Annotated in this window: 61 protein-coding genes and 1 pseudogene (1 of these 62 running past the window's edge); 13 read left to right on the forward strand and 49 right to left on the reverse strand. The window is 35.3% G+C overall.

Annotation, left to right across the window (positions count from 1 at the left end):
- The 3 genes and pseudogenes from ABJF08_RS11160 to argS all read right to left on the reverse strand — a co-directional run.
- A pseudogene (locus ABJF08_RS11160) lies at window positions 1-1,593 on the reverse strand (hypothetical protein); the annotation flags it as partial.
- 2 nt (window positions 1,594-1,595) lie between these two features.
- Window positions 1,596-2,174, reverse strand: a complete 579-nt coding sequence (locus ABJF08_RS11165) for a tail fiber protein (protein ID WP_348116319.1) — start codon at window positions 2,172-2,174, stop codon at window positions 1,596-1,598.
- Between the two features lie 358 nt (window positions 2,175-2,532).
- Window positions 2,533-4,317: an arginine--tRNA ligase gene (gene argS / locus ABJF08_RS11170; RefSeq protein ID WP_348116321.1), complete on the reverse strand. Its 1,785-nt coding sequence runs from the start codon at window positions 4,315-4,317 to the stop codon at window positions 2,533-2,535.
- A 79-nt stretch (window positions 4,318-4,396) separates the two neighbouring features.
- Between argS and ABJF08_RS11175 the strand changes: the two genes are divergently transcribed.
- From ABJF08_RS11175 to ABJF08_RS11190, 4 genes are all read left to right on the forward strand, one after another.
- The gene (locus ABJF08_RS11175; RefSeq protein WP_348116323.1) at window positions 4,397-4,822 is read left to right on the forward strand and encodes a hypothetical protein; all 426 of its coding nucleotides are present in this window, start codon (window positions 4,397-4,399) and stop codon (window positions 4,820-4,822) included.
- 78 nt (window positions 4,823-4,900) lie between these two features.
- A complete protein-coding gene (locus ABJF08_RS11180) occupies window positions 4,901-5,800 on the forward strand; it encodes an ABC transporter ATP-binding protein (protein WP_348116324.1) in 900 nt (299 codons plus the stop codon).
- 2 nt (window positions 5,801-5,802) lie between these two features.
- A complete protein-coding gene (locus tag ABJF08_RS11185; RefSeq protein WP_348116325.1) occupies window positions 5,803-9,483 on the forward strand; it encodes a M1 family aminopeptidase in 3,681 nt (1,226 codons plus the stop codon).
- Window positions 9,484-9,586: 103 nt separating this feature from the next.
- The gene (locus ABJF08_RS11190; protein ID WP_348116326.1) at window positions 9,587-11,014 is read left to right on the forward strand and encodes an SDR family oxidoreductase; all 1,428 of its coding nucleotides are present in this window, start codon (window positions 9,587-9,589) and stop codon (window positions 11,012-11,014) included.
- A 56-nt stretch (window positions 11,015-11,070) separates the two neighbouring features.
- On the opposite strand, the gene ABJF08_RS11195 is transcribed toward ABJF08_RS11190, so the two are convergent.
- The 39 genes from ABJF08_RS11195 to rpsL form a co-directional block, all read right to left on the reverse strand.
- Window positions 11,071-11,670, reverse strand: coding sequence for a nitroreductase family protein (locus tag ABJF08_RS11195; protein ID WP_348116327.1), 600 nt, complete (start codon window positions 11,668-11,670; stop codon window positions 11,071-11,073).
- 170 nt (window positions 11,671-11,840) lie between these two features.
- Window positions 11,841-12,770 carry an arginine deiminase-related protein gene (locus tag ABJF08_RS11200; RefSeq protein ID WP_348116328.1) on the reverse strand — a complete coding sequence of 310 codons (930 nt, stop codon included), beginning with the start codon at window positions 12,768-12,770 and terminating at the stop codon, window positions 11,841-11,843.
- Window positions 12,770-13,690: an arginine deiminase family protein gene (locus tag ABJF08_RS11205; protein WP_348116329.1), complete on the reverse strand. Its 921-nt coding sequence runs from the start codon at window positions 13,688-13,690 to the stop codon at window positions 12,770-12,772. Before ABJF08_RS11205 ends, ABJF08_RS11200 begins: the two co-directional genes overlap by 1 nt.
- A gap of 161 nt (window positions 13,691-13,851) precedes the next feature.
- A complete protein-coding gene (locus ABJF08_RS11210; RefSeq protein ID WP_104515635.1) occupies window positions 13,852-15,138 on the reverse strand; it encodes a citrate synthase in 1,287 nt (428 codons plus the stop codon).
- Between the two features lie 264 nt (window positions 15,139-15,402).
- Window positions 15,403-20,673 carry a reprolysin-like metallopeptidase gene (locus ABJF08_RS11215; RefSeq protein ID WP_348116330.1) on the reverse strand — a complete coding sequence of 1,757 codons (5,271 nt, stop codon included), beginning with the start codon at window positions 20,671-20,673 and terminating at the stop codon, window positions 15,403-15,405.
- 209 nt (window positions 20,674-20,882) lie between these two features.
- A complete protein-coding gene (gene eno, locus ABJF08_RS11220) occupies window positions 20,883-22,169 on the reverse strand; it encodes a phosphopyruvate hydratase (protein ID WP_348116331.1) in 1,287 nt (428 codons plus the stop codon).
- Window positions 22,166-23,284, reverse strand: a complete 1,119-nt coding sequence (gene carA, locus ABJF08_RS11225) for a glutamine-hydrolyzing carbamoyl-phosphate synthase small subunit (RefSeq protein ID WP_348116332.1) — start codon at window positions 23,282-23,284, stop codon at window positions 22,166-22,168. Before carA ends, eno begins: the two co-directional genes overlap by 4 nt.
- A 95-nt stretch (window positions 23,285-23,379) precedes the next feature.
- The gene (gene rplQ / locus ABJF08_RS11230) at window positions 23,380-23,850 is read right to left on the reverse strand and encodes a 50S ribosomal protein L17 (RefSeq protein ID WP_348116333.1); all 471 of its coding nucleotides are present in this window, start codon (window positions 23,848-23,850) and stop codon (window positions 23,380-23,382) included.
- Window positions 23,851-23,880: 30 nt separating this feature from the next.
- Window positions 23,881-24,873 carry a DNA-directed RNA polymerase subunit alpha gene (locus tag ABJF08_RS11235; RefSeq protein ID WP_104515640.1) on the reverse strand — a complete coding sequence of 331 codons (993 nt, stop codon included), beginning with the start codon at window positions 24,871-24,873 and terminating at the stop codon, window positions 23,881-23,883.
- Between the two features lie 23 nt (window positions 24,874-24,896).
- Window positions 24,897-25,502 (reverse strand): 30S ribosomal protein S4, encoded by a 606-nt coding sequence (gene rpsD / locus ABJF08_RS11240; RefSeq protein ID WP_348116334.1) that lies wholly within the window; start codon window positions 25,500-25,502, stop codon window positions 24,897-24,899.
- Window positions 25,503-25,586: 84 nt separating this feature from the next.
- The gene (gene rpsK, locus ABJF08_RS11245) at window positions 25,587-25,976 is read right to left on the reverse strand and encodes a 30S ribosomal protein S11 (protein WP_348116335.1); all 390 of its coding nucleotides are present in this window, start codon (window positions 25,974-25,976) and stop codon (window positions 25,587-25,589) included.
- A gap of 12 nt (window positions 25,977-25,988) precedes the next feature.
- Entirely contained in the window at window positions 25,989-26,363 is a 375-nt protein-coding gene (gene rpsM / locus ABJF08_RS11250) for a 30S ribosomal protein S13 (RefSeq protein ID WP_348116336.1), read from the reverse strand.
- A gap of 3 nt (window positions 26,364-26,366) precedes the next feature.
- Window positions 26,367-26,483 (reverse strand): type B 50S ribosomal protein L36, encoded by a 117-nt coding sequence (gene ykgO / locus ABJF08_RS11255; RefSeq protein WP_015361145.1) that lies wholly within the window; start codon window positions 26,481-26,483, stop codon window positions 26,367-26,369.
- A gap of 1 nt (window position 26,484) precedes the next feature.
- The gene (gene infA, locus ABJF08_RS11260; RefSeq protein WP_013549436.1) at window positions 26,485-26,700 is read right to left on the reverse strand and encodes a translation initiation factor IF-1; all 216 of its coding nucleotides are present in this window, start codon (window positions 26,698-26,700) and stop codon (window positions 26,485-26,487) included.
- Complete coding sequence (gene secY / locus ABJF08_RS11265) at window positions 26,700-28,034, reverse strand: preprotein translocase subunit SecY (RefSeq protein WP_104515644.1); 1,335 nt, start codon at window positions 28,032-28,034, stop codon at window positions 26,700-26,702. The genes infA and secY overlap by 1 nt, the downstream gene beginning before the upstream one ends.
- 9 nt (window positions 28,035-28,043) lie before the next feature.
- On the reverse strand, window positions 28,044-28,496 hold the full coding sequence (gene rplO, locus ABJF08_RS11270) for a 50S ribosomal protein L15 (RefSeq protein ID WP_348116337.1): 453 nt from the start codon (window positions 28,494-28,496) through the stop codon (window positions 28,044-28,046).
- A gap of 11 nt (window positions 28,497-28,507) precedes the next feature.
- A complete protein-coding gene (gene rpmD, locus ABJF08_RS11275) occupies window positions 28,508-28,687 on the reverse strand; it encodes a 50S ribosomal protein L30 (RefSeq protein WP_104515646.1) in 180 nt (59 codons plus the stop codon).
- Window positions 28,688-28,695: 8 nt separating this feature from the next.
- Window positions 28,696-29,220, reverse strand: a complete 525-nt coding sequence (gene rpsE / locus ABJF08_RS11280; RefSeq protein WP_104515647.1) for a 30S ribosomal protein S5 — start codon at window positions 29,218-29,220, stop codon at window positions 28,696-28,698.
- Between the two features lie 18 nt (window positions 29,221-29,238).
- The gene (rplR, locus tag ABJF08_RS11285; protein WP_348116338.1) at window positions 29,239-29,586 is read right to left on the reverse strand and encodes a 50S ribosomal protein L18; all 348 of its coding nucleotides are present in this window, start codon (window positions 29,584-29,586) and stop codon (window positions 29,239-29,241) included.
- A 12-nt stretch (window positions 29,587-29,598) separates the two neighbouring features.
- The gene (gene rplF / locus ABJF08_RS11290) at window positions 29,599-30,141 is read right to left on the reverse strand and encodes a 50S ribosomal protein L6 (RefSeq protein ID WP_348116339.1); all 543 of its coding nucleotides are present in this window, start codon (window positions 30,139-30,141) and stop codon (window positions 29,599-29,601) included.
- A gap of 9 nt (window positions 30,142-30,150) precedes the next feature.
- The gene (gene rpsH, locus ABJF08_RS11295) at window positions 30,151-30,549 is read right to left on the reverse strand and encodes a 30S ribosomal protein S8 (RefSeq protein WP_104515650.1); all 399 of its coding nucleotides are present in this window, start codon (window positions 30,547-30,549) and stop codon (window positions 30,151-30,153) included.
- Between the two features lie 18 nt (window positions 30,550-30,567).
- Window positions 30,568-30,837 carry a 30S ribosomal protein S14 gene (rpsN, locus tag ABJF08_RS11300; protein ID WP_104515651.1) on the reverse strand — a complete coding sequence of 90 codons (270 nt, stop codon included), beginning with the start codon at window positions 30,835-30,837 and terminating at the stop codon, window positions 30,568-30,570.
- Window positions 30,838-30,843: 6 nt separating this feature from the next.
- Window positions 30,844-31,395: a 50S ribosomal protein L5 gene (gene rplE, locus ABJF08_RS11305; protein WP_348116340.1), complete on the reverse strand. Its 552-nt coding sequence runs from the start codon at window positions 31,393-31,395 to the stop codon at window positions 30,844-30,846.
- Window positions 31,396-31,397: 2 nt separating this feature from the next.
- Window positions 31,398-31,709: a 50S ribosomal protein L24 gene (rplX, locus tag ABJF08_RS11310; protein WP_104515653.1), complete on the reverse strand. Its 312-nt coding sequence runs from the start codon at window positions 31,707-31,709 to the stop codon at window positions 31,398-31,400.
- An 8-nt stretch (window positions 31,710-31,717) separates the two neighbouring features.
- Window positions 31,718-32,086 carry a 50S ribosomal protein L14 gene (gene rplN / locus ABJF08_RS11315; protein WP_104515654.1) on the reverse strand — a complete coding sequence of 123 codons (369 nt, stop codon included), beginning with the start codon at window positions 32,084-32,086 and terminating at the stop codon, window positions 31,718-31,720.
- Window positions 32,086-32,343: a 30S ribosomal protein S17 gene (gene rpsQ, locus ABJF08_RS11320; RefSeq protein ID WP_104515655.1), complete on the reverse strand. Its 258-nt coding sequence runs from the start codon at window positions 32,341-32,343 to the stop codon at window positions 32,086-32,088. Before rpsQ ends, rplN begins: the two co-directional genes overlap by 1 nt.
- Before the next feature lie 7 nt (window positions 32,344-32,350).
- The gene (gene rpmC / locus ABJF08_RS11325; RefSeq protein WP_104515656.1) at window positions 32,351-32,533 is read right to left on the reverse strand and encodes a 50S ribosomal protein L29; all 183 of its coding nucleotides are present in this window, start codon (window positions 32,531-32,533) and stop codon (window positions 32,351-32,353) included.
- 9 nt (window positions 32,534-32,542) lie between these two features.
- Window positions 32,543-32,962 (reverse strand): 50S ribosomal protein L16, encoded by a 420-nt coding sequence (gene rplP, locus ABJF08_RS11330; RefSeq protein ID WP_348116341.1) that lies wholly within the window; start codon window positions 32,960-32,962, stop codon window positions 32,543-32,545.
- Window positions 32,963-32,974: 12 nt separating this feature from the next.
- Complete coding sequence (gene rpsC / locus ABJF08_RS11335; RefSeq protein ID WP_104515658.1) at window positions 32,975-33,700, reverse strand: 30S ribosomal protein S3; 726 nt, start codon at window positions 33,698-33,700, stop codon at window positions 32,975-32,977.
- Window positions 33,701-33,707: 7 nt separating this feature from the next.
- Entirely contained in the window at window positions 33,708-34,118 is a 411-nt protein-coding gene (rplV, locus tag ABJF08_RS11340) for a 50S ribosomal protein L22 (RefSeq protein WP_348116343.1), read from the reverse strand.
- A gap of 8 nt (window positions 34,119-34,126) precedes the next feature.
- Window positions 34,127-34,405, reverse strand: coding sequence for a 30S ribosomal protein S19 (rpsS, locus tag ABJF08_RS11345; RefSeq protein WP_104515660.1), 279 nt, complete (start codon window positions 34,403-34,405; stop codon window positions 34,127-34,129).
- 3 nt (window positions 34,406-34,408) lie between these two features.
- On the reverse strand, window positions 34,409-35,233 hold the full coding sequence (gene rplB / locus ABJF08_RS11350) for a 50S ribosomal protein L2 (protein ID WP_348116344.1): 825 nt from the start codon (window positions 35,231-35,233) through the stop codon (window positions 34,409-34,411).
- Between the two features lie 13 nt (window positions 35,234-35,246).
- A complete protein-coding gene (gene rplW, locus ABJF08_RS11355) occupies window positions 35,247-35,537 on the reverse strand; it encodes a 50S ribosomal protein L23 (RefSeq protein WP_104515662.1) in 291 nt (96 codons plus the stop codon).
- Between the two features lie 3 nt (window positions 35,538-35,540).
- Complete coding sequence (gene rplD / locus ABJF08_RS11360) at window positions 35,541-36,170, reverse strand: 50S ribosomal protein L4 (RefSeq protein ID WP_348116345.1); 630 nt, start codon at window positions 36,168-36,170, stop codon at window positions 35,541-35,543.
- Window positions 36,170-36,787, reverse strand: coding sequence for a 50S ribosomal protein L3 (gene rplC / locus ABJF08_RS11365; RefSeq protein WP_348116346.1), 618 nt, complete (start codon window positions 36,785-36,787; stop codon window positions 36,170-36,172). Before rplC ends, rplD begins: the two co-directional genes overlap by 1 nt.
- Before the next feature lie 94 nt (window positions 36,788-36,881).
- Window positions 36,882-37,187 (reverse strand): 30S ribosomal protein S10, encoded by a 306-nt coding sequence (gene rpsJ / locus ABJF08_RS11370; protein ID WP_008992279.1) that lies wholly within the window; start codon window positions 37,185-37,187, stop codon window positions 36,882-36,884.
- An 11-nt stretch (window positions 37,188-37,198) separates the two neighbouring features.
- Entirely contained in the window at window positions 37,199-39,337 is a 2,139-nt protein-coding gene (fusA, locus tag ABJF08_RS11375; RefSeq protein WP_348116347.1) for an elongation factor G, read from the reverse strand.
- A 3-nt stretch (window positions 39,338-39,340) separates the two neighbouring features.
- The gene (gene rpsG / locus ABJF08_RS11380; protein WP_041566866.1) at window positions 39,341-39,817 is read right to left on the reverse strand and encodes a 30S ribosomal protein S7; all 477 of its coding nucleotides are present in this window, start codon (window positions 39,815-39,817) and stop codon (window positions 39,341-39,343) included.
- A gap of 67 nt (window positions 39,818-39,884) precedes the next feature.
- Window positions 39,885-40,259, reverse strand: coding sequence for a 30S ribosomal protein S12 (gene rpsL / locus ABJF08_RS11385; protein ID WP_015361172.1), 375 nt, complete (start codon window positions 40,257-40,259; stop codon window positions 39,885-39,887).
- A 500-nt stretch (window positions 40,260-40,759) separates the two neighbouring features.
- On the opposite strand from rpsL, the gene ABJF08_RS11390 reads away from it, so the two are divergent.
- The 5 genes from ABJF08_RS11390 (at window position 40,760) to rlmB (ending at window position 48,361) form a co-directional block, all read left to right on the forward strand.
- Window positions 40,760-42,085 (forward strand): hypothetical protein, encoded by a 1,326-nt coding sequence (locus ABJF08_RS11390; RefSeq protein WP_348116348.1) that lies wholly within the window; start codon window positions 40,760-40,762, stop codon window positions 42,083-42,085.
- A gap of 117 nt (window positions 42,086-42,202) precedes the next feature.
- Window positions 42,203-45,244, forward strand: coding sequence for a SusC/RagA family TonB-linked outer membrane protein (locus ABJF08_RS11395; protein ID WP_348116349.1), 3,042 nt, complete (start codon window positions 42,203-42,205; stop codon window positions 45,242-45,244).
- A gap of 11 nt (window positions 45,245-45,255) precedes the next feature.
- Window positions 45,256-46,770 (forward strand): RagB/SusD family nutrient uptake outer membrane protein, encoded by a 1,515-nt coding sequence (locus tag ABJF08_RS11400; RefSeq protein WP_348116350.1) that lies wholly within the window; start codon window positions 45,256-45,258, stop codon window positions 46,768-46,770.
- Window positions 46,771-46,788: 18 nt separating this feature from the next.
- A complete protein-coding gene (locus ABJF08_RS11405) occupies window positions 46,789-47,535 on the forward strand; it encodes a hypothetical protein (protein ID WP_348116351.1) in 747 nt (248 codons plus the stop codon).
- A gap of 91 nt (window positions 47,536-47,626) precedes the next feature.
- Entirely contained in the window at window positions 47,627-48,361 is a 735-nt protein-coding gene (rlmB, locus tag ABJF08_RS11410; protein ID WP_348116352.1) for a 23S rRNA (guanosine(2251)-2'-O)-methyltransferase RlmB, read from the forward strand.
- Between the two features lie 10 nt (window positions 48,362-48,371).
- Here the strand turns inward: rlmB and ABJF08_RS11415 are convergent, their stop codons facing one another.
- Complete coding sequence (locus ABJF08_RS11415; protein WP_348116353.1) at window positions 48,372-49,049, reverse strand: rhomboid family intramembrane serine protease; 678 nt, start codon at window positions 49,047-49,049, stop codon at window positions 48,372-48,374.
- 119 nt (window positions 49,050-49,168) lie between these two features.
- On the opposite strand from ABJF08_RS11415, the gene ABJF08_RS11420 reads away from it, so the two are divergent.
- Window positions 49,169-50,461: a replication-associated recombination protein A gene (locus ABJF08_RS11420; RefSeq protein WP_348116354.1), complete on the forward strand. Its 1,293-nt coding sequence runs from the start codon at window positions 49,169-49,171 to the stop codon at window positions 50,459-50,461.
- Here ABJF08_RS11420 and ABJF08_RS11425 read toward each other — a convergent pair.
- The 6 genes from ABJF08_RS11425 to ABJF08_RS11450 all read right to left on the reverse strand — a co-directional run bounded on the left by ABJF08_RS11425 (window position 50,443) and on the right by ABJF08_RS11450 (window position 55,709).
- Window positions 50,443-51,135, reverse strand: a complete 693-nt coding sequence (locus tag ABJF08_RS11425; protein WP_348116355.1) for a YjjG family noncanonical pyrimidine nucleotidase — start codon at window positions 51,133-51,135, stop codon at window positions 50,443-50,445. The genes ABJF08_RS11420 and ABJF08_RS11425 overlap by 19 nt on opposite strands.
- Window positions 51,125-52,438 carry a hypothetical protein gene (locus tag ABJF08_RS11430; RefSeq protein WP_348116356.1) on the reverse strand — a complete coding sequence of 438 codons (1,314 nt, stop codon included), beginning with the start codon at window positions 52,436-52,438 and terminating at the stop codon, window positions 51,125-51,127. The genes ABJF08_RS11425 and ABJF08_RS11430 overlap by 11 nt, the downstream gene beginning before the upstream one ends.
- On the reverse strand, window positions 52,438-53,136 hold the full coding sequence (gene radC, locus ABJF08_RS11435; protein ID WP_348116357.1) for a DNA repair protein RadC: 699 nt from the start codon (window positions 53,134-53,136) through the stop codon (window positions 52,438-52,440). Before radC ends, ABJF08_RS11430 begins: the two co-directional genes overlap by 1 nt.
- Window positions 53,137-53,152: 16 nt before the next feature.
- The gene (gene yaaA, locus ABJF08_RS11440; RefSeq protein ID WP_348116358.1) at window positions 53,153-53,914 is read right to left on the reverse strand and encodes a peroxide stress protein YaaA; all 762 of its coding nucleotides are present in this window, start codon (window positions 53,912-53,914) and stop codon (window positions 53,153-53,155) included.
- Between the two features lie 176 nt (window positions 53,915-54,090).
- Window positions 54,091-55,131, reverse strand: a complete 1,041-nt coding sequence (locus tag ABJF08_RS11445; protein WP_348116359.1) for an RluA family pseudouridine synthase — start codon at window positions 55,129-55,131, stop codon at window positions 54,091-54,093.
- A 23-nt stretch (window positions 55,132-55,154) separates the two neighbouring features.
- Window positions 55,155-55,709 (reverse strand): PASTA domain-containing protein, encoded by a 555-nt coding sequence (locus tag ABJF08_RS11450; protein ID WP_348116360.1) that lies wholly within the window; start codon window positions 55,707-55,709, stop codon window positions 55,155-55,157.
- A 141-nt stretch (window positions 55,710-55,850) separates the two neighbouring features.
- Here ABJF08_RS11450 and ABJF08_RS11455 point away from each other — a divergent pair, with 141 nt between their 5' ends.
- The 3 genes in view from ABJF08_RS11455 to ABJF08_RS11465 are tightly spaced (at most 2 nt apart) and all read left to right on the forward strand, a layout consistent with a single transcriptional unit that may run on beyond the window.
- Window positions 55,851-56,831, forward strand: a complete 981-nt coding sequence (locus tag ABJF08_RS11455; RefSeq protein ID WP_348116361.1) for a D-alanine--D-alanine ligase — start codon at window positions 55,851-55,853, stop codon at window positions 56,829-56,831.
- A complete protein-coding gene (coaD, locus tag ABJF08_RS11460; RefSeq protein ID WP_348116363.1) occupies window positions 56,831-57,283 on the forward strand; it encodes a pantetheine-phosphate adenylyltransferase in 453 nt (150 codons plus the stop codon). Before ABJF08_RS11455 ends, coaD begins: the two co-directional genes overlap by 1 nt.
- Before the next feature lie 2 nt (window positions 57,284-57,285).
- Window positions 57,286-57,671, forward strand: the 5' portion of a protein-coding gene (locus tag ABJF08_RS11465; RefSeq protein ID WP_348116364.1) for a M14 family metallopeptidase. Its footprint extends 1,369 nt past the window's final position; 386 of the gene's 1,755 nt are visible here — the first part of the coding sequence; its start codon is at window positions 57,286-57,288; the stop codon falls past the right edge of the window.

The following is a 57,671-nucleotide window of genomic DNA, read 5'->3' on the forward strand; positions in this document are numbered from 1 at the left end:
TTGTAAACTACAGTTATCTGTTACCGTAGGTAGTGCATAGTTTACTACAGCACTGTCTGAACATGTAATTAAAACATCACTAGGACAAGTAACGACTGGAGCAGTAACATCTTCTATAATCACATTTTGTGTTTGTGTAGACGTGTTTCCATTACCGTCATCATAGGTCCAGGTTACTACTGTAGTTCCTTGAGTAGAAATAGGTAAAGTAGCATCATTTGTTACCGTTATTGTTCTTCCACAATTACTTGTAGCTGTAGGACTCGTTAGTGAAACTACCTCACATTCTGATGTTATATTAACCAATGTAGCTGCGTCAGGAACTGGATCACTACACATTTGTATATCGACATTAATTATTCCTAACGCCACATTTGAACCGCCTCCAATTCCTGTATTTCCTCCATCATTTGCCATGATACTTAAAGTCGATGCGTTATCTCCTATTAAGGCTGCTGGGCCAATGTATTGAACATTTGAAGTTATATTTAAATAACTATCAATATTATCATCACTACCTGTTAAGGTTAAAGTTGTTGTACCTGAACCGCTTATTGTAACACCACCTGATGACAAAGCTGATAATGTTCCTTGAGCTGCAGTGATTGTTAAAGTAACATTATTAGTTCCTGCATCTACATCTATAAAAGTAACAGCTGATAGATCTACATTACTAGCTGTATTTTCCAATACACTAATATCTGTTGGTAATCCAGAAATTGTAGGATCATCGTTAATTGCAGTTATAGAAATACCAAAATTTGCTCCAGTTGTACCTGAACCATTTGTGGAATCTGTGACTGTGTAATTTAAAAAACGAGTGTTTTGAGTATTACCGTTTGCAGGATCATCACCTGTATTTCTATACGTTATTGATCGTAGTGCTGTTTGCATTTGAGCGGGAGACCCTGAACCGACTAAAGTAAGTACCGCTGTAACTGAATTATAACTTATAGTATACGGGCCTGGAGTTGTTACTGCCAATTCATCTCCAATAAAAAATCCTGATATACTAACACTTGCTGAAGTAATAGGATGATTATTAGCGTCAACTACAGTTAAAGTACTATTAGCTATAGTAGCTGGATCTCCTTCTGTATAATAGAAGGTACGTGTTACTAAAGTCACCTCTGGATCTTGATCTCCTAAAATTATAGAGGACTGTACATCGCCAGTTAAGGAGTCAAAACCATCAGCTCCACAACCTCCCGCAGGAGTAGCATCTGTCCAGGTTCCTAATGTTAAATCTGGAGGGTTAGGTAAAGATGCACTAGTATTGTATTGGATCAAATTCTCTCCATTAAAAAAGGTGGCATCCGCACCATCGTCTGCAACAAGTTCCCATCTATTATTTGGAATACTCCATGAAATCTGGAGCTCGCAAAAGCCCAATGGGCAAGATTGAATAGCTGCTGGAGGTAAAGGTGTTGTTTGATATATATTTCTTCCTGTAGCGTCTGTTCCTACATTATTAAATATAAAATCTTGATCCCCAAATAGAACATCACACCCATTAAGAGTGATCTGTCCATAAGTAAATGAGCCAGTAAGAAATATCAAACTGACCCATAAGGTGTTATAAAAATTTCTCATGACTAACTTCTTGATGGGAAAATTCCTTGTAAACAAATGATGTAATGCATACCTATAGAAGGTTGTTTGATACTAACTGACTGACCTCCACCAGTGTACCCTATCATACCTGCATGCATAGGAGTAGGAGTTCCAGTCCCATATTCATTATCAAAAACACCTGAATTTGCAGGATAAGCTCCTGAAGGAACATTAGTAGTTCCTACTTCTGACACACCATTTACCGTATGATTATGTGATGGTAAATTTGCTGTTGTTAAAGTCACAGTTTCAGTACCTGTTCTTTGCCCCCATTGCACAGTAGATAATCCTGGACCAGTTCCAACTCCTTCTGGTACTCTACCTCGTAGATCTGGCAAACCAAAAGTGGTACGCCCATTCCCACCATAAGTAGTTCCTATAATACTGAATAAAGCTGTATTTGAACCAATATCCAAAAGTTGTCCCTCACATAGCGCCCATCCTCTAGGAGCAAAATTCCCAGCAAACATTTTCACTTCACCTATGAAGCCATCTTGTGCACTCGCATTATAAACGCTTCCTAAAAGCATGAATAATAAAATAAAAGTAGTTTTTTTCATAATAGTAATTTCAGGTTATATTTTTAAGGTTTGAGATGCTAAAAATACACTTGAAAAACGCCTGCTATGACCTGTTATCAGGGCGATGACTTAAAATTACGTACTTACACCCATAGCCTAATGGGTATAAATACCCAAATACAGCTCAAATCACATAAATTAGGATGTCATTCGTCTAAAATACTAAATGGGCTCAGCGCTTAAAACTTAAATTAAACTATCTAATTCTAGTAAATAGTGAGAAAAATTAAGAGATAGAGTCAGTTCAATGAATTATCCATAACAAAAAAGCTTCTTCTTAATTCACGATGAATTAAAAAGAAGCTTAGTACCAATAGATATGAATTCTTATTGAATTTTACATTTGCTCAGGAACTTCTATTCCCATAAGATGACAAGCGCTTTTTACAACAGCTGCTGTCTTATAACATAATAACAAACGGAATTGCTTCAAGTCTGCATTTTTTTCTTCTACTATTTTTGGTACGTTTTGATAGAAAGAATTGAATTCTTTTACTAACTCGTACACATAGTTTGCAATTAAAGCTGGACTGTATTTATCTGCCGCAGTTTGAATCATGTTAGGATATTGCTGTAATGACATAATCACTGCGGTATCCTTATCTGTCAACTCTAAATTTGTGGCAGTCATTAATTTATTAGAATCAAATCCTGTCTTCTTTAATATCGACTGAATACGTGCATGGGTATATTGAATAAAAGGACCTGTGTTCCCTTGAAAATCTACTGATTCTGCTGGGTCGAACATCATGTTTTTCTTAGGATCTACTTTCAGCATAAAGTATTTTAAAGCCCCTAAGCCTATCATATTATAAAGACGTTCTTTCTCATCTTCAGAAAGACCTTCTAATTTCCCTTGTTCTTGCGCTATGGTTTTGGCAGTTGAATTCATTTCTTCCATCAATTCGTCAGCATCTACCACAGTACCTTCACGAGATTTCATTTTTCCAGAAGGAAGCTCTACCATACCATAACTCAAGTGGTATAAGTTCTCTGCCCAATCAAAACCTAGTTTCTTAAGTATTAAGAAAAGTACTTTAAAGTGATAATCTTGTTCATTACCTACCGTATAAACCATAGAGTTAATGTTGTGATCTTTTACTCTCTGTATAGCTGTTCCTATATCTTGCGTCATGTAAACGGCAGTTCCATCACTACGTAGAACTATTTTTCTATCTAACCCATCTTCTGTAAGATCTATCCATACAGAACCATCAGGATCTTTTTCAAAAACACCTTTATCAAGACCTTCTTGTACAACATCCTTACCTAGTAAATACGTATTACTTTCATAATACAAACTATCAAAGTTTACTCCTAGATTTCTATAGGTAGTTTCAAAACCGTCATAAACCCAGCTGTTCATCTTTTCCCATAGTGCAACTACCTCAGCATCGCCCTGCTCCCATTTTTGAAGCATTTCTTGAGCAGCTAGAATAGATGGAGCTTCTTTCTTTGCTTCTTCTTCGGTTTTACCTTGAGCTATAAGAGTTGCTATTTCCTTCTTATATTCTTGGTCAAACTTCACATAGTAGTTACCTACTAATTTATCTCCTTTTAAACCTGTAGATTCTGGAGTCTCGCCTTCTCCATATTGCTCCCATGCTAGCATAGATTTACAAATATGAATACCTCGATCGTTTATAATTTGTGTCTTGTTTACTGTGCGTCCAGTGGCCTCAATAATATTTGCTACCGAAAAACCTAGTAAGTTATTTCTAACATGCCCTAAGTGAAGCGGTTTATTTGTGTTAGGAGAACTGTATTCTACCATAACACCAGGTTGCGTCGTATCTTGATCTTTTATACCATAATTCTTATCACTCAGAATACGATTAAAGTCTTCTAAGAATGCGGTTGCAGCAACTGTTATGTTTAAGAAACCTTTAATGACTTCTATATCGGTAACTAAATCGGTATTCTCTTTAAGATATTCTCCTATTTGCTGACCTATCGCTGCTGGATTACCTTTAATATGACGTAACATAGGAAATACCATGATGGTAAAGTCTCCGTTTTGATCCTTTCGCGTAAGCGTAATTTCCACATTTTCTAATTCTATAGAAAAAATAGATTTTACAGCTTCTTTTGATGCGTTTTCCAGTTGTTGAAACAGTGTCATAATAAAAATTTAAGCCCGCAAAGATAAGGATTATGAAAGGCTTAGGGAATTACTACTACTAAGAAAGTAACTTTACGATATGCTACATAATGTCTCTTACAATAATCCTAAAATAGAACGCGCCATTTCTAATGAAGTTGGCACTATTCTAACATTAAAAGAAAGGTGGAAATTAAAAGGATCTGGATCTCCCAAGCTTTTTATAACCGCATGCAGCATACAGATTCACAACCTATTAGTGCTGGATAACAACATCAATTCTTGCAATGTTGAATTAAGGAAAAATGGTGTAATTGTAAGATTTAGATCTTTACTAGAAACCTATGCCCTTCCTATTCCTTATTATAAACTGGTTATTTATAAAGGAAAAGCACAAGAGTACAGCATACATAGAGACAACTACTTTATTAAAGTAAAAGCAGATCATAAAAAGATTCATAAGTTTTTTGAAAAGCTCGCTCAATTAAAATCTGACCAAGGTTTTGAGTACATAGATGATTTATAATCTGCGTCTTTATAAGAGAAAAATGTAACGTATTAGATGAAGGAGACACTAACTCTTTAAATAATAAATTTCAATCACATGATTCTCAGTTTAAAGAATGTTTCTAAAACATATAGCAACGGTGTAAAAGCGCTAGATAATGTAACGATAGATATTAACGCTGGTATGTTCGGTTTACTAGGTCCTAACGGTGCTGGTAAATCTTCTTTAATGAGAACTATTGCTACTTTACAGTCTCCTGACTCTGGTAGTATACATCTAGAAGGATTGGATATTTTAAATAACAAGATCGAATTCAGAAAGAACTTAGGCTACTTACCACAAGAATTTGGTGTGTATCCTAAAATGAGTGCTCATGATTTGCTGCATTATTTTGCTAATTTAAAAGGAATCACCAATAAAACGGAACGCAAAGCCATAGTAGAAAAAGCTCTTGAGGTGACTAATCTTACTGATGTCCAAGATAAACATGTGGCTGGTTATTCAGGTGGTATGAAACAGCGTTTTGGTATCGCTCAATTATTATTAAATAACCCAAAACTTATAATAGTAGATGAACCTACTGCCGGGCTGGACCCTGCAGAGCGTCATCGCTTTTTAAATGTTCTTAGAGAAATAGGGACCAATCATATCGTTATATTTTCTACACACATAGTAGATGACGTAAAAGAATTATGTACCGACATGGCTATTCTTAACGGCGGTAAGATACTTGCACAAAGTACACCTAAACAAATGGTGGCAAGCCTACAAGATAAAGTATGGACTACTACGGTAAATCGTGAGGCTATAGAAAAAATGCAAAAAGATTACAAAGTCATTTCTTCTAGTTATAATGAAGACAACATGCTTACTGTACGTGTTTATGGAGATGTTAGTCCTGGTGCCGCTTTCGCGAAAGCGAATCCAACACTAGAAGACGTTTACTTTACCACACTAAGTAGTGACAAATTTACTACCCAACCAGAAATAGTTTAATTATGTTCTCTACCATATTTATTCACGAGATAAAAACGTGGTTTAAGAAACCGCTTTTTTATGTATTTGCTGCAATCTTTTTAATTTTAGGTATGCTGGTAATGGCTGAGCCAGCAGGTTTTTTTGACGGTGATAATGCAACTACTACGAGCAATTCATTTATAAACAGTCCATTTGAGATCTTAAAATCTATTTCTCTTATATCTATTTTTTGTTATTTGATGATTCCCACATTTGTAGGTAGCACCATTTATCGAGATTTCAAGAATAACATGCACAACGTGCTTTACTCTTACCCTATAAAAAAATGGGAATACTTACTGGCTAAATATTGTGCCGGTATTTCTATCTACCTAATCCTTATTTTTCTAATAGTCGTGGGGTTAATGATAGGTGGTTATCTACCGGGAACAAATCCAGAACTTCTCGGCCCTTTTCATCTATGGAATTATGTACAGCCGTTTCTCATAGTTGTAGTTCCTAACGTGATTTTTTATAGCGCTATAGTCTTTGCTATTATCGTTTTTACTCGCAATATGAATGTGGGTTTCATGTCTATTCTTACCTTAATTATTGTGCAATTAATAGTGACCTCATTTGTAGATCAAGTAGAAGATCCATTCTGGCTCGCTCTTGCAGATCCACTAGGAATAGTAGCCACTGATCAGACTACAAAGTACTGGACACCTATAGAACAGAGCTATCTCATGTTACCATTTAAAGATATGATTTTATGGAACAGAGTCTTGTGGGCTGGTGTTTCTCTTCTTATCCTAGGTATCGTTATTGCCAGATTTAACTTTGCTCAAAACGCAGTGACTTTATTTAAATCTAAAAAATCAAAAAAAATAACGAAGGAAAACACAAGCGGAATAAGCAAAATAATCTTGCCTACTGTCTCCACAGATTTCTCCTTAAAAGGGCAGCTTTCTACCTTATGGCATCTTATTAAAAGCGATACTAAATACATTATTTATGGATGGCCGTTTATCATTATTTCTTTTCTAACAATAGTGTTAACCTTTGTAATGATGTTTAATAGCGGTCTTATTTTCAGCACACCATTACTACCTAAAACATGGGTTATGCTAGGCATACCATCTGGTTATGTGTTGTTATTTTCTTTTTTATTAATCTTCTTGTATTCAGGGTTTTTAATAGATCGTTCTAACTCTGCTCACATTAAACAAATAGTAGATGTGACACCTACTAAGAGCTGGCTGTTTCTAGTTTCTAATATAGCAGCGTTGTTTCTCATGTTAGGCGTTTTACAGTTTATACTTATAATTTGTGGTATAGCAACACAATCCTTTTTATCATTTCATGATTATCAGATAGACCTCTATTTGTTTCAGGCGTTTTTCCTTAACATCTGGAAATACATCCCATGGATTTTAATGTCGCTGTTAGTACATACATTAATTAAAAACAAATGGTTAGGACTTGCTGTATTAGTAATCCTAGGTGTTGCCATACCTATAGTAACTGGAGCAATAGGAATAGACCAAGCCATTTTTGACTTTAATTCTGTACAAGAACCTAGCCCATCAGATTTTAACGGTTATGGAGATGCGCTTGCACCCTATTATACCTATCGTGTGTATTGGATTCTATTCGGCATCGTGTTACTTTGTGTTGCTTTATTGTTCTATAGACGTGGTATGAGCACAGATGTTGCTGGTCGTATCGCTTTCGCGAAAGCGAGATTATCAAAATCAATTATAACCATTGCATCCATTTCTTTATTGGGGTTTATAGGTTTAGGTGGTTACATCTGGAAAATAAACAACTATGACAATGAGCGTCTTACCGGTAAAGAACAAGAAGAGCGTCGTGTGAATTATGAAAAAGATTTAGGACAATATTTAAACATTGCACAACCTAGACTGGTTGCTGTAAATACGTTTATGGACATTTTTCCTGAGACAAAGGATTTTAAAGCTGGTGCTACCTATACATTGATTAATCAGACTATGGTTGCGATAGACACTCTTCATGTAAATGTAACAGATTACCCTGTAGAATTTACACTAGACAGAGCTACTGAAGTGGTCTATGATAACGAAGATTATCAATATAGAATGTATCAATTCAATGAAGCACTGCAACCTGGTGACACGCTTATCATGAAATTTACCATGCATAATGAAGAAAATAGATTTATGGATAATAAATCTCCTATTGCTAGTAATGGTACTTTTTTAAATAACAGCATGTATCCATCTATAGGTTATAATGATGCCTATGAATTGCGCAATGTAAAATTAAGAGAGAAGTATGACCTACTTCCTAAGGATAGGCTACCTGCAGCAACTAGTCCTGGCGCAACTGATAATAATTATATAGGTGGTAATAGTGACTGGATAGATTTTGAAGCTACAGTAAGTACCTCTCCAGATCAGATAGCGATCGCACCGGGATATTTAATTAAAGAATGGGAAGAAAATGGACAGAAGTATTTTCATTATAAAATGGACTCTAAGATGCTTAATTTCTATTCGTTTTTGAGCGGTAGATATGACGTAAAAAAAGAAGTTCACAATGGAGTGAATCTAGAAATATATCACCATCCAGATCATACTTATAACCTAGATCGCATGATGAAGGGTTTAAAAGAAGGACTGGATTATTATAATGAGAATTTCACACCATACCAGCACAGACAGGCGCGCATTATTGAATTCCCTAAAGGATATGGAAGTTTTGCACAAGCGTTTGCAAACACGATTCCTTTTAGTGAAGGTGTAGGTTTTATAGCCGATGTTGATGATACAGACAAGGATGCAGTAGATTATCCACTAGCTATTACAGCGCATGAACTGGCACACCAATGGTGGGCGCACCAAGTAATAGGTGCAAATGCAAAAGGTGCTACTCTTCTTTCTGAAAGTATGTCTGAGTACAGCTGTCTTAAAGTATTAGAAAAGGTCTATGGTAAAAATCAAATGCGCAAATTTCTTAAAGATGCACTGGATGGTTATCTATCTGGTCGTACTGGAGAGTCTATTAAAGAAAATCCTTTAATGTATAATGAAAACCAACAATATATACATTATCAAAAAGGTTCTCTAGTATTATATGCCATGAGTGATTACATAGGTGAAAAGAAGTTTAATGGAGTCATTAAACGATTTGCTGAAAAGCATCAGTTCAAAAGCGCCCCATACCCTACTGCTATAGAATTTGTAGATGACGTTAAATCAGTCACTCCAGATTCATTACAGTATGTCATAAAAGATATGTTTGAAACCATTACTCTCTATGATAATGAAGTTACCGACGCCACCTACACAAAGATCAATGAAGATGAATATCTCGTGAACATAAAAAGTCTGGTAAGTAAATACAGGTCTGATAAAAGAGGCGAGAAATCTTATGCTTCAGTTACTGGTGACAGTCTTAGCTTTACTCCAAAAGGTAAAAAGAAAGCCATTTCTTCCCTACCACTTGCCGACTATATAGAAATAGGAATATTTGGAGAAGAAAATGAAGAAACTGGTGAAGAAGAAGTGCTGTTTTTAAAGAAACTAAAATTTACTGACATTGAAAATAATCAATCTATACTCGTTACTAAGAAACCTGTAGAAGTAGGTATCGACCCTTATAACAAACTAATAGATAGAGGTACTAATGATAACCGTAAAAAAGTAACCGAATCTGACGGTAAGAAAAAAGAAGAGTAAAATACTTTGATCATAGTCTTAAAACGCCATCCTCACCAGATGGCGTTTTTTGTTTTAACAAACTATTGCTGTAGGTAAATACCTAGTGTAGTATCTTTAAGACATGAAAGTATTACTTACAGGTGCAAACGGTTATATAGGAGTCCGTTTATTATATGAACTTCTTAAAGCAGATCATAAGGTGGTTTGTGCTGTGCGCAATGCCGCGAGACTATCTGTGCCGCAGGAGATACGAGATCAAATCGAAATTATAGAAGTAGATTTTCTAGAAGTAGATCTTAATGACGAGTTGCCTAAAGATATCGACGCTGCTTATTACTTGATCCATTCCATGACATCGAGCACAGAAGATTTTGATCAATTAGAAGCGCAAAGTGCTCAAAGCTTTGTAAAACTAATAAGAAATACAGAATGTAAACAGGTTATTTATCTCTCTGGAATAGTAAATGAGGATAAATTGAGTAAGCATTTGCTTTCGCGAAAGCGAGTTGAAGACATACTTTATACAGGAGATTACAACCTCACGGTATTAAGAGCTGGAATAATTGTGGGCAGTGGTAGTTCTTCTTTTGAAATAGTACGCGACCTGTGTGAAAAGTTACCTTTAATGATCACTCCTAAATGGGTGAATACTAAAACCCATCCCATCGCTATACGTAATGTAATGAGTTTTTTGATAGGTGTTTTGGGCAGAGAAGATTGTTATCGTCAAAGTTTTGACATAGGTGGTAAAAGCGTTTTAACCTACAAGGAAATGATGCAAGGTTATGCTAAAAACAGAAACTTAAAACTAGCTATAATTACAGTGCCTGTGATGACGCCTAAGTTGAGTAGTTACTGGTTGTACTTTGTAACTAGCACGAGTTATAAACTTGCTCAAAATCTAGTAAACAGCATGGCCATAGAAGTAATCGCTTCTAAGAATGATCTTGCTCAACGATTAGGCATAGAATTATACGATTATCAAGAGGCGCTTACTATGGCTTTTGCAAAAATTGAGCAGAATCAAGTAGTAAGCAGCTGGAAAGATTCTATGGTGAGCGGTAGATTTAAATATAATCTCAATAAATATAAACAGGTCCCAAGTTATGGATGTCTGAAGGATGCTCAAAAACTAGCCACAAATGATCCTAAAGCAGCGTTAGAGAGAATATGGTCCATAGGCGGTAAAAACGGTTACTATTACGCAACATTTTTATGGAAAATAAGAGGTTATATGGATAAGCTTTTGGGTGGTGTAGGATTGCGACGTGGGCGTACCAACCCTACCACAATTTATCCTGGAGATGCTTTAGATTTTTGGCGTGTTCTTGTTGCAGATCGGGAAGGAAAAAGATTGTTACTCTTTGCTGAAATGCGTGTACCTGGAGAGGCATGGTTAGAGTTTGAGATAGATGACAATAACGTTGTACATCAAACAGCAACTTTTAGACCCAAGGGAATCTGGGGCAGATTGTACTGGTTTTCTATGTTACCTTTTCACTATTTTATTTTTGCTGGTATGTTGAGGCATATTGCTGGTGGGAAGTAGTACTAAAAATCCTCACGAGAGATAGATACATTTCTTTCTCTCGTGAGGATATTTATTTAAATAGAGGTTACCACTTTTTCTATAGGTAATCTAGATTTAGGATTTCGGTCTACTTGATTACTATCATCTTCATCGCGGTACCCAACGGCAACTGCCACTACAGAATGATAATCCTCATGCCCTAAAATTTCATTATATTTTACAGCATCGATACCTTCCATGGGTGTAGCATCTATTTTCATTTGAGCACAAGCGCTTAATAACACACCTATAGAAAGGTAAACTTGCTTATCAAACCACGCAGTTATATCTTTCTTTGGCAACGGCTTTAAAACATCTTTATAATACTCTACAGAGCCATCTGGTAATGAGTTTTCTATTTGTTCTTCAAAAAATTCTAAATTATCAACTCTATTAAAAACAACTAGAGTATCGCAATCTTTGATTTTATGTTCATTAAAGTAAGAAGCTTCAGCTAATTTATCTTTTAAATCGGCATCATTTACAAATGTAAAATTCCATGGTTGACTATTTATAGAAGAAGGTGATAACCTAAGAATCTCTTTCAATTCTTCCATTTTATCTACCGCTACTTTCTTTGAAGAATTATATCTCTTTGTGGAATACCTCCATTGCATCGATTCTAAAAAACTCATATATCAAATTTTAATATTATGTATTACGCTTATTTCTATAAATTTAAGCATTCTAATTATAGATACTATAAGTTTATAAATAAGCGCTACAACTTTAACAGTGGTTGTTAAAAAGACATCATTTAAAAGTTAAAAAGAGTTGAAAAGCTTTATCTAAAAAATGAAAACATCTATGCTTTAGGTAAAAAAACCTCAGCCATCATACATCTAACAGAGCCGCCACCTAGAGTTTCAATAGTAGAAATAGATGGATGTAAAATCTCGTTGTATGTTTCTAATTTTTCTATTTGCACAGCAGTTAACGAGTTATAAGCCTGATCACTCATGACTAGAATGCGCTCACCTTTATCATTATGTACTTGCATCATGTTACCAGCAAAGGCATTTACTTGTGCTTCGGTAATTTTTATAACTTCTTTACCATCTTCTTTAAGGTGATTAAGAACATTCTTAGCTTCTTTCTTATCATCTATAGAATCTAGGCATATTACAGCATAATCTTCTCCCAGAGCCATCATAACATTAGTATGATAAATAGATAGACGCTCATCTCCTACTGTTTGATAAGCTTTGAAAATGACAGGTGTGTATTCAAAGTCTTCACAAAACTCGATCATCATTTCTTCGTCTGCGCGAGCGGATAAACTACAGTATGCTTTACGATTTACACGATCTAATAATAAACTACCAGTTCCTTCTAGAAATATACCTTCGTCCTCAGCACTAGTATAATCTATAACGTTGTTGATTTGGAAACCTTCTGCCTCCATTAATTCCATAGCATCTGGTCTTCTTTCTCTACGTCTGTTCTCAGCAAACATAGGATATAGAGCTACATCTCCATTTTCATGGGTAGAAATCCAATTATTAGGAAATATAGAATCTGGAGTATCAAATTCTATGCGATCTTGTACAATCAGGACGTTGATGCCTTTATCTTGTAACGCTTTCGCGAAAGCGTCAAATTCATCCTGCGCTTTCTTATTTTGATCAATGATTTTAACACCTTCATCTTGGTAATAGTTGTTTACGGCAGTTTCTTCGTTTAAACGGAACTGTATCGGGCGTACCATGAAAATGGTATCAGTAATTTGTCTCATTAATCTCTAATTAAGGGTAAGGTAGAACATCTTAAAAGACCTTCTTGTTTTGATATTTCAGCATATGGTACTTCTTCTACGGTAATACCGTGACTGCGCAACCATGTATTTAATCTTGTAAAGTTTTTTTCTGACACTACTACGTCAGGAGCAATAGAAAAAATATTTGAATTCATGTAATACATCTCTTCTTGAGAGATTTCAAAACAATTTTCTGATCCAAAGAAGTCTATTAAATACTGGTATTCTTCTTCTTGTAAAAATCCATTTTTATGTATAATACATTTACCATCACCTACCGGCTGGAAACAACAATCTAAGTGTAATGCGTTATTGTATGGATCGAGATTATCTTTTCTTAAATTAAAAGAGACTACTTTCTTATTAGGAAAGGTTTCTTTTAACCATTCTACACCTTGAACATTAGTACGGGCTATGATATAATCGGCATAGTCATCACCACGATAGGTCCCTACAAAAATATGATCGTTGTGCAACATCACATCTCCACCTTCTATATGAACCTCTTCTGGAGGTCTTACTACGTTCTCAGGATTAATTTGGTCTATCACGTATTGTATAGCCTCTATTTCTTCTTCACGATCTGGAAGAATATTTGCCTTAATAAAAACATTATCAATTACAAAACCTATATCACGAGTGAAGATCTGATTACAGTCTTCTATTTGCTCAGGTCTAAAAACCTTTACATCATATTTCTCAAACACAGCAGCAACCGCTTCCATCTCTATTACCATATCCTCATTTTTAGGATAGGTACCTGCTATAATGTATTCTCTAGACTTAGGGTCATAAGCATCTACTAGATCTGGCACTGGACCATTGCTCCTAGCTGTACCTAAAATTACCGACCTTAACCTTGAGGTCTCGTTATTAACATGAAGATTAATTTTTTCCATAATGCGAATTTAATAATTACCACTAGTCTTTTCTACTAATATCACAATGCTTTTATCAACGCTTTATAATCATTTAAAGATCAACTTATAAACTTCATAAAATTAAAAAACTCCCAAAAGTATTTACTTTTGGGAGTTTTAAATATCTAACTTTAAAGAAATTATCTGTCAGATGCTTCTTTAAAAGATCTTAAGTTTTCACCTGTATAAACCTGACGTGGTCTACCTATAGGTTCTTTATTTTCTCTCATTTCTTTCCATTGTGCGATCCATCCTGGAAGACGTCCTAATGCAAACATTACTGTAAACATCTCTACAGGAATTCCCATAGCACGGTAAATAATACCAGAATAGAAATCTACGTTAGGATATAATTTACGATCTACGAAGTAAGGATCATTAAGGGCTTCTTGTTCTAGACCTTTGGCGATGTCTAAGATAGGATCTTCTACACCTAATGCCTCAAGAACTTCGTCTGCAGCTACTTTTATGATCTTAGCACGAGGATCAAAGTTTTTATAAACTCTATGTCCGAATCCCATTAAACGGAATGGATCATTCTTATCCTTAGCCTTAGCCATGTACTTTTTAGTATCACCACCATCTTCTTTTATTGCTTCTAGCATTTCAAGAACTGCCTGGTTAGCACCACCGTGAAGTGGACCCCAAAGCGCAGATATACCAGCACTTAAACTAGCAAAAAGACCTGCATGAGAAGAACCTACGATACGTACTGTACTTGTAGAACAGTTTTGCTCATGGTCTGCATGAAGGATTAATAATTTATCTAGTGCGTTAGAAACAATAGGATCTACTTTATATTCAGAATTAGGTTTCTTAAACATCATTTTAAGGATGTTATCTACATAACCTAAACTATCATCACCATAATCAAGTGGCTGTCCTGTACGTTTTCTTAATGCCCATGCTACTAGAACTGGGAATTTACCCATAATATTCACAATAGCTTTGTACATATCTTCTTCACTATCTACATTTACTGAAGATGGATTAAATGCGATAAGTGCACTTGTTAAAGAAGAAAGTACTCCCATAGGGTGAGCCGTTTTAGGAAAACCGTCTAAGATTTTCTTTACGTCTTCATCTACATGAGATTGAGCTTTGATGTCACTATGAAACTTCTCTAATTGAGTAGTTGTAGGTAACTCACCAAAGATTAATAAATAGGCAACTTCAAGGAAATCAGCTTTATCTGCAAGGTCTTCTATAGAGTAACCTCTATATCTAAGAATTCCTTCTTCACCGTTTAAGAATGTTATTGCACTAGTACAACTACCAGTATTTTTATAACCTGGGTCAATAGTGGTAAGTCCACCTGTTGCACCTCTTAGTGTTTTAATATCTATTGCCTTTTCATCTTCTGAGCCAGTAATAACAGGAAACTCGTATTTCTTGCCTTCAAACTCTAATATCGCCTTGTCTGCCATTTTTATTTTTGGATTTTCTGTCTACGAAAATACGTCACAACCTTTAATTTTCATACTATATAGAAGTGAAGTTTAATTATTTAATAAATATTTAATCTTTAATACATCTATTTAGGTCGATAACTTAGAATATTCTACGAATAAGCACAGTTTTAACTTGAATTCCGCTTTCGCGAAAGCGAAACTAAAACCATCTTAAAAACAAAACGACGACCTAAAAAGGCCGCCGTAAAGCAATTTGTAGTCCCAAAAACTAACAAAAAATTATTTCACTATAAGCTGTATAGCAGCAGCATCTTCATCTGTTTCTACTTTTAAAATATACATACCTGCGCTTAACACGGTAGATGGTTTTATAGTTTGAGAACCATCAAACTGATTTGTATGCGTGTAAATTCTTTGCCCTAAGGTATTGTACAAGGTCATGGTCACTTCTTTACCAGTTAAATAAGTGCTGTTTACTTGAAAAGAATTCCCAACAACTGGATTAGGAAAAACCTCTAGATCGTTTTCTAATAACGACTGCTCTAGCGAAAGTATCGCGGCACCATATTCTATCTTAAACCTGTTGTTACTACTGCTACCTGTTGCATTTACATTAAAATTAATAACGTTAATACCGTTTTGTAAAACTGTGCGCGTTCCTATTTCATTATCCACTAGAGTCGCTGTTACACCACTGTTTAAATTGAGATCTAATTCCATCACGTAGTTATTTAATCTATAATTAGAAATATGTAGTGATGTTACGTCTCCTGCCTGTGGATGTGGTGTTTTTTCTACACTAAGAATATCAAGTCCGTTTGATATAGCAAGAGTTTCATCTAAGTTGTTAAACTTTAATGCATCATTATTATCTAATTGATCGTTATATGAATTATTAAAACGCATCACTGCCTGATCTAGAATGGTCATGGTAGCTGCATCCTTTAATCCAATAATTATCTCATTATCTAAATCATAAACTCCGAAAACTTGAGTCAGCGGCTGGTTAACTGCTTTTTGAGATTCTTTAAATGTTAATGTACTCACACCGCTAGTTGAAACAAACAGAGACTGTCCTGGTTGTAAGAACTTATTTGCGGTACTAGACATAGGTATAGCATCACCATTTACCGTTCCTAAATCTACAGTGGCATAACCGCCACGTACATTTAAATTAGGATCCCATACATAAACAAAGTTTGCATTCACGCCACTAGTTGCTGCATCTAATAAAACGCTTTTAAAGTCTACTACTGCCTGATATGGGTTTGCTATCATCGCAAATTCTCCATTACTAGTTGCATAAGATGCCGCATAATCTCCTGTATGTAAAACTCCACTAGATCTTAATGTCGTGTTAGAAGGCGTCGCAGCGTTATTTGTTAAATCTGTATTACGATCACCTCTTACTAGCATTCTCATAGGAGTTCCTATAACTAATTGCTCTATGTTAGTGTTAGGCACTGCGCTCCATAAATAATTATCATTATCAAATGTGAATAAAGAATTAGCTCCTGTAGAGGTAACGTCAAAACCATTTGCAGCGTTAGCTCCTGTAATATGCGTACCTAGCCCTGTTACAACATTTCCATTCTCTTGCCAGTTTTCTCTTATACTAGCGGTAGAATTAACTGAAGAACTTAAAAATCTAAAAGCTCGTTTTGCTGGTATGTAACGCTCCACTTTTACACTACCGTTAATAGTTGCCAGACTTGCGTCATCTAATTGTCCAGTTGTTGCAGCATTACTCTTAAAAATAATATTGTTATTGGCATTTATAACAGACCCCTGAGGTTTTAAGACATTGTAAATATTTGTAACCGCATCAAAACTTACCCCAACTGTGTTGTTAACCTCTAGAGTATCTAGGTCCAAAGATCCAGGACCGCTTACTGTCTGACTAACTATTCCATTTATTTCTAGAACACCATCTGTTGCATCTACTAGACCTTCTACAGTCAAGTTGCCTTTTACAGCAAGTGTTGCATTAATATCTAGAGTACTCATAGCACCTATAACATCCATATTATTAATTATAGAATTAACAGCGATAGGAGCTACTCCACTTAATACTTGAGCATTTAAATCTCCTGTTTCTGCATGAGGAGCAAATGGAGACCATGCACCTGCGTCATATGTAAGTGTAGGATCTTCTATATTAATAGTAAACACATCACCTAATAAAACAGTATCTGAATTACCTAAAACTGTATATCCAAATGAGTCTTCATTCACCAACTCGGTAGAGTCATGTAAATATTGAATATTACTATTATTTAAATCTCCTTGAGTAAATGTATCACCTACATTAAGATCTACACCGTTTAATTGAATCTGTCCATAATCTACATCGTTAGTTACTACGTAGACTAAGTTTGCATTAGTGAACCCTGTTTGAACTGATCTTAATAATGTATTATCAATGATGCTAGTTGCATTAAAAGCAGTTGTTAATCCTAAGTTTCGATTATTATCGATATCATTTACATATTGTAATCTACCACAAACAGTAACAGAAAACTCATTAAATGTTCCACCAGTACCACTAACCCTATCAGTAGCAAGTAACGTCCATTCTCCAAGAGCACTGGCATTATTAAATCTTGTAAATGCCTGTCCTGGCCTTTGATTACCAGTTAAAGCACCTGTGTAACCAGGACTACAACCGAAAGTTTGAGTACCTTGGTCACTTACCGTAAGATCAAAATTTACACCTGCGGCACATTCCCGATTGTACACCTCTGCAAATCTACCTGTCGGAGCGCTTAATTGCATTTTAATGTGACCTGTATCTCCATGAGTAGCTCTCATATAAAAGCTCAGATTAGTCACTTGAATATCATCAGTAACGATTACTTTGGCAGCAACTGCATTTACACTAGTATTCCATACGTTTTGGTTTGATGTATTTTGAGCCGTATTCTCATAAGTCTCGTTATCATAGGTAATACAAACATCTTGCGCTGTTTGAAAAGAGCTTATTGAAGTCACTGAACCTACAACACAATCACTAGAAGGCGTTACTTTCCAGTAATAGATTTTACCTGCCTCCAATACAGTTGGTTGATATGAATTAACAAAAGACACCATCCCTGATTCTACCATAGTGGAAAAGTTAGGGCTTTCTGATATTTCAACAAAATAATTAGAAGCACTTGCTAGATCTTCCCATTCCAATAATGGATTTGCCACTTGATTTCCTGCACCATTTACCGGTACTGTTTGAAGAACATCTCCTATATCATTATCAAATAATTTAAAGGTAAAATCTTTAACTATAGTTGTTGTAGAAGATTGCGCCTCTACAATGAAATCATACTGATTTGCATCTACCGTAGATGTTCCTGAAATTACAACATCTACTGTAGCATCTACAGTAGTTGTGCTAGGGCTAAAACTTGCTATTAATCCTGCTGGTAAACCTACCGCGCTAAATGTAACCGTTTCATTAAAACCTGGCGCAGCATTATACTGAAAAGAAGTTGTACCGTTAGTAGGTTGACAAGATGAAAAATCATTTGTGTTAGTTGTTAATTCAAATGTCCCTTCTTTGATTTTAAAATTCCCATTATTTACATTGTAAAAGTAATTCCCTACAGCCTCAACCATAATTCTAGCAGTAGTCGTTTTTGATCCGCTAGGTATTGTAACAGTTATTGAACCGGTATTACTTACATTACTTGCTAACATGAAAGGATAGGTATATCCACCATCTAATGATAATTTTACATTTACTTGCTCCGCTAATAGAGGCTGGTTAGTATTTGCAACGTCCCATGTTACCGTTCTTACTTCTCCTTCATGCCATATATCTGTTTCCACAGGATCGTTTACGACAAAAGGTCCTGCAGCTGTGTTAGGTTTCACAACAACTTCTGCCTGATCTGTCTGACCACCATTAATATTATTATCATAAATAGTAGATACAAATGTCATTTCTCTTGTTGCAGTAGAAAGTGTCTCCCATATATCATCAACTCCATTCAATACTTCTTCTTGATTAGGGAAATATCTTGTAGGATTGGTAGTAGCAAACTTTGACCTAAACATAGGCCCTTTAGTACTAGAACTTACAGGTGGCTGAGTAGCGCCAGTATTAGCAGCGGCGCCAGTATCTAGCTGATCCCAACGGTACGTATAAATTTCTCCAGTATCAGGAGCTTGTGAAGAAATCGCTGTTAACTTAAATGGAGTACCTATGGGCATGAATTTCTCTGCTAAATCTTGCGCATTTGGAGCTGTAGGATTATTAGATGCTAAGGATACCTGACTATCACAAGTATCTGACGCAATATTGGTATGCATTTGTTGCAAACTTATTGCATGAAAATAGGCATCAGAATTATCTTGAACATTAGGAGCACAAATCCCAGCATATCCCATGATAGTAGAAGCACTTCCAGTTTCATAAGGCTGAGACGAAGGACTTAGTCCAAAACAGCCATTATAAAAAGTATGACTTGCACCAAATTGATGCCCTAGCTCATGTGCAACATAATCAATATCAAAAGGATCAAACTCTGGAGTAACTATTCCGGTTACACCACTAGCTTTAGAACTTGTTCTACCACCACATCGTATAGCACTCGCTAGACCACCACCACCGGTTGAGAACACATGACCTACATCATACAAAGCCGCACCAGCAGATCTAGCTGTATTATTTGCTCCACCACCAAAAACTTCATTTATATTATTAGTATTAACACTTATTTGCTGGCTAGGACTATAATTATCATAAGGATCATTATTAGGGTCAGTGTAGATAATACTTCCATTATTGCCTACCAGCGAAAATCTAATAGACATTTCTTTTTCAAAAATAGAATTTACTCTTGTTATGGTAGTAACTATTCCAGCAATCGCATCATCCACTGGACCACCATTACCTGCATCTCCATCATCATGATAAGCAGTATATTCAGCAGTTGCTGCTACTGCTAATCTATAGGTTCTAAATGTTCTATCTCTAAACGCCTTAATATGCACATCTGCGTGAGATTTACTTAAAAGATCTAAATTATCTTCCACTACATCGCACGCAAAATTATCGTCACTAGCACGGTTAAGATCTTTTCTATTATAGATCATAATAGATTCTGGAGACACTTTAGAATATGGATCCATATAAATAATCTTCTCTCCAGTTATTAAACCATGAAAACCTTTAGGTGTTATGGTAAAATATATTTTATTTAGAAGGTTTGTTTTACTCTGCCCTACATAAGACTGAATCTGTGGATATTGAGCATGGAGCTCTTTAGAAACAGCACCAGAGGTGTAAACGCTAAATGTTTCAAACTGATTATTACCTAATGGAAAGTCTACTTCTATAGCTGTTCCTCCATCAAATCTATCGACTGCTCCATCTAACCTTGTAGATAATTCATCTATATCAATATCAAAGATGTCAAATTTATTAGGCTGTATCGGTCTTAAATCTTTGGATATTTTACCTACTATAGACATATCTGGACTTCTCCAAATGGTTTGTGAATAAATAGAAAATGGTAATAGAATTAAAAATGCAAAAAATAGAATTCTGTTCATTTGTTGTAAATTTTTGGGATAACAAATAAACAACAGTTCGTCTAACTATTTGTTGTTTCGTCTATAATAAACGCTTTTAAATGGCTTTTAATGTATTTAATCGATTTTAAAAATCAATGAGATGAACATATATCAATAAAAAAGCCACCTATCTTCTAGGTGGCTTGTGTTTTTACCGCTTTCGCGAAAGCGGAATACTATCTATTATATTAAAACTGAAATGCTTTTCTACCTGGGTAATAAGCAGCATCACCTAACTCTTCTTCTATACGAATAAGTTGGTTATACTTTGCCATACGGTCTGATCGTGATGCAGATCCTGTTTTAATCTGTCCTGTAGATAACGCCACAGCAAGGTCTGCGATAGTATTATCTTCAGTCTCTCCACTACGGTGAGACATAACAGATGTGTATCCAGCTTTGTGAGCCATAGTTACGGCTGCAATAGTTTCAGTAAGCGTACCGATCTGATTTACTTTAATTAAAATAGAATTGGCAATCTCATTTTCAATACCTCTGGAAAGTCTTTCTACATTGGTAACAAATAAATCATCACCTACGAGTTGTACTTTGTGGCCAGCTTTTTCTGTTAAAAACTTCCAACCATCCCAATCGTTTTCATCCATTCCGTCTTCTATAGAGATAATAGGATATTTATCTGCCAGATCAGAAAGGTAAGTTGCTTGTTCTTCTGAAGTTCTAATAACTCCAGTATCACCTTCAAACTTAGTGTAGTCATATCTCCCATCTACAAAAAACTCAGCAGCTGCACAGTCAAGAGCTATCATCACTTGTGTACCTGGTTCATAGCCTGCATTTTTGATAGCTAATAATATAGTATCTAAAGCATCTTCTGTTCCGTCTAATGTAGGTGCAAAACCACCTTCATCTCCCACTGCAGTACTTAATCCTCTATCGTGAAGAACTTTCTTTAAATGGTGAAAGATTTCAGTACCCATTTGAAGAGCATGAGAAAAACTCTCTGCTTCCACAGGCATTACCATAAATTCTTGAAAAGCAATAGGGGCATCACTATGGGATCCTCCATTAATAATATTCATCATAGGCACTGGAAGAGTGCTTGCACTCATACCTCCTATATATTTATATAAAGGCTGGTTAAGCTCACTAGCAGCAGCTTTTGCACAAGCTAATGAAACACCTAAAATAGCATTTGCACCTAAACTAGCTTTGTTAGGCGTACCATCTAATTGTATCATTAATTGATCGATATAGGCTTGTTCGAAAACCGAAGTTCCCAAAAGCTCTTCTGCTATTATGGTATTTACATTATTCACAGCTTTACTTACACCTTTACCCATGAAGGCTTTACCACCGTCACGTAACTCTACAGCTTCATGCTCACCGGTAGAAGCTCCAGATGGAACCGCTGCTCTACCCATAATACCGTTAGATGTAACTACATCTACCTCCACAGTAGGATTACCTCTTGAATCAAAGATTTGTCTTGCGTGAACTTCTATAATTGTACTCATATTGTTACTTCTTTTGTTGAATTAATAAGATTAATAAATTGGTCAAATAAATAAGTAGCATCATTTGGACCAGGGCCAGCTTCTGGATGATATTGTACTGAAAAACATGGCTTACTATTATGTTTTATACCTGCAACTGTATTATCATTAAGATGATAATGTGTGATAGAAATATCTGAATTACTTTCAGTATCCTCTCTACTGATTGCAAACCCATGGTTTTGAGAGGTGATTTCCCCTTTACCAGTTTCAACGTTCATTACAGGATGATTAATACCACGATGCCCATTATGCATTTTAAAGGTAGAAATACCATTAGCTAAAGCAATAACTTGGTGACCTAAACATATTCCAAACAAAGGATTCTCAGCATTTAAAATATCTTTAGCAGTAAGGATAGCTTGCGTCAACGGTTCTGGATCACCAGGTCCATTTGATAAGAAATAACCATCCGGATTAAAAGACTTCATTTGCTCATAAGTAGAATCAAATGGAAAAACTTTAATATAAGCGCCACGACTTGCTAAGTTGCGTAAAATGTTCTTTTTAATACCTAAATCCAAAGCTGAAATTCTAATATTAGAATTTTTATCACCATAGAAATAAGGCTCTGTACAAGACACCTTAGAAGATAATTCTAACCCTTTCATAGAAGGTACAGCAGCTAGTTGCTTCTTAAGGTTGCTCAAATCATCAATTTCAGTAGAAATAATAGCGTTTTGCGCTCCATTATCTCTAATATATGAAACTAACGCACGAGTATCAACATCAGAGAGAATAACAAGTCCTTCTTTCTCTAGATAAGATAACAAATCACCTTGCGCAGCTGCTCTAGAAAATTCTTCAGAAAAATTTTTACAAATTAAACCTGCAATTTTCACCGAATCCGACTCTTCATCAACGTTAGTGACACCATAGTTACCTATATGTGCATTTGTAGTAACCATGATCTGGCCAAAATAAGAAGGATCTGTAAAGATCTCTTGATAACCAGTTGTACCAGTGTTAAAACAAATTTCTCCGGTGGATGTTCCACCCTTACCTACTGCCTTACCGTGAAAAATGGTTCCATCTTCCAACAATATAATGGCGTCTTTTTTCTCTAAATATCCCATAATCAGTTTATATTCAAAAATAATCTAAAAAAAATGCAAAAAAAAAGGATCAATGAAATAATCATTGATCCTTTTTCTACATCTTATAAAGAAATTTACTCTTCTTCATTAGTCTTTGTATCAGCTACAGCTGCAGCAGAAGCTGATTTGCTTCTTCTACTACGACGAGTTGTTGCTTTTTTAGCACCAGCTTCTAACTTATAAATATCGTTATAGTCAACAAGCTCAATCATCGCCATATCAGCATTATCACCAAGTCTATTACCTAACTTGATAATTCTAGTATAACCACCTGGACGGTCACCTACCTTTGCAGCTACATCTCTAAAAAGCTCTGTTACTGCTTCCTTACTTCTAAGTTTAGCAAATACCAATCTTCTATTGTGAGTTGTATCCTCTTTAGACTTTGTTATCAATGGCTCAACAAATTGCTTAAGCGCTTTAGCCTTAGCCACAGTAGTATTTATGCGTTTATGCTCAATAAGAGAACAACTCATATTTGAAAGCATAGCCTTACGGTGTGCTGTCTTTCTACTTAAATGGTTTACTTTTTTTCCGTGTCTCATTTTGTATTATATTCTTGAACTAGGAAAAACCTAGTCACGGTCTAATTTATATTTTGCTAGATCCATACCAAAGTTTAAGCCTTTGACATTTACTAATTCTTCTAACTCAGTTAAAGACTTCTTACCGAAATTTCTGAACTTCATTAGATCATTCTTGTTATAAGAAACAAGATCACCTAATGTTTCAACTTCAGCAGCTTTCAAGCAATTTAAAGCTCTTACAGAAAGCTCCATATCTACTAACTTAGTCTTAAGCAACTGACGCATGTGAAGACTTTCTTCATCATAAGTTTCAGTTTGAGCTATTTCATCTGCCTCTAGCGTTATTCTCTCATCAGAAAATAACATAAAGTGATGAATCAAAGTTTTAGCAGCTTCAGTTAATGCATGTTTTGGATGAATACTTCCATCTGTAACAATTTCAAAAACTAATTTTTCAAAATCCGTCTTTTGCTCTACACGATAGTTTTCAATGCTATATTTAACATTCTTAATAGGTGTAAAAATAGAATCTATCGCTATAGTACCTATTGCAGCACTTACGTTTTTATTTTCCTCTGCAGGAACATATCCACGACCCTTCTCAATAGTAAGCTCTAAATTAAGACTAACACTACTTTCAGTATTACATATAACCATATCAGGATTCAATACTTGAAAACCTGAAATATGCTTTTGCAAATCTCCAGCAGTAAACTGATTCTTACCTGAAAAAGATACATTAACAACCTCGCTATCTACTTCGTCGATTTGTCTTCTAAAACGAACTTGTTTGAAATTAAGAATAATTTCAGTAACGTCTTCAACTACACCTTCAATTGTTGAAAATTCATGATCCACTCCTTCAATACGAATTGAAGTTATTGCAAACCCTTCTAAAGAAGATAAAAGTACTCTTCTAAGTGCATTACCAACGGTAAGTCCGTAACCAGGTTCTAACGGTCTGAATTCGAATTTTCCTTCGAAATCAGTTGAATCAATCATGATTACTTTATCCGGCTTTTGGAAATTTAATATTGCCATAAGATTACTTAATGAATTGGTTATTATTTAGAGTACAATTCTACAATCAGTTGTTCTTTAACGTTTTCAGGAATCTGCAAACGTTCTGGAACACTAACAAAAGTACCTGATAAAGAAGCTTTATTGAAAGTTATAAAATCGTAAACACGCTCGTTACTTGATAAAGAATCTTCAATAGTAGCTAAGGATTTTGACTTTTCACGAACTGCAACAACATCACCTGGTTTTAACTGGTAAGAAGGAATATTAACCAACTGTCCATTAACTGTCATATGTCTGTGAGAAACAAGTTGTCTAGCTCCTCTTCTTGTTCTAGCAAGACCCATACGATAAACAACATTATCAAGTCTTGATTCACAAAGTTGAAGTAAAACCTCACCAGTAATACCTGTACTACGAACAGCCCTGTCAAACATAAGTCTGAATTGCTTTTCTAAAATACCATAAGTATATTTAGCTTTTTGCTTCTCTTTGAGCTGAACAGCATACTCAGACTCTTTACCACGACGCCTTGCGTTACCGTGCATACCTGGAGGATAGTTTTTCTTCTCCAATGCTTTACTAGGGCCAAAAATTGGTTCTCTGAATCTACGAGCAATTTTTGCCTTAGGACCTCTATATCTTGCCATTTCTATAAATTTTGTGAGTGATGTATCATGAATTCAGGTCTATATCCTTCAATGATCATATAATCACTCGATATTAAAATTAAATTAAACTCTTCTTCTTTTCGGAGGACGACAACCATTATGTGGTAATGGAGTAACATCAATTATTTCAGTTACTTCGATTCCAGAATTATGTATTGAACGAACAGCACTTTCACGACCATTACCAGGACCTTTTACATATGCCTTCACTTTACGCAAACCAGCTTCGTGTGCTACTTTAGAACAATCCTCAGCCGCAAGTTGTGCAGCATATGGTGTATTCTTTTTTGAACCACGAAAACCCATTTTACCAGCTGATGACCAAGAGATCACTTCACCTTTTTTATTCGTTAGAGATATCAATATATTATTGAAAGAAGATGAAATGTGAACTTCACCAACACTATCCACTATAACTTTACGTTTTTTAGCTACCGCTTTAGACTTTGCCATATCAGTTACTTATTATTTAGTTGCTTTCTTTTTATTAGCAACAGTCTTACGTTTTCCTTTACGTGTACGAGAATTATTCTTTGTACGCTGACCTCTCAATGGAAGACCAGATCTATGACGAATACCTCTATAACATCCTATATCCATAAGACGTTTAATATTCAACTGTGTTTCAGATCTTAATTCACCTTCAATAGTAAATTCTCCAATAGCAGTACGAATCTTGCTGATCTCATCATCATTCCAGTCACTAACTTTCTTATCTACACCTACACCTGTAGCCATAAGAACCTCTTTAGCACGATTTCTACCTACACCGTAAATATAAGTTAATGCTATCTCTCCACGTTTATTTTTAGGTACATCTACCCCTGCAATTCTAGCCATAGCTTACCCTTGTCTTTGTTTAAATTTAGGATTCTTTTTGTTAATGACGTATAGCCTGCCCTTACGACGAACTATCTTACAGTCAGCACTTCTTTTTTTAATTGACGCTCTTACTTTCATTTTAGTATCTATAAGTTATCCTTGCTTTCGAAAGATCGTAAGGACTCATTTCTAATTTCACTTTATCACCAGGTAATAATTTAATATAGTGCATACGCATTTTACCTGAAATATGCGCAGTCACGACGTGACCATTTTCTAACTCAACTCTGAACATTGCATTAGAAAGTGCTTCTATGATAGAACCATCTTGCTCTATCGCTGATTGTTTTGCCATTATGCTACTGCTTTTCTATTCTTACCAGTCTTAATCAAACCATCATAATGACGATTAAGAAGATAAGAGTTAATTTGTTGCATTGTGTCTATTGCAACTCCAACCATAATTAATAAAGAAGTACCACCATAAAACAAAGCCCATGATTGAGTAACTCCCATTAAAGATATAATTGCAGGAAAAATAGCCACTGCTGCTAAAAACAAAGAACCAGGTAATGTAATCTGAGACATTATACGATCTAAATACTCAGAAGTTTCAGTCCCTGGTCTAATTCCAGGTATAAAACCACCATTTCTTTTAAGATCATCAGCCATCTTATTAGTTGGAACTGTTATCGCGGTGTAAAAATAGGTAAAAACTATGATTAATAAGGCAAAAGTCAAATTATACCAAAAACCAAAAATATCGCCATAAGCAGTACCAATAGACTTAGCCCAAGATGCATCCATCTGACCAATAGCAGACGGTACGAACATAATAGCTTGAGCAAAAATTATTGGCATAACGCCAGAAGCATTAAGTTTAAGAGGAATATATTGACGAGAACCAAAAACATTCTTCTCATAACCGCCAGTTGCAGACCTTCTAGCATACTGAACAGGAATCTTTCTAACCCCCATAACAAGCATAATACAAGCCGCTATCACAAGTAGCCAAATAACAACTTCAACAATAATTAAGAACCAACCACCTACTCCATCAACTCTAGAACCTATTTCCTGAATAAATGCTTGAGGCAACGTAGCGATTATACCAACCATGATTAGTAATGAAATACCATTACCAATACCTTTATCCGTAATTTTCTCACCAAGCCACATAGCAAAAACGCAGCCCGTAACTAAAATTATTGTACTAATTACTAAAAACAAAGTTTGTTGATCCTGCATCATAAATGCAGATTCAGGAACACCTAAAGAACCTAAAGACAACATATAGCTAGGTGCTTGTATTAAACAAATACCAATCGTTAACCATCTAGTTATTTGATTAATCTTTCTTCTACCAGACTCACCTTCTTTTTGAAGTTTTTGCAAATAAGGTATGGCAATACCCATTAACTGAACTACAATACTCGCAGATATATACGGCATAATACCTAAAGCAAAAACAGAGGCTTTAGCAAAAGCACCACCTGTAAAAGCGTTAAGTATACCACCAATACCATCTTTAAAATTAGAAGCCAAACCAACTAATTGTGTTGAATCAATACCTGGTAAGGTTATTTGAGCACCAAATCTATAAACAAGAAGCAAACTAAAGGTCATTAAAATACGATCCCTTAGCTCTTCTATTTGCCAAACATTCTTTAAATTTTCAATTAACTTCATCGAGTAAAATTAAATTGTTTGTGCTTGTCCACCTACTCCTTCTATAGCTGCTTTTGCAGTAGAAGTAAATTTATGTGCAGTAATATTAACTTTAGCTTTCAACTCACCACGACCAAGTATCTTAACCAGGTCATTTTTAGAAACCAATCTTTCAGCAATTAAATCACTTATAGTGATATTATCTGAAAATCTTCCAGCTTCATGGTAAGCTTGAATAACATCTAAATTAACTCCAGCATATTCTTTACGATTAATATTCGTGAAACCAAATTTAGGTACACGACGCTGAAGAGGCATTTGACCACCTTCGAAACCTACTTTCTTAGAATAACCTGAGCGAGATTTAGCTCCTTTGTGACCACGAGTTGCAGTACCACCTTTACCAGATCCTTGACCACGACCAATAATCTTTGCAGATCTCTTTACAGAACCTTCAGCCGGTTTTAAATTATGTAAACCCATTATAAATATTTTTAAGCCTTCTCTACAGAAACCAAATGTTGAACTTTTGCTATCATACCTTGTATAACAGAATTATCTTCATGCTCTACAACTTGATTCATTTTTCTTAGACCAAGAGACTCAAGAGTTCTCTTTTGTCTTGCAGTCCTATTAATAGCACTACGTACTTTTTTCACTTTTAACTTAGCCATAATAGAAATTATCCGTTAAATACTTTATTCATTGAGATTCCTCTTTGCTTAGCTACCGTTTCAGCACTTCTTAATTGCAATAAAGCATCAAAAGTTGCTTTAACAACATTATGAGGATTAGAAGAACCTTGATTTTTACTAAGTACATCGTGAACACCAACAGCCTCAAGTACAGCTCTAATTGCTCCACCAGCAATAACTCCGGTACCAGTTGATGCAGGCATTAATAACACCCTAGCACCACCAAACTTACCTTTTTGTTCGTGAGGGATAGTCCCCTTTAACAATGGAATGCGTACTAAATTCTTTTTAGCATCTTCAACCGATTTAGAAATAGCCTCAGAAACCTCTTTAGATTTGCCTAAACCATGTCCTACAACACCATTTTCATCACCGACAACAACAATTGCAGAAAATCCAAATGCACGACCACCTTTTGTCACCTTAGTAACACGTTGAACACCTACTAAACGATCTTTAAGCTCAAGTCCTCCTGGCTTTACCGTTTCTACGTTTTTATATTTTTGGTACATTATATTAAATGTTTCAAATTAAAATTTAAGACCACCTTCACGAGCACCCTCTGCAAGAGAAAGTATACGGCCGTGGTACAAATATCCTCCACGATCAAAAGAAACAGACTCGATACCAGCAGCCTTAGCCTTAGCCGCTACTGCTATACCTACTTCTTTAGCCATCTCTACTTTTCCAGCAGCAGATTTTAATTCACGTGATGAAGCCGATGCAATGGTCACTCCATCTACATCATTAATTACTTGAGCATAAATCTCCTTATTGCTTCTAAAAACAGATAATCTTGGACGTGAAGCCGTACCATTAACTGTTTTACGAATGCGTCTACGAATTTTTATTCTTCTTGCTGACTTTGAAAATGCCATAATATCTATAAATTATGCTGATTTACCAGCTTTTCTTCTAATAATTTCTCCAACAAACTTAACACCTTTTCCTTTATAAGGTTCTGGTGGACGGAAACCACGAATCTTAGCAGCTACCTGACCTACTAATTGTTTGTCAAATGAGGTAAGTTTGATACGAGGATTTTTACCTTTCTCTGAAATTGTTTCTACAGTAACTTCAGAAGCTACATTAAGAACAATATTATGAGAGAAACCTAAAGATAGATCTAATTTCTGTCCTTGATTTGATGCTCTATATCCAACACCCACTAACTCTAATTCCTTAGTCCATCCTGCTGAAACACCTTCAACCATATTACTAATTAAAGCTCTATACAAACCATGTTTAGCTCTATGATCTTTAGCATCCGAAGGTCTAGTAACCATAACTTCGTCCGAATCAACCTCAATTGATACGTCAGAAAAAGGCTGAACCAACTTTCCTAACTTTCCTTCCACAACTATCTCGTTGTTTTCAACTTTTACTGTAACACCAGCAGGTATAGTTACTGGATTTTTTCCTATTCTAGACATAGCTGTATATTAATAAACGTAACAAAGAACTTCACCTCCTACATTTTCAGAACGAGCTTGTTTGTCAGTCATAACACCTCTAGAAGTAGATATGATTGCAATTCCAAGACCATTAAGAACACGTGGTAAATCATTAGCTCCAGAATACTTACGTAAACCTGGCTTTGATAAGCGTTGTAAATCTTTTATTACTGATTCTTTTGTATCTCTATCGTATTTTAAAGCGATTTTGATATTTTGTTGAGTTGTATTATCTTCAAACTTATAGCTTAAAATATAACCCTGATCAAATAAGATTTTTGTAATCTCTTTTTTTAATTTTGAAGCAGGAACGTCAACTACTCTGTGATTTGCTCTTACAGCATTTCTAATTCTTGTTAGATAATCTGCGATTGGATCTGTATTCATAAATATATCTTTAAGCGATTACCAACTAGCTTTTTTAACGCCTGGGATTAAACCTTGATTTGCCATTTGTCTGAACATTACACGAGAAATACCAAATTGTCTCATATAACCCTTAGGTCTTCCAGTTAATTTACAACGATTATGTAATCTAACAGGAGACGCATTCTTAGGTAACTTTTGTAGCTCCTCGTAGTCGCCAGCTTCCTTAAGTGCCTTTCTTTTAGCAGAATATTTATCCACTAACGCTTGACGCTTGCGCTCACGCGCTTTCATTGATTCTTTTGCCATCTCTACTTAGTTCTTTTTAAATGGTAAACCTAGTTCCGTAAGTAATGACTTTGCTTCTTTATCAGTATTAGCACTGGTTACGAAAGCAATATCCATACCTGAAATTTTGTTAACCTTATCTATGTTTATCTCTGGGAATATAATTTGCTCAGTAATACCTAAATTATAGTTTCCTCTACCATCAAAACCATCAGCTTTAATTCCTTGAAAATCTCTAACCCTAGGCAAAGCAACAGTTACAAAACGATCCAGAAATTCATACATACGTTCACCACGTAATGTTACTTTAACACCAATAGGCATTCCTTTACGCAACTTAAACGCTGCAACATCTTTTTTAGATAAAGTAGCAACAGCTTTCTGTCCAGTTATAGTTGTTAGTTCTTCCAAAGCATAATCGATAAGTTTCTTATCTGCTACAGCAGCACCAACCCCACGGCTAAGTACAATTTTCTGAAGCTTTGGAATCTCCATTACATTTTTATAAGCAAACTCCCTCTGTAAAACATCAGCAATACGCTCTTTATATTCTCCTTTTAATCTTGGTAAATACGACATGATTATATTACTTCTTTAGTTGTTTTAGCAAAACGAACATTTTTACCATCCTTAGATTCATATCCAACTCTAGTATTCTTACCATTCTTATCAATTAAAGAAAGGTTAGAAACGTGTAATGCAGCTTCTTTCTCTTTTATACCTCCTTGTGGGTTAGTAGCACTAGGTTTCTCATGTTTAGAAACCATGTTAACACCTTCAACAATAGCTCTATTCTTTTCAATAAAAACTTTTGTTACTTTCCCTTCAGCACCTTTATGCTCACCAGCAGTTACTCTAACTGTATCTCCGGTTTTAATTTTTAACTTTGCCATAACAATTATTATAGTACTTCTGGAGCGAGTGATACAATTTTCATGAACTGTCTATCACGTAATTCACGTGCTACCGGTCCAAAAACACGAGTACCTCTCATGTCAGATGTAGGGTTTAATAAAACGCAGGCGTTATCATCAAAACGAATATAAGAACCATCAGGTCTTCTTACCTCTTTTTTAGTACGCACCACAACTGCTGTAGAAACAGCACCTTTTTTTATATTACCGTTAGGAGTTGATTCCTTTACAGAAACAACGATCTTATCACCAACAGAAGCATATCTTCTTTTAGTACCACCAAGAACACGAATACAAAGAACTTCCTTTGCACCAGTATTATCAGCGACTCTTAATCTAGATTCTTGTTGTACCATTACTTAGCTCTTTCTATTATTTCTACTAATCTCCAATTCTTAGACTTACTCAAAGGACGAGTTTCCATAATACGAACCGTATCTCCTTCGTTGCAATCATTATTTTCGTCATGAGCAACATATTTCTTTGTTTTCAAAACGAATTTACCATACATAGGATGCTTCTGTCTTTTAACTTCAGCTACGACAATACTCTTGTCCATCTTGTTGCTTTTAACAACACCTACACGTTCTTTTCTTAAATTTCTAGTCTCCATTGTCGTACTATTTATTGTTGATAGCAGTCTTGATTCTCGCAATAGTCTTACGTAACTTGGTAATCTGCGAAGGATTATCCAGCGGTGACATACTATGAGTCCTTTTCAAATCTCCGTAAGCAACTTGTGATTCTACAAGCTTATCTTTTAACTCCTCAAGGGAGTATCCTTTAACTTCTGATTGTTTCATAACTCAAATCTATTCTTGATAATCGCGAGCGACTATGAATTTAGTTTTAACTGGTAATTTCTGAGCAGCAAGCCTTAAAGCTTCCTGAGCAACTGCCTGAGGTACACCAGAGATTTCAAAAAGAACTCTTCCTGGTTTAACTACTGCAGCCCAATACTCAACATTACCCTTACCTTTACCCATACGTACCTCAAGAGGCTTTTTCGTAATAGGTTTATCTGGAAATATTTTTATCCATAAAGAACCTTCCCTTTTCATAAATCTAGTCGCCGCGATACGCGCCGCCTCAATTTGTCGAGAGTTAATGAAATTTGCATCTAAAGATTTAATTCCAAATGTCCCATAGGCTAGTTGGTTACCGCGTCCTGAATCACCTTTCATGCGACCCTTCTGCTGTTTTCTAAACTTTGTTTTTCTAGGTTGTAACATTTCTAGCTATTATTATTTTCTACGACGACGGTTGCCTCCACGATTGTTTGCACCACCACCTTTATTACCTTGTTGTTTCTTTGCTAAGCCGGCTAAAGGAGATAAATCTCTTTTGCCATAAACCTCGCCCTTCATGATCCATACTTTAACTCCAATCCTTCCATACGTTGTATGAGATTCTACCAAAGCATAATCTATGTCCGCGCGAAAAGTAGAAAGAGGAATACGACCATCTTTATAAGATTCAGAACGAGCCATTTCAGCTCCATTCAGTCTACCTGAAATCTGAACTTTAATACCTTCAGAATTCATTCTCATCGCCGCTGCAATTGCCATCTTTATAGCACGTCTGTACGAAATTCTATTTTCGATTTGTCTAGCAATACTAGAACCAACTAAATGTGCATCTAACTCAGGTCTTTTAATTTCATGAATATTGATCTGTACATCCTTACCAGATATCTTTTTCAACTCTTCCTTTAAACGATCAACCTCAGTACCACCCTTACCGATAATAATACCAGGTCTAGCAGTAGTAATAGTAACTGTAACTAACTTTAAAGTACGTTCAATAATGATACGTGAAACACTAGCCTTAGATAAACGAGCATGAATATACTTACGTATTTTATCATCCTCAGCAAGTTTATCGCCATAATCATTCCCACCATACCAATTAGATTCCCATCCTCTGATGATACCTAAACGATTTCCTATTGGATTTGTCTTCTGTCCCATACCTTTATTAGTTAACCTCTAAATTATTAGTTTGACCTAACACAAGAGTAACGTGGTTTGATCTTTTTCTTATTCTATGTGCTCTACCTTGAGGCGCAGGACGCAATCTTTTTAACATAGCACCACCATCAACTCTAATCTCCTTAATAAAGAGTCCAGCTTCAGCTACATCAGCATCCTCATTCTTAGCTTGCCAATTAGCAACAGCACTAAGAACTAATTTATCTAATCTTCTTGCCGCTTCTTTAGAAGAAAACTTAAGGATATTTAAAGCATCCTCAACTTTTTTACCTCTAATTATATCAGCAACCAATCTCATCTTTCTTGGAGATGTAGGACAGTTGTTTAATTTTGCAAACGCTATCTTACTTCTCTCTTCTTTTAGCTTTTCAGCCATTTGTCTTTTACGAACTCCCATAGCTTAGATTATTTTTTACCTTTGTTCTTAGCACCACCATGACCTCTATAAGATCTAGTAGGTGAAAATTCACCAAGTTTATGTCCAACCATGTTCTCAGTAACATACACTGGTATGAACTGACGTCCGTTATGAACAGCAATTGTCTGACCAACAAAATCCGGCGTAATCATAGATGCACGAGACCAAGTTTTTATTACAGTTTTTTTACCAGACTCAACATTTTGAGCCACCTTAGATTCAAGTTTATGAAATACGTAAGGTCCTTTTTTAAGTGAACGAGCCATAATTTATTTCTTTCTACGTTCTATTATATATTGAGTACTAGCTTTATTCTTATCACGTGTACGATAACCTTTAGCAGGTATACCATTACGAGATCTTGGATGACCTCCTGAAGACTTACCTTCACCACCACCCATAGGGTGATCAACTGGATTCATCACAACCGGTCTAGTTCTAGGTCTTCTACCTAACCATCTAGATCTACCAGCCTTACCACCAACAACAAGTTGATGATCACTGTTAGAAACAGCACCAATAGTAGCTAAACATTCTTGTAAAATCAATCTAGTTTCACCAGAAGGCATTTTAACAGTTGCATACTTTCCATCTCTTGCCATTAACTGAGCAAAAGAACCAGCACTACGAGCTATAACAGCCCCTTGACCAGGACGCAACTCAATACAACTAATAATTGAACCTAAAGGCATTTGAGATAACTTCATAGCATTACCCACGTCAGGAGTTGCAGATTCACCAGAAACAATGTTCTGACCAACCTTCAAACCATTTTGTGCAATAACATAACGCTTCTCACCATCCTGATAATTAACCAAAGCTATGAAAGCAGTACGATTAGGATCATACTCTATCGACGCTACGGTTGCAGGAACGCCGTGACGATCTCTTTTGAAATCAATGATACGGTAGCGTCTCTTATGACCACCACCTATGTAACGCATAGTCATACGACCACTAGCATTACGACCACCTGAACGTTTTTTCGGAGCGAGTAAACTCTTCTCCGGCTTATCAGTCGTGATAGCGTCGTAGCCATTCACAACTCTAAATCGCTGTCCAGGAGTTACAGGTTTTAATTTTCTTACTGACATTATTGTCTTTTAATTATAGATTACTATAAAGATCAATGGTTTCACCATCTTTAAGTTGTACAAACGCTTTCTTACGAGCGCTAGTTTTACCAACTTGAATCCCTGATTTAGTATATTTAGTATTACGATCAATACGAGTGTTCATAGTTCTAACTTTAAGAACAGTAACACCATATGTCGCTTCAACCTCTTTCTTTATCTGTACTTTATTAGCTTTTGAAGACACCTCAAAACCATAACGATTTAGAAGCTCACTATCTCTAGTTGCCTTCTCAGTAATAATCGGTTTAATTAAAATGCTCATAGCTTATTTACTTAAATTTTCTTCAATTCCTTCTAACGAACCTTCCAAAAGAACAACATTAGTTGCATTTAAAATTTTGTAAGTACTTAATTCTGAGTTAAGTACAACATCAGAACCTTTTAAATTTCGCGAAGACAAATATACATTATTATTTGATTCCCCCAAGACAATTAGAGATTTTTTATTTTCAAGGCCTAGACCCTCTAAAACCTTAACAAAATCCTTCGTACTTGGAGCATCTAAATTGAAATTCTCAACAATAGAAAGCGAACCTTCAATCATCTTTTGACTTAGCGCACTTTTACGAGCCAATCTCTTCTGCCCTTTATTCAACTTAAATGAATAACTACGTGGTACAGGACCAAAAATACGACCACCACCTCTAAATACAGGAGATTTAATAGAACCAGCACGAGCTGTACCAGTTCCTTTTTGTTTTTTGATCTTACGTGTACTACCAGCAATCTCTGCACGCTGCTTAGCTTTGTGCGTTCCTTGACGTTGATTAGCAAGGTATTGCTTTACATCAAGATAAATAGCGTGTTCACTAGGCTCAATACCGAAAATCTCTTCAGATAATTCTACCTGACGTCCAGTTTCTTTTCCTTTAATATCTAATACTGCTACCTTCATTATTTCTGTACGATTACATAAGAATTTTTATGACCAGGTACACAACCCTTAACCACAAGCAGGTTCTTGTCAACAACAACCTTTAAAACTCTTAAATTTTGAACTTTTACTTTTTCATTCCCCATCTGTCCAGCCATACGCATTCCTTTGAATACTCGAGCAGGGTAAGATGCAGCTCCAATAGATCCTGGAGCTCTCAAACGGTTATGTTGACCATGTGTAGCTTGACCAACACCACCAAAACCGTGACGTTTAACAACACCTTGAAAACCTTTACCTTTAGAAGTTCCTGAAACATCAACAAATTCACCTTCAGAGAACATATCAACAGTAATTGAATCTCCTAATTTGTATTCCTCATCAAAACTTTTGAATTCAGCAACTTTTCTTTTGACAGCAGTTCCTGCTTTCTTAAAGTGCCCTTGAGCAGCTTTAGAAGCATTCTTGTCTGATTTGTCATCGAAACCTAATTGCAAAGCAGAGTATCCATCTACCTCCTCAGTTCTGACTTGGGTAACCACGCAAGGACCTAATTCTATGACCGTACAAGGCATATTCTTGCCGTTCTCATCATAAATACTAGTCATTCCGACTTTTTTTCCTATTAACCCAGACATATTTATATTAATTAATAATTGTTATATATAATTTTAAAAAGAGTTCCGCCTAATAATAGGCGGAACCAAATTTTGATTTAATAAATTAAAGTAATTACACTTTAATTTCAACTTCAACACCACTAGGAAGTTCAAGTTTCATAAGAGCATCAATAGTCTTAGAAGAAGAACTATAAATATCTAATAATCTCTTATATGAACTAAGTTGAAATTGTTCACGCGATTTTTTATTAACGTGAGGAGATCTTAACACGGTAAAAATCTTCTTGTGCGTAGGAAGTGGAATAGGTCCAGTTACAACAGCACCAGTACTTTTTACAGTTTTAACGATTTTTTCAGCAGATTTATCTACCAGATTATAATCGTATGATTTGAGTTTAATTCTGATTTTTTGACTCATCGTTTGAAATATTAATTGTTACCTTTTGTTGCTGCGATTACTTCTTCACTAATATTAGAAGGCGTCTCAGCATAATGAGAGAATTCCATTGTAGACGTTGCTCGACCTGAAGAAAGAGTACGTAACGTAGTTACATATCCAAACATTTCAGAAAGAGGAACATCAGCCTTTACAACTTTTGCACCATTACGGTCACCCATATCATTCACTTGACCACGACGACGGTTAAGGTCACCAACTATATCACCCATATTTTCTTCAGGTGTGATAACTTCAAGTTTCATCATAGGTTCTAATATAACAGCACCTGCAGATTTAGCAGAGGCTTTATAACCCATTCTAGCCGCCAATTCAAAAGAAAGAGCATCAGAATCTACAGGGTGAAAAGATCCATCTGTAAGAGTAACCTTCATACTATCCATTTCAAACCCAGCAAGAGGACCTGCTTTCATAGCTTCACGGAAACCTTTTTCAATTGCAGGGATAAATTCCTTAGGAACATTACCACCTTTAATCTTATTTACAAACTGAAGACCTTCTTCTACCTTACCTTCTTCATTTTCTTCGGCAGGTTCAATAGTAAAGACAATATCTCCAAATTTACCACGACCACCAGACTGCTTTTTATAAGTCTCTCTGTGATCTGCAGATCTTGTAATAGCTTCCTTGTACTCCACTTGAGGAGCACCTTGATTAAGCTCTACTTTAAATTCACGACGCATACGGTCTACTATAATATCAAGGTGAAGCTCACCCATACCAGATATAATAGTTTGACCAGAAGCCTCATCAGTTCTAACTTGGAATGTAGGATCTTCCTCAGCTAATTTCGCCAAAGCCATACCCATTTTATCAACATCAGCCTTAGTTTTAGGCTCCACAGCAATACCAATTACTGGATCCGGAAAGTCCATAGACTCTAGAACAATAGGATGTTTTTCATCAGACATAGTATCACCAGTCTTGATATCCTTAAAGCCTACCGCTGCACCAATATCACCAGCTTCTATATAATCAATAGCATTCTGCTTATTAGAATGCATTTGATAAATACGTGAAATACGTTCTTTTTTACCAGAACGGTTATTTAAAATATAAGAACCAGCATCTAGACGACCTGAATAAGCACGGAAGAATGCAAGACGACCTACGAAAGGATCCGTTGCAATTTTAAATGCCAAAGCAGCAAAAGGCTCCTTTACACTTGGCTTACGTAATTCTTGTTCTTCAGTATCAGGATTTGTACCAACGATACCTTCCTTATCTGTAGGAGAAGGTAAGTAACGACATACTGCATCTAATAAAAACTGAACACCTTTATTTTTAAATGCAGAACCACAAATCATAGGAATGATAGACATATCCATTACAGCAGCACGAAGCGCAGCATGCACTTCATCTTCTGATATAGAATCCTCATCTTCCATAAACTTCTCAAGAAGGTTTTCATCATAAGCTGCAACCTCTTCAATTAACAACCCACGATACTTTCTAGCCTCCTCTTTCATATCCTCAGGGATATCAACTACATCAAAAGTAGAACCTTGTGTAGCATCATGCCATACAATAGCACGGTTCTTTACAAGATCTACAACACCTTTGAATTCATCTTCGTCACCAATATTTAAAACAATCGGCACCGCATTAGATTTCAACATGTCTTTAACTTGTTGACAAACAGCTAAAAAATTAGATCCTTGACGATCCATTTTATTTACAAAACCAATACGTGGCACTTTGTAATTATCTGCTAATCTCCAGTTAGTTTCAGACTGTGGCTCAACACCATCTACAGCACTAAACAAGAAAACCAAACCATCTAATACACGCAATGATCTATTAACCTCTACAGTAAAATCAACGTGACCAGGTGTGTCAATAATATTAAAGTGATAATCCTTTGTATCAGGAGTAGTTTGAGCATTTTCTAATGGAAACTTCCATGTACAAGTAGTAGCAGCAGATGTAATGGTAATACCACGCTCTTGCTCCTGCTCCATCCAGTCCATAGTAGCAGCACCATCATGAACCTCACCTATCTTATGAGAAACCCCTGTATAATAAAGGATACGCTCAGTAGTAGTTGTCTTTCCTGCATCAATATGAGCAGCAATACCTATGTTTCTAGTAAATTTTAAATCTCTTGACATTTCTTAGAATCTAAAGTGTGAGAATGCTTTATTTGCTTCAGCCATCTTGTGAGTATCCACCTTTTTCTTGACAGCAGCACCTTCTTCCTTGGCCGCAGCAAGGATTTCAGAAGCTAATCTTACAGAAAAAGATTTTTCGTTACGCTTACGAGAGTAACTAATCAACCACTTCATTGCTGTAGATATCTTTCTATCTGGTCTGATTTGCATTGGAATTTGAAACGTAGCACCACCTACACGGCGTGAACGCACTTCAACGTGAGGCATAACGTTAGATAACGCATCTTTCCACACTTCCAAAGAAGTTTTTTCTTCATCTTGATTTTTCTCTTCTACAATATCCATTGCATCATAGAAAAGTTTAAACGCTGTTGACTTCTTTCCGTGTAACATCATCATGTTAACGAAACGTGTCACTAGCTGGTCGTTAAAACGTGGATCCGGAAGGATAGGACGTTTCTTGGCCTGTCTTTTTCTCATTTCTTCTTGTTGAAATTGTTAATTAAAAAACCCTAACAGAGTATTGCTAGAATCTTTAAAAATTGGTTTACTTCTTCGGGCGTTTTGCTCCGTACTTAGATCTACGTTGTGTACGGTCTGCAACACCAGCGGTGTCCAGTGCCCCACGCACGATATGATATCTAACTCCTGGCAAATCTTTTACCCTTCCACCTCTAACCAATACTATCGAGTGCTCTTGTAGATTATGTCCTTCTCCTGGGATGTAAGCATTTACTTCCTTACCGTTAGTAAGTCTAACCCTTGCAACCTTTCTCATTGCTGAGTTAGGCTTCTTAGGTGTAGTTGTGTAAACACGTGTACATACTCCACGACGTTGAGGACAAGAATCTAAAGCAGCCGATTTACTCTTCTTGGTTATTTTGGCTCTTCCTTTACGTACTAATTGTGAAATCGTTGGCATATTGTTTTACGCTAATAAATTAATTCCCTTTTTTAAGAGTCGGCAAAGGTAGGAATAAAAAAACGTTATTCAAACCTCAGTTTCAAATATTTAGAATATCTTTTCAAAATACATAAGAAACAAGAAAAAACAACCGTTTACAAAATGATAAAAAACAATAGATCTTAATGAAAATTAAATCATTCATAGTCCTTATTATATATATACTATCCTCCATTTCTTTATTCTCACAAAATAAAGAAGTCATACTACAGTATAAAAACAACACTACAACAAAAATAGACTCTACAAGAGTTATAAAAATAAACAACTCCTCTACTCCTCTTAAAGTAACCGATAGCATAAAGTCTAAGCTGAAAAATCAAGGGTATTTAAACCTCTTAATTTCAAGACCTAAAAAAATAACAAATAATAACTCCGAAGTAAATATTATATTAAATCAGAAATACACCTATATAAAATACATTCTTCAAATTAGAAACAAACAAGATAGTTTGATTATGAATTCGCTTTCGCGAAAGCGAAAAAACACAATAACCATTAAGGATCAAAAGAAATTTATTAACAACTACAATAAGCAATTAAAAGAAATAGGCTACCCTTTTAACGAAGTAAAATTCTCGAATATAAACCTAAACGACAGCGATACTATAACAGCCAATTTGAATTTCAAGATTATTAAAAAGCGATATATCGACAACATCATTCTAAAAGGGTACACTAATTTCCCGATAACAGCAATAAGCACATCCAGTAACAAAAGAAAAACCTATAATGAACAAACCATTAAAGAAATCGATGAAATCATAAATAACACACCCTTTGCTAAACAGACCAAAAAAACTGAAGTGTTGTTTAAAAAAGATTCTACTAACGTTTTTCTCTATTTAGAAAAAATAAAAACCAACACTGCGGAAGGGCTATTAGGTTTTAACAACAGCACTGACGGAAAACTTGAGCTTAACGGTTATATCGATCTTAAATTACAAAACAATCTGAATCGAGCTGAGACATTTATATTACAATACAGAAACGATAACGGAGATCAGACCAATCTACAAACAAGCATAAACCTGCCATATGTCTGGAAAACCCCAATAGGCATAACTACCGAATTAAATATACAAAGAAGAGACAGCACATATCAAAGTACATCTTTCAGTACAGGATTATTTTACAAACCGAACTGGACAAGCAGTATAGGAATAAACTACAAGGCAACAACATCAAACGCAACTGAAAGCGATATCAATTTAGAGAACTACCAAAAAAATGGATTTGAAATAGTATCTAGTTATCAAAATCAGTCGAACGATCCATTAATGCCAGAAAACTTTAAAGTTTCAGGAAACATTGGACTTTTTAAAAGAACTGGATTAGAAAATATTGAAAAACAAATAAATTTTAACGCAACCTTTTTAAAATTATGGCATCTATCTAATAGAAGTAAATTTATAAGTATGATTACCGGCTATTATTTAAAATCAAATGGCATTCAATTTAATGAACTTTATCAGTTTGGAGGATCAGGAAGCATTAGAGGTTTTAATCAAAATAGCATCGACAGCTCTTTCTATACAACGCTCGCTACAGAGTATAGATACCGTTTAAACGATCAAATATACCTTCACACCATTCTAGATATAGGGGTATTTGAGAATTTTAACAGTAAAAACCTTGATAAGCTATATGGTTTTGGAGGTGGAATTGCAATTTTAACACAAGCTGGAATATTAAACTTAAGCATAGCAAACGGTCGATTTGAAGACGCTAAAGTGGACTTATCCAGCACAATAGCCCATATAAACTTGAAAATCTCCTTCTAACATGTTAGCTTAATGTTAATGAGATCTTAAGAAATAGTATAAATAGAACACTTAAAAGTTGTTTTATTAACTTCTTTTTTTGATTTTTGGAGCTGGCTAATTCAAATAAATCTAAACATGAAAACAAAATTAAATGGAATTTTGACGCTTTTACTAGCGTTAGTTGTGCAAGTAGCTTTTGCACAGCAAACTGTTACCGGTAAGGTAACTGATGCCGATGGCGGTCTATTAGGAGCAGTTGTATCCGTAAAAGGAGGAAGTGCTAACGCAACTACTGACTTTGATGGAAACTACTCGATCCAAGCTGGACCAGAGGACACTTTAGTTTTCACCTACTCAGGTTACGATACAGTTTCCATACTAGTAGGTAATCAAACAGTTATCAATACAGCTATGAAAGCCGGATTAGATACTGTAGTTATTCAAGCTTACCGTACTACTACAAAAGCAACTAGTAATGTTGCGAGTACTACAGTAACTGGTGAAGACACTAAAGACAGACCTAACGCCTCTATAATACAGAGATTGCAAGGTCAAATCCCTGGTTTAAATGTACAAACAGGATCTGGACAACCTGGTTCAAACTCTACAATTCAACTACGTGGACCAAGTTCAATACTTGGAAATACTGAGCCACTTATCTTAGTAGATGGTGTGCCAGTAGATGAAGATGTATTTAGATCTTTTAACCCTAATGATATCGAGAGTACAACAGTACTTAAAGATGCTGCAGGTACTGCTATTTATGGTAATCGTGGTGCAAATGGTGTAATTATCTTAACAACTAAATCAGGAGGATTCAACTCTCCTTTAAAAGTTAGCTATACAGGTACTACTTCTTTTTCAGAATTAATCGATAACGATTATGATCTTTATGATGCTAAGGGATACCTGAGACTAGAACAAAGCCAAAATGCTGGTTTAGGAGCAACTCTTACAGATGCTGAAATTGAAGCTTTTGGAGTAAATACTGACTGGCAAGATGTTTTCTATCAAACTGGTGTTTCTCAATCTCATAACTTATCATTATCATCGGGAAGTAAAAATGCTTCTCAGTTTACCTCTATAAACTATACTGATCAAGAAGGTACTATACTTAATAGTTCATTGAAGAGATTTAGTTTGAGAAATAACATTACTGGTAAGTCTGAAAATGGAAGATTTAGATATGGTACTAATGTGTACATGGGTTATTCAAAGAATGCTTCTCAAACTGAACCTGACAATGATAGAAGTAATTTCATTTACTTCAACTCTTTATTCGGAGCTAATAATGCATTACCGTATTTAGATCCAGCAACTTATGATCCAAACATTTATATACCTTATTTCCAAGGACTAGCTAACTTCCCATTTGTTTTAATTGATAATACCACTCAAAACAGAAATACCGAAGATGAGTTGAAGATGATTATCGGAGCTAATGCTGAATATGACATTAATGACGAATTTACTTTAAGATACCGTATAGGTGTAGATTATCAAAGCGTAGTGGGATTAAGAGCTAATCCACCAACGTCAGCATTATCTAGAATTAGAGGAGGAGCTAACTTAGAAGGAGATCAATCCGAAACTTACCTAAGAGATTTCCGATTTAACTCTAACCTAAATTTAGGATGGAAGAAGAAATTTGGTCAAGGAGAAGAATCTGAGAAAAAACATACTGTAATTGCAAACGCTTATCTTGAATATGTAAAAGGGCATTTAAAGCAATTTGGTTATAACCAAAATGGTTTAGACCCAAGAACATTTGCATTCGGTGATGGTAGTGGTTATTTAACTGATGGTACTGCTAATGACATCTATGTACCAACAGTATTTGCTGGAAAAAACACAGCAGGTCTATTCTCATACTTTGGTGAAGTAGATTACGATTATGATGAAAAATATGGTTTCACTGCAACTTTAAGAAGAGATGCTTCTTACAGATTTACAGGAGACAATAAGTATGGTACATTCTATTCTGTAGCAGGACGTTGGAATTTACATAAAGAAGATTTCTTAAAAGATTCTGAAGTAATTAATGTATTAAAACTAAGAGCATCCTATGGTGTAACTGGTAACGATAGATTAGGTGGTGGTTATTATGCAGCAGCAAGTAACACAAGACAACTTTTCGCAACATTTACAGGTTATAATGATACACAAACTTTCGTAAGAGGTGGAACTATTGCTAACCCAGATCTTAAATGGGAAACCGTTTCTACTTTGAATTTAGGTGTAGAATTTCAAATGTTTGACAACAAGTTAAGAGGTACTCTTGATGTTTACGACAGAAACACAGAAGATTTATTCTTTAGTCAATTTATTTCAGGAATCAATGGTGCTTATTCTACAACTGCTAACTTAGGTGACATGTACAATCGTGGTGTTGAACTAGGCTTAAGTTATGATTTAGTACAGAGAGTTGAAGATGATGATTTTTACGCTACTGTATTTGGTAATTTAGCATACAACAAAAATGAAGTTACTTTTGTAGACCTACCAGATGGTAGACAAGATAACAGTGCTTCAGGAACCGTTGTTGAAGTTGGACATCAGCTAAATGAATATTTCGTTGTGCCTTATCGTGGTGTTAATCCTGCAAATGGTAACCTATTGTTTGAAGACATTAATGGTAACTTAACTGAGAACATTACTAGTGAGGATAGAAGACACACTGGTAAAGATTCAAATCCTGATTTCCAGGGTGGTTTTGGAGCAAATGTTGGTTATAAGAACTTTTTCTTAGAAACGCAATTTAGTTTCATGACTGGTATTTCTAGATTTGACACTAACCTAGATGCATATTTTGATCCGACAAACATCGGAACTTACCAAGTAACTTCTGCATTTGACAGAGCATGGACTCCAACAAATAGAGTTACAGATGTACCTGCAATTGCAGCTACGAACTTAACTGCAAATGGTATTAACACAGATCGTTTCTTAACTGACTCTGATTTTTTAAGATTACGTTTTGTACAGATTGGTTATAATTTCCCTACAGAATTAACAAATGAAATTTTCCTAACTTCAGGAAGAATTTATGTTAATGCTGAGAACTTATTAACTTTCTCTAAATGGAATGGAAGTGACCCAGAACGTCCTTCTAATGTATCAGGAAATAACTTTCCTACACCAAGAACTATTAGTGTTGGTATCGATTTAAACTTCTAAAAAAAAAAACAATGAAAAAAATAATAGTATTATTAGCTGCTGTAGCCATCACATTTTCTTGTGAGGATGCTACAGATATAATTCAACCAGGAGAGTTAGGTGCAGCAAATGCATTTGCTACAGTTGACGATTTAAAAATAGGAACATTAGGTGTATATTCCGCAGGGAATACATCTGGTGAAATAGACTTTACATCACAATTTACAGATGAAATCGCTGTAGGTTTAGTAGGTGGACAAGGTTCTTCACTACATGGTTATGCATTAAACCCTTCTACTGGCTTTGCAAGTAGTATCTGGGTTAATAATTACAGCCTTATCTTAAGAGCTAACGTATTGCTAGCAGCAGCAGAGGGTATTACTCCTGACGCTACTGACGCAGCAGAACAAGCAGTATATGATGAGAGTGTTGCAGAAGCATTAACCTTAAGAGCTTATGGACATAGTAGACTACTTAGTTTCTATGCTGAAGATTTAGCAGATGATTCATCTTTAGGTGTAATTGCTGTTGATTTTGTACCGAATCCAACTGATAAATTTGGTAGAAATACAGTAGGAGAAGTTATGCAATTGATAAATGATGATTTAGATAGAGCTGAAGCTTTGTTTACATCGGCAGGAACTATTTCTTCTCAAACATTTATTGACGCCAGATTTGTAAGAGCATTACGTGCTAGAATGGCTTTATATAATAAAGACTATCCTGCTGCTGCTGCTGCTGCAAACTCTGTATTAGCTAGCTACACTTTACCAACAACAGCTGACGAAGCTGCTTTCCGTGATGTATGGACTGACACACCAGGTGCTGGTAATAATGAAGTTATATTTAAATTTGAAACTACATTAAACACTGGACCAAGATTAGGCCAGATATACAACACTAACGAAAGTGATTTTGATGGAGCTGTAAACTATGAAATGAGTAGAAATTTATTTGATGTTTTAGATGCAAACGCTACAGCATTTGGAGATATCAGAAGAGAAGTTTATTTAGATGCAACTTCAGTAGTTTCTCCAGATTATGCTGCCGAAGCTAATCCAAGAACTGCAGATGTATTAATTGTTGATAAATACCCTGGTGACCCTACATTAACAGGTTTAGTTGCTGGTTATACTAATGACACCAAAGCTATGAGAGTAGTTGAGATGCATTTTATTCTTGCTGAAGAAGCTGCTAGTAGAAGTGATTTCACAACTGCTGCACAACAAATAAAAATCATCAGAGATGCACGTTACACAACACCTGCTCCTGCTCCTGTATACGCTAGTCAAACCGAAGCATTTAGTGATATCTTAGCTGAAAGAAAAATTGAGTTTTTTGCTGAAGGTCATAGATATATTGATGTAAAAAGAATCGGTGATTTAGCAGGTGAAGGTTATGACAGAAATGAAATAGACTGTACACTTTATCCATCTGCAGAATGTGATTTAAGCTTTAATGACTTTAGAGTTCAAGCTCTTCCTATTCCACAGGATGAAACTAGAACTAATACTGTTATCGCTGCACAACAGAATAATGGTTACTAATATCTAAAATTTAAAAAAATGAAAAATTATATAAAATTTATTGGAGTTTGTATGATAGCATTACTTGCTTCATGTGATGATGATGCTGTTGTATTTGACAATGTAAACGGAGATACAGCTGTTTCATTCAAACAAACTAATTTTGAAACATCAGTACCCCAAGCTGGTGTAACAGTAACTGTACCTGTAGAAATAACAACTATTTCTACAGAAAACAGAACTTATAACGTTTCTTTATTAGAAGCTGATGACACTGCCGCTATTACTTTAGGATCTGTTGTTATCCCTGCTGATTCTTATGAAGGCGCCTTGGACATAAGCATAGATTTTGCTGCTATTGGTGGTAATGATGGTGAATTAAGAGAAGCATCTATACAGCTAACACCTTCTGAAGGTGCTACTGCTTATGCTGATATTGTAAACCTAACTTACTTCCGTGAAATAGTATGTAACGATGCTACACTTACTATCAATACAGATAGTTTTGCTTCGGAAACTGGATTTCAAATAATAGATGATGCCGGTGTGGTTGTTTATGAATTAGCTACTGGATCTTTAGCTAATAGTGTACAAACATTTACAACTGATATCTTCTTAGCTGACGGATGTTACACAGCTGTAATTACAGATTCATTTGGAGATGGTCAAGTTGATGGAACTAATCCTGATGGTAACTTCACACTTACCTGTTCAATTATCACTTTTGCTTCAGGTGGTGGTTCTTTCGGCGCAAGTCAATCAGTACCTTTCTGTGTAAATCAGTAATTATTGATACACATTATAAATTTAGAAACCCAAGCTTAGGCTTGGGTTTTTTTATACCATAAACTCAAATAATTACTACTACCTTTGCAGCATGGAAAAGACTACATACATTTACGGAATAAGAGCTATTATAGAAGCTATAGAGAGTGGTAAAGAAATCTCTAAACTATACCTTCTTAAAGAGGCAGACGGCGTTCTAATGCATCAGCTTCAAAATACTGCACGTAAAAACAATATAGCAGTTTCTTATGTACCTAGCGAGAAATTAGAACACATTGCAAAAGGTGGAAACCACCAAGGTGCAGCCGCAAGTATATCACCTGTTAACTTTCATGATCTAGAAACCTTATTAGAAGGAACAGATATGGAGAGCAAACCATTGTTCTTATTATTAGATGGAGTGACCGATGTTAGAAATTTTGGTGCCATTATACGCACAGCAGAATGTACCGGAGTAAAAGCCATTATAGTATCTGAAAAAGGAAGTGCTCCTGTAAATGCAGCTACTGTAAAAACAAGCGCAGGAGCTGTATTTAACATGCCTATTTGTAAAGTGAATCACATTAAAGACGCTGTATTTTTATTACAAGCATACGGTGTGAAAACTGCTGGGGCCAATGAGAAAACTACAAATTTAATATATGATGTAGATCTCAACATACCACTAGCAATAATTATGGGTAGTGAAGACAGAGGTATTAACCCATCTACTTTAAAGATTCTAGATCACGTGGTAAAATTACCTATGCAAGGAGACATTGCATCGTTAAACGTGTCTGTAGCATGTGGAGCAATGTTATATGAAGTAGTAAGACAAAAGCTATAAGCTTATACTTCTACTCTTCTTCATCAGAGAATTCAATGAAGTTTCCGTTTTCATCAAAATGACGCATAAACAGATCTTCATCTTCATTATAATGTTCTAACTCCCACAAATACTTTTTCTTTTGTGGGAGTTTATTTTTAGTAAAAATTGCTAATACTATTCCAGAAATGGCACCACTCAAGTGTCCTTCCCAAGATATACCTTCTTCTATAGGAAAAACATACCAAACCATGCTACCATAGAAAAAAGCAACTAAAAAACTTAATGATAATAGTTTGTAATGACCAGTAAACAATCCCTTGAAAAACAAGAAAGCTGTTAACATATACACCACTCCGCTTGCTCCTATATGATACGATGGCCTACCTATTAACCAAGTAAGACCACCTGTTAACAACAGCCCGGTGATTAGAACAAATAAGCTAATTCTTCTATAAAAAAAGGAAAGCGCTGTTAATAGTATCAAGCTAGGCAATGAATTACTCCATAAATGTTTAAGACCTGAATGAATAAAAGGACCAAAAACGACACCTTGTAAACCAGATATTTTTTGTGGTAGTATCCCATGCCTATTGAATCTTAGATGAAATCTCACTTCTAGCCAATACACGCCCCACATGATAAGCACAAAAAGCAAAGCAGGCACTACGGTTACTATATCAAATTTAAAATAATCAGAATCTTTCATTACAAAACAGTTATCAATATGGAAGCCAAACGTATATCTACCAAGAATGTCATGACATAAACGACAAAACTATTGTTAATCAAATTGTATCCGTAAGGTAGAAACTTTAATTTTGCACCATGCAAAACACACCTCTAGCAGAACGTATACGTCCGTCTAATCTTGATCAATACCTAAGCCAGCAACATCTAGTAGGTGATAAGGGAACTTTAAGACAACATATTCTTAACGGCACCACACCATCTCTGATTCTATGGGGTCCTCCAGGCACAGGTAAAACTACACTTGCACAAATTATTGCAGCAGAAAGTAAACGTCCATTTTATATACTTAGCGCCATTAATAGCGGTGTAAAAGATATTAGGGATGTAATTGAAAAAGCAAAGAACTCAGGAGGACTTTTTACTACTAAAAATCCGATTTTATTTATAGACGAGATACATCGTTTCAGTAAGTCACAGCAGGATTCACTATTAGGAGCTGTTGAAAAGGGATGGGTTACACTGATAGGCGCCACCACAGAAAACCCTAGTTTTGAAGTCATACCAGCACTTTTATCTCGCTGTCAGGTTTATGTTTTAGACGCTTTCGCGAAAGCGGATCTAGAAAATCTACTAAACAGAGCCATAGAGATCGATGAAGTATTATCTAAAAAACATATAGAAATAGCAGAAACAGATGCATTAATAAGAATAAGCGGTGGTGATGCAAGAAAATTACTCAACGTTTTTGAATTAGTAGTAAATGCCCAAACTGCAGAAAAAATTATAATCACCAATAAAATGGTGTTATCACAAGTACAAGCAAACCCTGCTAGGTATGATAAAACTGGTGAGCAGCATTATGATATTATAAGTGCATTTATAAAGTCTATAAGAGGTAGTGACCCTAATGCAGCAGTGTATTGGTTAGCAAGAATGATAGAAGGTGGAGAAGATTTAAAATTTATAGCACGTAGAATGCTTATTCTATCTTCTGAAGATATCGGTAACGCAAATCCTACTGCATTAATTATGGCTAATAATACGTTCCAAGCAGTATCAACCATAGGATATCCAGAATCTCGCATTATTTTGAGCCAGTGTGCAGTTTATCTAGCCACTTCGCTAAAGAGTAACTCTAGCTATATGGCTATAGGGAACGCTCAACGTGCCGTAAAAGAAACTGGCGACTTATCTGTTCCATTAGGACTAAGAAACGCTCCTACAAAGCTTATGAAAGAATTAGGCTATGGTGAAGAGTATAAATATGCACATGACCATCCAGGTAATTTTGCTCATTATGATTTTCTACCTACAGAGATAAGTAAAACAAAATTCTACGAGCCTGGTAATAACCCTAGAGAACAATCGCAAAGGGACTTTTTACAGAAACGATGGAAAAATCATTATGATTATGATAATAAAGGATAAATATCCTTAAGGCGATGTACTACTACCTCTCCTTCTTCTATTTCTTCATTAGTGACATGAAACCATATGGTCGGTAAGCCTATATTCTGAGCTCCTTTTATATCTGCTTCTAGACTGTCTCCTATCATGATGCTATTTTCTATCGTGGCACCTGCCATTTCTAGTGCTTTGTAAAAGATTTGTGGTGCTGGTTTTTTCACACCTGCAGTCTCACCTGTAAGAACTACCTGAAAGTATTTTGACAATCCAGAATTCTTCACTTTATTTTGCTGTACACCATTAAATCCGTTAGTAATTAAGTGTAATTGATACTTATCATACAACGCGTCTAAAAGCTCTATACAACCATCAAATAAATGATTATGATTGGGCAGGTATTTGATATACAAATCTGCAAAGAGATGTATTTGCGCGTCTGTTAATGGAAAATCACATGCATCAAAAGCAGTTTTAAGTCGTTGAAAACGCAAATCTTCTTTAGTGATTTTGTTTTCTCTAAACATGCGCCAAAATTGCAGATTAAGTGGTTCATATATACTTATGAATTTGTCTAAATCTAAATCAACCTGATGCTCCTCAAAAATTTGCTGGTAGGTTAATTTACTGTTCAGATCAAAATCCCATAATGTATGGTCCAAATCAAAAAAAATGTGTTCTATTTTATTAAACTTCATTATCGTATATATATTCTAACGTGGTAGTCGCATGACTTTTTAATCCTTTCTCAAATTGTGCATAATTAAACATTACAATAAAATGTCCTGACACCTCTTCTACCCTTCTTTTTAATTGTTGTACGACTTGTTTTTGCCCATTAAGCATATTGCTAGATATACTTTTGTAATGCAAAGCATATGGATATATTAAAAGAGGAGTTTGAACTTCATAATCTAAGTCATAGAAATAGAAAGGATGACTCGTACTAGCTCTAAAACCAGGCATGGATTCATAACCCATACTGTAATCTTCTAGTTTTTCTAAATCTACTAACCGCTTATAATGACCAGGTGTTGCTATTTTAGAATAAGCTGCCATTGTTTTATGTAAAGATCTATTAGATATTTCTTCAAACTTTCTACCCTGATTTAAAACCTCATTGTCACTACAATAGAAAGAAAAACGCAAACCTATATCTAGATAATCGCCTATTTGCTTTATGGCCTCACGATATTTTCTAGAGGTATAATTGATACCGTTATCTACACGATTATAACTTCCTAAATGAAAAAAGAAAATCATATTTTGTGCAGCATTAGTAGATTTCTTACCGAATTTCCATTTCTTTCTTATGGTTGTGATTAACTCTTCATAGTTTTTAAAAGGATCTACCCTTAACCCAAGTAACACTACTATTTGTTTAAAAAAAGGTCTGATTTTTAATCTCCTCAAATGATTATAAAGCATCATTGAATTATCCAAAGCTCCTCTACCTCTATATTTAAAAAAAGAGGATACCTCAATAGCGACAGTTGTTTTAAGCTTCTGTTTTCTGGTTAATGAGACCTCAAAATTTCTATTCAAGATGTCTAGAAGTTTTCTAACCCATAAATCTACCACTGGTAATAAAATAAAACTACCTTGAACAGCTACACTCTCCTTAGCGCTATACCTACCCAAATCATCTTTAACTTGTGGCAAATACTCTTCATATCGAGTAATTAAATAAAAAGCGGCAGAAAATATATCAAAAGGAATATCACTTCTATCTGGTGCTTTAAAAAAAATAGGTAATTCATCCCATTTATGAAAATCTATCTCATGATAATCTATTCCAGTTTCATCTAGCAAGCCCTGAGACCATATAAAAAGCTCATCTCCTAGAGGCTTAACTCCATAACTTAACTTTACACCAGAGTGACTTACAAATTCACTTACATCTGATGTAAGTTTATATTCTTGCATCATCATTCTACGGAAAATATGCTTGAAAATATATTCCTTTCTAGGTGTTATATGAGAACAGTAAACTAATATCATTACATCAGGCCTTCGTCTGCAAAGCTATAAAAGCCTTGTTGTGTTATAATTATATGATCTAGAACTTTAATATCTAATAATTTACCTGCTTCTACCAGTTTCATAGTAAGAGCTTTATCCTGATGGCTAGGTTTTAAATTCCCACTAGGATGATTATGAGATAATACCATAGCCACTGCACCTGCTTCTATCGCTTTTTTAAATACTAATCTAGTATCTACTAGCGTACCAGTTATGCCACCTATACTTATATTTTTTTTCTCCAAAACTTTATGACTATTGTCTAACAATAAGACCCAGAATTCTTCGTGAGGCAATTCTCCTAGAATAGGCTGCATAATTTTAAAAGCATCATTACTAGATTTAATCTTAGGTAACGTTATAGGCATTTCCATTGCGCGACGTTTTCCTAACTCCATTGCTGCTGCGATGGTAATAGCCTTAGCCTCTCCTATCCCCTTATATTTCATAAGTTCCTTAAGGCTTTTTTTACCTAATATATCTAATGAATTTTGAGCGTCATTAACTATTATACGACTTAATTCTACAGCACTCATTTTACGTGTACCGCTACCTATTAAAATAGCGATTAACTCTGCCTCAGAAAGTGATGAACTACCTTTATGTAACAATTTTTCTCGAGGCCTATCATTGAGCGACCAGTCTTTAATAGAAAAATGAGCTTTTTCTTCTTCCATGAACGAAAGATAGAACTTATCTCACAAAAACCGGCTCGTTTTCTTTAACGGTTTCTTGTTCAGAGTATTTATAATCATCCATCGCAAATGCCTGAATCCCTTTTAAAGAGTCGATTTTATTCTCTACCAGATATCTCGCCATGGTACCTCTCGCTCTTTTTGCAAAGAAAGAAATGATTTTCAACTTACCGTTTTTAAAATCCTTAAAAACAGGAGAGATCAACGTACCATGCTGTTGTTTTTTATCTATAGCCTTAAAATATTCATTACTAGCTAGATTAACTAATAACTCACCTTCTTTCATTTCTTTATTTAAAGCTGGAGTAATTTTATCTTTCCAGTATTCATAAAGGTTTTTATTGCTTTCTATAGGTAAAGAAGTTCCCATTTCTAATCGATAAGGTTGCAATAAATCTAACGGTCTTAAGTAACCGTACATTCCAGATAATATACGAATGTTATCTTGCGCATAATCTAAATGCTTAGAATCTAGATCATAAGCGTTAAAACCAGTATAAACATCTCCTGAAAACGCATAAATCGCTGGGCGTGCATTTTCTGTATTAAATTCTGACTCAAAACTTTTATAGCGTTGGTAATTAAGATCTGCTAGCTTATCAGAAATATGCATTAATTCACCTACCTCGCCTTTACTCATGCGTTCTAACTTTGCATTTATCTTTATGGCGTCTTCTACAAATAAAGGCTGTGTAGCTCTATTAGTAGGCAAGTCGGTTTTGTAATCAAGTGATTTTGCTGGAGAAAGTAGGATTTTCATGACTTCTATTTTGAGTCGTAAAAATAGTATCGGTAATATAAATAAGCACTCAAAATCAAGTTAAGTTCTAGATACCTTAATAGGTAATATTTATCATAACCAAAACAGTGATAGTCATAAACTATAAGTAAAAGTAATTATCTCGCTTTCGTGAAAGCGAGATAATCCTAATCAATTTACATATCCTTAGAGTTAGTCGCATAAACACGCCACTTATCAATACACTCTACCATATCAGATGGAACGTCGCTTGTAAAACTCATCCACTCCTTAGTATGTGGGTGCTCAAAACCTAATGTTCTAGCGTGTAAAGCCTGACGTGGTAAAACTTTAAAACAATTATCTACAAATTGTTTATACTTAGTGAAGTTAGTTCCTTTAAGAATTTTATGACCTCCATAACGCTCGTCATTAAATAAGGTGTGTCCTATAAATTTCATGTGTACACGTATTTGATGTGTACGACCAGTTTCTAGACGGCAGCTTATAACGCTTACATAACCTAGATCTTCGGTCACCTCATAATGTGTAACTGCCACCTTACCTTTATAAGCATCGTCACCTAACCATACCGTGTTTTGCAAACGGTTTTTAGGGTGTCGTCCTATGTTACCTTCTACCGTTCCTTTAGGCTCATTAAAGCTACCCCATACTATAGCGATATATTCTCTCTCGCTAGTTTTTGCAGCAAATTGAGCAGACAGATGCGCCATTGCTTCTTCAGTTTTTGCAACAACTAGTAAACCACTGGTATCTTTATCTATTCTATGTACCAGTCCTGGTCTATTACTGGTGTTGTTAGGTAGATTATCAAAATGATGAATCAAAGCATTAATTAATGTCCCTGAATAGTTACCATGTCCTGGATGCACTACCATACCTGCAGGCTTATTAACGACTACTAAATGGTCATCTTCATAAACTACATTTAATGGAATATCTTCAGCCACAAGAAGTGATTCATGCGGTGGATGATCGAATGAAACTCTAATATCATCAAGAGGTTTTACCTTATAATTAGATTTTACAACCTCACCATTTACAGTAACCGCTCCTTCTTTTATGCCTTGTTGAATTTTAGAACGCGTTGCATTCTCTATAAAATTCATTAAATATTTATCTATACGTAAAGGATCTTGTCCACTACCTGCAACAAAATGATGATGCTCGTGTTTTACATTTCCCTCTAACTCTTCGTGTTCAGACTCGTTATTCATTAGTTACTCGATTCTTGGGTTGCTTAAAGATTACTACCATCTGCTAATACTAAGTCTATAGTAGATGTTTTACTTAACTGTGTTCCAGGCTCGAGTTTCTTACCTTTATAACGCATTTCTAGCACTGTATTCTCTGCAATGTTGGGCTTGTAAGTAATATTACCTATTTTAAAGCCTAGTGCTTCTAGTGTAGGTATAGCCTGTCTTTTAGTCTTATAAATTAAATTTGGAACCGTGACTTTTCCATAACCAGATGCATTTAATTTTATATAAACCTGTCTATTCTCTTTTACTAACTTATCTGCTAGTGGGTCTTGTTCTATTACCGTTCTAGGTGCATAAGCTGGGTTAAAACTAGCACTATCTATAATCTTGCGACGTAGATCGAGTTGTTCTAATTGCTCATCTACCTGAGTAAGTGTAAGCTTTTCTAGGTTAGGCACTTTAATTTTTTGGTCATGATTAGTGTACCAGTCTAGCCAAAATAAATATGCAAAACATAGCAACACAGTTACCAATGCAGCAATTACTACTTGGATCCAAAAGGCTTTAGTAAAAATGAATCTGAAGAAATTCATAAGGATAAAATGATTTTATAGGCTCGAAAAGATGTATTTTTCTTTAACCGTTAATAAAAGAACAAAGATAAGGATAGAAAACGTTCTTAGAACGACATCTTTTTTAACTTTGTTGTTTAAGCTTGTTTATAAAATTAATTAATGAAAAACATCGCAGTTTTAATGGCTGGCTATTCTCATGAGTGGGAAATCTCTATGAAGAGTGGCGCTGTCATTGCTCAGAATTTAGATTCTGCCTTATATAAAGTGTATCCAGTTGCTATTTTACAAGATAGCTGGCACTATAAAGATGCTGCTGGCAAGTGTCATGAAATAGATAAGAATGATTTTAGTCTAACGGTTAACGGCGATAAAATCCATTTTGACTGTTGTTATAACACAATTCATGGTACCCCAGGAGAAGATGGAAAAATACAAGCTATGTTAGAGCTTTTAAACATTCCACAAACTTCTTGTGACTCTTATCAAAGTGCAATTACCTTTAATAAAAGAGATTGCATCGCTATCTTAAAACCATGGAATATCACCACTGGTAATCACATGTACCTGAACCAAGGTGATCAAATAGATGCAGAAATTATTGCTCGCAACATAGGTCTACCTTGTTTTGTTAAGGCAAATCGTAGCGGAAGCAGTTTTGGCGTAACAAAGGTTTACAAGACCAAAGAAATGGATGCTGCACTAGAAATAGCATTTGAAGTGGATGACGAGATTATTATAGAATCATTTCTAGATGGTGTAGAGGTATCTGTAGGTGCTTATCAAATAGATGATGAAATTAAAGTACTACTACCTACTGAAATTGTTAGTGAAAATGACTTCTTTGATTACGAAGCAAAATATCAAGGCAAATCAAAAGAAATAACGCCTGCGCGCATTACAGATGCAAACACACGTGTAGTTCAAGAAACCACTAGACGTATATATCAAGTCCTTAAACTTAAAGGACTAGCACGTGCCGACTTTATTTTTCACAATGGCACACCACATTTTATTGAGATTAATACTAATCCTGGAATGAGTGAAGAGAGTATAATACCACAACAAATAAGAGCATCTGGAGATACTATGAAAAATGTATTTACAGCAATAATTGAAAACACCATCAAACATTACAACTAATGAAAAGAGCCGTTTTTCCAGGAAGTTTTGACCCTATAACACTAGGTCATTTTGATATTATCGAAAGAGGTTTAGGCCTTTTTGACGAGATTATTATCGCCATAGGTGTAAATGCAGATAAGAAATACATGTTCTCCTTAGAAGAGCGCAAGCGTTTTATAGAAGACTCCTTTAAACATGAGCCTAAGATAAAAGTGATGACTTATTCAGGACTGACCATAGATTTTTGTAAAAAACAAGAGGCCTCATTTATTTTAAGAGGACTGCGCAATCCAGGCGATTTTGAATTTGAAAAAGCTATCGCACACACTAACAGAAAACTATCTGAAATCGAAACCGTATTTTTACTTACTAGTTCTGGTAAAAGCTACATTTCTTCTTCTATAGTAAGAGATGTTATTAGAAACAATGGTGATTACACCAGTTTAGTACCAGACACTGTAAGAATATAAACATGAATAAACTTATAGCACTATTTACTGCAACACTTCTATTCTACTCTTGTAAGGAGACCACTCAAAAAGAAGCTATACAAGAAGCCAAAGAATACCCAACTGCGTTTGAACTAGGTAACGGTAACCAAACTGCTACCTATAATGAAGTTATTAAATTTTACGAAGAACTCTCTACCGACTTTTCTAACATCGAGCTAGAAGAAATAGGCCAGACTGATAGCGGGAAACCCTTGCATTTAATAAGCTTTTCTAAGAATACCATCAACTGGAATAGCGCTAATGAAGATAAAATTAAAATTTTAATAAATAATGGTATCCACCCAGGAGAAAGTGATGGCATAGATGCTACCATGATGCTCATGAGAGACCTAGCAACAGGTGCTAT

The sequence above is a fragment of the Nonlabens sp. genome (genome assembly GCF_039941875.1).
Taxonomy (GTDB): Bacteria; Bacteroidota; Bacteroidia; order Flavobacteriales; family Flavobacteriaceae; genus Nonlabens.

What these genes read in the sequence shown, in the direction of transcription:
- rpsH (WP_104515650.1), bottom strand. Translation starts at nt 30,549, where the DNA reads ATGAATACAGATCCAATCGCAGATTATCTAACAAGAATTAGAAATGCT.
- rpsS (WP_104515660.1), bottom strand. Translation starts at nt 34,405, where the DNA reads ATGGCTCGTTCACTTAAAAAAGGACCTTACGTATTTCATAAACTTGAA.
- ABJF08_RS11455 (WP_348116361.1), top strand. Translation starts at nt 55,851, where the DNA reads ATGAAAAACATCGCAGTTTTAATGGCTGGCTATTCTCATGAGTGGGAA.
- infA (WP_013549436.1), bottom strand. Translation starts at nt 26,700, where the DNA reads ATGGCAAAACAATCAGCGATAGAGCAAGATGGTTCTATCATAGAAGCA.
- rpsL (WP_015361172.1), bottom strand. Translation starts at nt 40,259, where the DNA reads ATGCCAACGATTTCACAATTAGTACGTAAAGGAAGAGCCAAAATAACC.
- rplP (WP_348116341.1), bottom strand. Translation starts at nt 32,962, where the DNA reads ATGTTACAACCTAGAAAAACAAAGTTTAGAAAACAGCAGAAGGGTCGC.
- ABJF08_RS11185 (WP_348116325.1), top strand. Translation starts at nt 5,803, where the DNA reads ATGTTCTCTACCATATTTATTCACGAGATAAAAACGTGGTTTAAGAAA.
- ABJF08_RS11390 (WP_348116348.1), top strand. Translation starts at nt 40,760, where the DNA reads ATGAATTCGCTTTCGCGAAAGCGAAAAAACACAATAACCATTAAGGAT.
- ABJF08_RS11205 (WP_348116329.1), bottom strand. Translation starts at nt 13,690, where the DNA reads ATGGAAAAAATTAATCTTCATGTTAATAACGAGACCTCAAGGTTAAGG.
- coaD (WP_348116363.1), top strand. Translation starts at nt 56,831, where the DNA reads ATGAAAAGAGCCGTTTTTCCAGGAAGTTTTGACCCTATAACACTAGGT.
- rplB (WP_348116344.1), bottom strand. Translation starts at nt 35,233, where the DNA reads ATGTCAGTAAGAAAATTAAAACCTGTAACTCCTGGACAGCGATTTAGA.
- rplD (WP_348116345.1), bottom strand. Translation starts at nt 36,170, where the DNA reads ATGAAGGTAGCAGTATTAGATATTAAAGGAAAAGAAACTGGACGTCAG.
- rplO (WP_348116337.1), bottom strand. Translation starts at nt 28,496, where the DNA reads ATGGGTTTACATAATTTAAAACCGGCTGAAGGTTCTGTAAAGAGATCT.
- ABJF08_RS11420 (WP_348116354.1), top strand. Translation starts at nt 49,169, where the DNA reads ATGCAAAACACACCTCTAGCAGAACGTATACGTCCGTCTAATCTTGAT.
- ABJF08_RS11405 (WP_348116351.1), top strand. Translation starts at nt 46,789, where the DNA reads ATGAAAAATTATATAAAATTTATTGGAGTTTGTATGATAGCATTACTT.
- rpsJ (WP_008992279.1), bottom strand. Translation starts at nt 37,187, where the DNA reads ATGAGTCAAAAAATCAGAATTAAACTCAAATCATACGATTATAATCTG.
- carA (WP_348116332.1), bottom strand. Translation starts at nt 23,284, where the DNA reads ATGGGATATTTAGAGAAAAAAGACGCCATTATATTGTTGGAAGATGGA.
- rlmB (WP_348116352.1), top strand. Translation starts at nt 47,627, where the DNA reads ATGGAAAAGACTACATACATTTACGGAATAAGAGCTATTATAGAAGCT.
- argS (WP_348116321.1), bottom strand. Translation starts at nt 4,317, where the DNA reads ATGACACTGTTTCAACAACTGGAAAACGCATCAAAAGAAGCTGTAAAA.
- rpsD (WP_348116334.1), bottom strand. Translation starts at nt 25,502, where the DNA reads ATGGCAAGATATAGAGGTCCTAAGGCAAAAATTGCTCGTAGATTCAGA.
- ABJF08_RS11165 (WP_348116319.1), bottom strand. Translation starts at nt 2,174, where the DNA reads ATGAAAAAAACTACTTTTATTTTATTATTCATGCTTTTAGGAAGCGTT.
- rpmD (WP_104515646.1), bottom strand. Translation starts at nt 28,687, where the DNA reads ATGGCTAAGTTAAAAGTGAAAAAAGTACGTAGTGCTATTAATAGGACT.
- eno (WP_348116331.1), bottom strand. Translation starts at nt 22,169, where the DNA reads ATGAGTACAATTATAGAAGTTCACGCAAGACAAATCTTTGATTCAAGA.
- secY (WP_104515644.1), bottom strand. Translation starts at nt 28,034, where the DNA reads ATGAAGTTAATTGAAAATTTAAAGAATGTTTGGCAAATAGAAGAGCTA.
- ABJF08_RS11210 (WP_104515635.1), bottom strand. Translation starts at nt 15,138, where the DNA reads ATGGCAGACAAGGCGATATTAGAGTTTGAAGGCAAGAAATACGAGTTT.
- ABJF08_RS11190 (WP_348116326.1), top strand. Translation starts at nt 9,587, where the DNA reads ATGAAAGTATTACTTACAGGTGCAAACGGTTATATAGGAGTCCGTTTA.
- rpsM (WP_348116336.1), bottom strand. Translation starts at nt 26,363, where the DNA reads ATGGCTAGAATTGCAGGGGTAGATGTACCTAAAAATAAACGTGGAGAG.
- ABJF08_RS11200 (WP_348116328.1), bottom strand. Translation starts at nt 12,770, where the DNA reads ATGAGACAAATTACTGATACCATTTTCATGGTACGCCCGATACAGTTC.
- rplX (WP_104515653.1), bottom strand. Translation starts at nt 31,709, where the DNA reads ATGGCAAAGTTAAAAATTAAAACCGGAGATACAGTTAGAGTAACTGCT.
- rplR (WP_348116338.1), bottom strand. Translation starts at nt 29,586, where the DNA reads ATGGCATTTTCAAAGTCAGCAAGAAGAATAAAAATTCGTAGACGCATT.
- ykgO (WP_015361145.1), bottom strand. Translation starts at nt 26,483, where the DNA reads ATGAAAGTAAGAGCGTCAATTAAAAAAAGAAGTGCTGACTGTAAGATA.
- rpsQ (WP_104515655.1), bottom strand. Translation starts at nt 32,343, where the DNA reads ATGGAGACTAGAAATTTAAGAAAAGAACGTGTAGGTGTTGTTAAAAGC.
- ABJF08_RS11215 (WP_348116330.1), bottom strand. Translation starts at nt 20,673, where the DNA reads ATGAACAGAATTCTATTTTTTGCATTTTTAATTCTATTACCATTTTCT.
- rplN (WP_104515654.1), bottom strand. Translation starts at nt 32,086, where the DNA reads ATGGTACAACAAGAATCTAGATTAAGAGTCGCTGATAATACTGGTGCA.
- rplV (WP_348116343.1), bottom strand. Translation starts at nt 34,118, where the DNA reads ATGGGAGTTCGTAAAAGACAAATGGCTGAAAAGCTAAAAGAAGAGAGA.
- fusA (WP_348116347.1), bottom strand. Translation starts at nt 39,337, where the DNA reads ATGTCAAGAGATTTAAAATTTACTAGAAACATAGGTATTGCTGCTCAT.
- radC (WP_348116357.1), bottom strand. Translation starts at nt 53,136, where the DNA reads ATGGAAGAAGAAAAAGCTCATTTTTCTATTAAAGACTGGTCGCTCAAT.
- rpsE (WP_104515647.1), bottom strand. Translation starts at nt 29,220, where the DNA reads ATGTACCAAAAATATAAAAACGTAGAAACGGTAAAGCCAGGAGGACTT.
- rpsC (WP_104515658.1), bottom strand. Translation starts at nt 33,700, where the DNA reads ATGGGACAGAAGACAAATCCAATAGGAAATCGTTTAGGTATCATCAGA.
- yaaA (WP_348116358.1), bottom strand. Translation starts at nt 53,914, where the DNA reads ATGAAAATCCTACTTTCTCCAGCAAAATCACTTGATTACAAAACCGAC.
- ABJF08_RS11235 (WP_104515640.1), bottom strand. Translation starts at nt 24,873, where the DNA reads ATGGCAATATTAAATTTCCAAAAGCCGGATAAAGTAATCATGATTGAT.
- ABJF08_RS11425 (WP_348116355.1), bottom strand. Translation starts at nt 51,135, where the DNA reads ATGAAGTTTAATAAAATAGAACACATTTTTTTTGATTTGGACCATACA.
- ABJF08_RS11175 (WP_348116323.1), top strand. Translation starts at nt 4,397, where the DNA reads ATGCTACATAATGTCTCTTACAATAATCCTAAAATAGAACGCGCCATT.
- ABJF08_RS11450 (WP_348116360.1), bottom strand. Translation starts at nt 55,709, where the DNA reads ATGAATTTCTTCAGATTCATTTTTACTAAAGCCTTTTGGATCCAAGTA.
- rplE (WP_348116340.1), bottom strand. Translation starts at nt 31,395, where the DNA reads ATGTCGTATTTACCAAGATTAAAAGGAGAATATAAAGAGCGTATTGCT.
- ABJF08_RS11395 (WP_348116349.1), top strand. Translation starts at nt 42,203, where the DNA reads ATGAAAACAAAATTAAATGGAATTTTGACGCTTTTACTAGCGTTAGTT.
- ABJF08_RS11430 (WP_348116356.1), bottom strand. Translation starts at nt 52,438, where the DNA reads ATGATATTAGTTTACTGTTCTCATATAACACCTAGAAAGGAATATATT.
- ABJF08_RS11445 (WP_348116359.1), bottom strand. Translation starts at nt 55,131, where the DNA reads ATGAATAACGAGTCTGAACACGAAGAGTTAGAGGGAAATGTAAAACAC.
- rplW (WP_104515662.1), bottom strand. Translation starts at nt 35,537, where the DNA reads ATGAGCATTTTAATTAAACCGATTATTACTGAGAAGGCAACTAGAGAT.
- ABJF08_RS11415 (WP_348116353.1), bottom strand. Translation starts at nt 49,049, where the DNA reads ATGAAAGATTCTGATTATTTTAAATTTGATATAGTAACCGTAGTGCCT.
- rpmC (WP_104515656.1), bottom strand. Translation starts at nt 32,533, where the DNA reads ATGAAACAATCAGAAGTTAAAGGATACTCCCTTGAGGAGTTAAAAGAT.
- ABJF08_RS11195 (WP_348116327.1), bottom strand. Translation starts at nt 11,670, where the DNA reads ATGAGTTTTTTAGAATCGATGCAATGGAGGTATTCCACAAAGAGATAT.
- rpsG (WP_041566866.1), bottom strand. Translation starts at nt 39,817, where the DNA reads ATGAGAAAAAGACAGGCCAAGAAACGTCCTATCCTTCCGGATCCACGT.
- rplF (WP_348116339.1), bottom strand. Translation starts at nt 30,141, where the DNA reads ATGTCTAGAATAGGAAAAAATCCAGTAACTATACCTGCTGGTGTTACA.
- rplQ (WP_348116333.1), bottom strand. Translation starts at nt 23,850, where the DNA reads ATGAGACACGGAAAAAAAGTAAACCATTTAAGTAGAAAGACAGCACAC.
- rpsN (WP_104515651.1), bottom strand. Translation starts at nt 30,837, where the DNA reads ATGGCAAAAGAATCAATGAAAGCGCGTGAGCGCAAGCGTCAAGCGTTA.
- ABJF08_RS11180 (WP_348116324.1), top strand. Translation starts at nt 4,901, where the DNA reads ATGATTCTCAGTTTAAAGAATGTTTCTAAAACATATAGCAACGGTGTA.
- rpsK (WP_348116335.1), bottom strand. Translation starts at nt 25,976, where the DNA reads ATGGCAAAGTCTAAAGCGGTAGCTAAAAAACGTAAAGTTATAGTGGAT.
- rplC (WP_348116346.1), bottom strand. Translation starts at nt 36,787, where the DNA reads ATGTCTGGGTTAATAGGAAAAAAAGTCGGAATGACTAGTATTTATGAT.
- ABJF08_RS11400 (WP_348116350.1), top strand. Translation starts at nt 45,256, where the DNA reads ATGAAAAAAATAATAGTATTATTAGCTGCTGTAGCCATCACATTTTCT.